This is a genomic window from Longimicrobium sp. (assembly GCF_035474595.1).
GTDB lineage: Bacteria > Gemmatimonadota > Gemmatimonadetes > Longimicrobiales > Longimicrobiaceae > Longimicrobium.
Genome location: NZ_DATIND010000084.1, coordinates 1 through 55129 on the forward strand (window position 1 = coordinate 1; position 55129 = coordinate 55129).

The 55129-nt window shown below is 70.7% G+C and carries 55 protein-coding genes (1 of these 55 cut by a window edge); 32 read left to right on the forward strand and 23 right to left on the reverse strand.

Translation table 11 applies throughout. The features are described from left to right. Nucleotides 1–422: 422 nt before the first annotated feature. Nucleotides 423–1196 (reverse strand): hypothetical protein, encoded by a 774-nt coding sequence (locus tag VLK66_RS15025; RefSeq protein ID WP_325310257.1) that lies wholly within the window; start codon nucleotides 1194–1196, stop codon nucleotides 423–425. A gap of 280 nt (nucleotides 1197–1476) precedes the next feature. Here VLK66_RS15025 and VLK66_RS15030 point away from each other — a divergent pair, with 280 nt between their 5' ends. Then, nucleotides 1477–2721: an FAD:protein FMN transferase gene (locus VLK66_RS15030; protein ID WP_325310258.1), complete on the forward strand. Its 1245-nt coding sequence runs from the start codon at nucleotides 1477–1479 to the stop codon at nucleotides 2719–2721. A 536-nt stretch (nucleotides 2722–3257) separates the two neighbouring features. After that, nucleotides 3258–4931 carry an O-antigen ligase family protein gene (locus tag VLK66_RS15035; protein WP_325310259.1) on the forward strand — a complete coding sequence of 558 codons (1674 nt, stop codon included), beginning with the start codon at nucleotides 3258–3260 and terminating at the stop codon, nucleotides 4929–4931. Between the two features lie 90 nt (nucleotides 4932–5021). Here VLK66_RS15035 and VLK66_RS15040 read toward each other — a convergent pair whose 3' ends face one another. Continuing rightward, nucleotides 5022–5603 carry a hypothetical protein gene (locus tag VLK66_RS15040; protein WP_325310260.1) on the reverse strand — a complete coding sequence of 194 codons (582 nt, stop codon included), beginning with the start codon at nucleotides 5601–5603 and terminating at the stop codon, nucleotides 5022–5024. A gap of 642 nt (nucleotides 5604–6245) precedes the next feature. On the opposite strand from VLK66_RS15040, the gene VLK66_RS15045 reads away from it, so the two are divergent. The 5 genes from VLK66_RS15045 to VLK66_RS15065 all read left to right on the forward strand — a co-directional run bounded on the left by VLK66_RS15045 (nucleotide 6246) and on the right by VLK66_RS15065 (nucleotide 10064). Then, nucleotides 6246–7043, forward strand: a complete 798-nt coding sequence (locus tag VLK66_RS15045; RefSeq protein WP_325310261.1) for a prolipoprotein diacylglyceryl transferase — start codon at nucleotides 6246–6248, stop codon at nucleotides 7041–7043. Then, nucleotides 7040–8494, forward strand: a complete 1455-nt coding sequence (locus VLK66_RS15050; RefSeq protein WP_325310262.1) for a radical SAM protein — start codon at nucleotides 7040–7042, stop codon at nucleotides 8492–8494. The genes VLK66_RS15045 and VLK66_RS15050 overlap by 4 nt, the downstream gene beginning before the upstream one ends. Beyond that, nucleotides 8491–8949: a hypothetical protein gene (locus tag VLK66_RS15055; protein ID WP_325310263.1), complete on the forward strand. Its 459-nt coding sequence runs from the start codon at nucleotides 8491–8493 to the stop codon at nucleotides 8947–8949. The genes VLK66_RS15050 and VLK66_RS15055 overlap by 4 nt, the downstream gene beginning before the upstream one ends. A gap of 25 nt (nucleotides 8950–8974) precedes the next feature. Beyond that, on the forward strand, nucleotides 8975–9334 hold the full coding sequence (locus VLK66_RS15060) for a hypothetical protein (protein ID WP_325310264.1): 360 nt from the start codon (nucleotides 8975–8977) through the stop codon (nucleotides 9332–9334). Nucleotides 9335–9650: 316 nt separating this feature from the next. Beyond that, complete coding sequence (locus VLK66_RS15065) at nucleotides 9651–10064, forward strand: hypothetical protein (RefSeq protein WP_325310265.1); 414 nt, start codon at nucleotides 9651–9653, stop codon at nucleotides 10062–10064. An 84-nt stretch (nucleotides 10065–10148) separates the two neighbouring features. Here the strand turns inward: VLK66_RS15065 and VLK66_RS15070 are convergent, their stop codons facing one another. The 4 genes from VLK66_RS15070 to VLK66_RS15085 form a co-directional block, all read right to left on the reverse strand. Then, nucleotides 10149–10703, reverse strand: a complete 555-nt coding sequence (locus VLK66_RS15070; protein WP_325310266.1) for a hypothetical protein — start codon at nucleotides 10701–10703, stop codon at nucleotides 10149–10151. A gap of 424 nt (nucleotides 10704–11127) precedes the next feature. Continuing rightward, the gene (locus VLK66_RS15075) at nucleotides 11128–11484 is read right to left on the reverse strand and encodes a hypothetical protein (protein WP_325310267.1); all 357 of its coding nucleotides are present in this window, start codon (nucleotides 11482–11484) and stop codon (nucleotides 11128–11130) included. A gap of 107 nt (nucleotides 11485–11591) precedes the next feature. Further along, nucleotides 11592–13874 carry a carboxypeptidase regulatory-like domain-containing protein gene (locus VLK66_RS15080; protein WP_325310268.1) on the reverse strand — a complete coding sequence of 761 codons (2283 nt, stop codon included), beginning with the start codon at nucleotides 13872–13874 and terminating at the stop codon, nucleotides 11592–11594. A 492-nt stretch (nucleotides 13875–14366) separates the two neighbouring features. Beyond that, entirely contained in the window at nucleotides 14367–15059 is a 693-nt protein-coding gene (locus VLK66_RS15085; protein WP_325310269.1) for an HAD family hydrolase, read from the reverse strand. Between the two features lie 177 nt (nucleotides 15060–15236). Here VLK66_RS15085 and VLK66_RS15090 point away from each other — a divergent pair, with 177 nt between their 5' ends. The 5 genes from VLK66_RS15090 to VLK66_RS15110 all read left to right on the forward strand — a co-directional run bounded on the left by VLK66_RS15090 (nucleotide 15237) and on the right by VLK66_RS15110 (nucleotide 17923). After that, nucleotides 15237–15758, forward strand: a complete 522-nt coding sequence (locus VLK66_RS15090) for a DUF4760 domain-containing protein (RefSeq protein ID WP_325310270.1) — start codon at nucleotides 15237–15239, stop codon at nucleotides 15756–15758. Next, complete coding sequence (locus tag VLK66_RS15095; RefSeq protein ID WP_325310271.1) at nucleotides 15755–16192, forward strand: hypothetical protein; 438 nt, start codon at nucleotides 15755–15757, stop codon at nucleotides 16190–16192. The genes VLK66_RS15090 and VLK66_RS15095 overlap by 4 nt, the downstream gene beginning before the upstream one ends. A gap of 109 nt (nucleotides 16193–16301) precedes the next feature. Beyond that, a complete protein-coding gene (locus VLK66_RS15100; RefSeq protein ID WP_325310272.1) occupies nucleotides 16302–16628 on the forward strand; it encodes a hypothetical protein in 327 nt (108 codons plus the stop codon). Then, nucleotides 16625–17326 (forward strand): ATP-binding cassette domain-containing protein, encoded by a 702-nt coding sequence (locus VLK66_RS15105; RefSeq protein ID WP_325310273.1) that lies wholly within the window; start codon nucleotides 16625–16627, stop codon nucleotides 17324–17326. Before VLK66_RS15100 ends, VLK66_RS15105 begins: the two co-directional genes overlap by 4 nt. 195 nt (nucleotides 17327–17521) lie before the next feature. Continuing rightward, on the forward strand, nucleotides 17522–17923 hold the full coding sequence (locus VLK66_RS15110) for a YciI family protein (protein WP_325310274.1): 402 nt from the start codon (nucleotides 17522–17524) through the stop codon (nucleotides 17921–17923). Between the two features lie 260 nt (nucleotides 17924–18183). Here VLK66_RS15110 and VLK66_RS15115 read toward each other — a convergent pair whose 3' ends face one another. Continuing rightward, nucleotides 18184–18687, reverse strand: a complete 504-nt coding sequence (locus tag VLK66_RS15115; RefSeq protein WP_325310275.1) for a hypothetical protein — start codon at nucleotides 18685–18687, stop codon at nucleotides 18184–18186. Here VLK66_RS15115 and VLK66_RS28760 point away from each other — a divergent pair. The 3 genes from VLK66_RS28760 to VLK66_RS15125 all read left to right on the forward strand — a co-directional run bounded on the left by VLK66_RS28760 (nucleotide 18625) and on the right by VLK66_RS15125 (nucleotide 20604). Then, nucleotides 18625–18813, forward strand: a complete 189-nt coding sequence (locus VLK66_RS28760; RefSeq protein ID WP_414676485.1) for an HNH endonuclease — start codon at nucleotides 18625–18627, stop codon at nucleotides 18811–18813. The genes VLK66_RS15115 and VLK66_RS28760 overlap by 63 nt on opposite strands. Before the next feature lie 133 nt (nucleotides 18814–18946). After that, a complete protein-coding gene (locus VLK66_RS15120; RefSeq protein WP_325310276.1) occupies nucleotides 18947–19348 on the forward strand; it encodes a YciI family protein in 402 nt (133 codons plus the stop codon). Next, entirely contained in the window at nucleotides 19345–20604 is a 1260-nt protein-coding gene (locus tag VLK66_RS15125) for an RNA polymerase sigma factor (RefSeq protein ID WP_325310277.1), read from the forward strand. The genes VLK66_RS15120 and VLK66_RS15125 overlap by 4 nt, the downstream gene beginning before the upstream one ends. Nucleotides 20605–20908: 304 nt before the next feature. Here VLK66_RS15125 and VLK66_RS15130 read toward each other — a convergent pair whose 3' ends face one another. The 3 genes from VLK66_RS15130 to VLK66_RS15140 form a co-directional block, all read right to left on the reverse strand. Next, the gene (locus tag VLK66_RS15130) at nucleotides 20909–21304 is read right to left on the reverse strand and encodes a hypothetical protein (protein ID WP_325310278.1); all 396 of its coding nucleotides are present in this window, start codon (nucleotides 21302–21304) and stop codon (nucleotides 20909–20911) included. A 239-nt stretch (nucleotides 21305–21543) separates the two neighbouring features. After that, nucleotides 21544–22008, reverse strand: coding sequence for a DUF2059 domain-containing protein (locus VLK66_RS15135; protein ID WP_325310279.1), 465 nt, complete (start codon nucleotides 22006–22008; stop codon nucleotides 21544–21546). A 248-nt stretch (nucleotides 22009–22256) separates the two neighbouring features. Next, on the reverse strand, nucleotides 22257–22622 hold the full coding sequence (locus VLK66_RS15140; protein WP_325310280.1) for an STAS/SEC14 domain-containing protein: 366 nt from the start codon (nucleotides 22620–22622) through the stop codon (nucleotides 22257–22259). A 380-nt stretch (nucleotides 22623–23002) separates the two neighbouring features. Between VLK66_RS15140 and nfi the strand changes: the two genes are divergently transcribed. From nfi to VLK66_RS15155, 3 genes are all read left to right on the forward strand, one after another. Then, complete coding sequence (nfi, locus tag VLK66_RS15145) at nucleotides 23003–23752, forward strand: deoxyribonuclease V (protein ID WP_325310281.1); 750 nt, start codon at nucleotides 23003–23005, stop codon at nucleotides 23750–23752. A gap of 300 nt (nucleotides 23753–24052) precedes the next feature. Beyond that, nucleotides 24053–24562, forward strand: coding sequence for an RNA polymerase sigma factor (locus tag VLK66_RS15150; protein WP_325310282.1), 510 nt, complete (start codon nucleotides 24053–24055; stop codon nucleotides 24560–24562). Beyond that, nucleotides 24559–25479: a hypothetical protein gene (locus tag VLK66_RS15155; protein WP_325310283.1), complete on the forward strand. Its 921-nt coding sequence runs from the start codon at nucleotides 24559–24561 to the stop codon at nucleotides 25477–25479. The genes VLK66_RS15150 and VLK66_RS15155 overlap by 4 nt, the downstream gene beginning before the upstream one ends. 534 nt (nucleotides 25480–26013) lie before the next feature. On the opposite strand, the gene VLK66_RS15160 is transcribed toward VLK66_RS15155, so the two are convergent. Next, on the reverse strand, nucleotides 26014–27159 hold the full coding sequence (locus VLK66_RS15160) for a PPC domain-containing protein (protein ID WP_325310284.1): 1146 nt from the start codon (nucleotides 27157–27159) through the stop codon (nucleotides 26014–26016). Between the two features lie 184 nt (nucleotides 27160–27343). Further along, nucleotides 27344–27967: a hypothetical protein gene (locus VLK66_RS15165; protein WP_325310285.1), complete on the reverse strand. Its 624-nt coding sequence runs from the start codon at nucleotides 27965–27967 to the stop codon at nucleotides 27344–27346. A gap of 308 nt (nucleotides 27968–28275) precedes the next feature. Between VLK66_RS15165 and VLK66_RS15170 the strand changes: the two genes are divergently transcribed. Beyond that, nucleotides 28276–28719, forward strand: a complete 444-nt coding sequence (locus tag VLK66_RS15170; RefSeq protein ID WP_325310286.1) for a hypothetical protein — start codon at nucleotides 28276–28278, stop codon at nucleotides 28717–28719. Between the two features lie 244 nt (nucleotides 28720–28963). Here VLK66_RS15170 and VLK66_RS15175 read toward each other — a convergent pair whose 3' ends face one another. From VLK66_RS15175 to VLK66_RS15185, 3 genes are all read right to left on the reverse strand, one after another. Next, on the reverse strand, nucleotides 28964–29128 hold the full coding sequence (locus VLK66_RS15175; RefSeq protein WP_325310287.1) for a hypothetical protein: 165 nt from the start codon (nucleotides 29126–29128) through the stop codon (nucleotides 28964–28966). Between the two features lie 66 nt (nucleotides 29129–29194). Then, a complete protein-coding gene (locus VLK66_RS15180) occupies nucleotides 29195–30076 on the reverse strand; it encodes an HNH endonuclease (RefSeq protein ID WP_325310288.1) in 882 nt (293 codons plus the stop codon). Between the two features lie 378 nt (nucleotides 30077–30454). Beyond that, nucleotides 30455–31375, reverse strand: coding sequence for a hypothetical protein (locus VLK66_RS15185; protein ID WP_325310289.1), 921 nt, complete (start codon nucleotides 31373–31375; stop codon nucleotides 30455–30457). Between the two features lie 259 nt (nucleotides 31376–31634). Between VLK66_RS15185 and rph the strand changes: the two genes are divergently transcribed. Together rph and VLK66_RS15195 are read left to right on the forward strand one after the other, a co-directional pair. Beyond that, entirely contained in the window at nucleotides 31635–34241 is a 2607-nt protein-coding gene (gene rph, locus VLK66_RS15190) for a rifamycin-inactivating phosphotransferase (protein WP_325310290.1), read from the forward strand. Nucleotides 34242–34470: 229 nt separating this feature from the next. Beyond that, nucleotides 34471–35319, forward strand: a complete 849-nt coding sequence (locus VLK66_RS15195) for a MerR family transcriptional regulator (protein WP_325310291.1) — start codon at nucleotides 34471–34473, stop codon at nucleotides 35317–35319. A gap of 709 nt (nucleotides 35320–36028) precedes the next feature. Here the strand turns inward: VLK66_RS15195 and VLK66_RS15200 are convergent. The 3 genes from VLK66_RS15200 to VLK66_RS15210 form a co-directional block, all read right to left on the reverse strand. Next, a complete protein-coding gene (locus VLK66_RS15200) occupies nucleotides 36029–37333 on the reverse strand; it encodes a DUF445 domain-containing protein (RefSeq protein WP_325310292.1) in 1305 nt (434 codons plus the stop codon). A gap of 453 nt (nucleotides 37334–37786) precedes the next feature. Continuing rightward, entirely contained in the window at nucleotides 37787–38752 is a 966-nt protein-coding gene (locus VLK66_RS15205; protein ID WP_325310293.1) for a DUF1835 domain-containing protein, read from the reverse strand. A gap of 13 nt (nucleotides 38753–38765) precedes the next feature. Further along, nucleotides 38766–39005, reverse strand: a complete 240-nt coding sequence (locus tag VLK66_RS15210; RefSeq protein ID WP_325310294.1) for a hypothetical protein — start codon at nucleotides 39003–39005, stop codon at nucleotides 38766–38768. Nucleotides 39006–39179: 174 nt separating this feature from the next. On the opposite strand from VLK66_RS15210, the gene VLK66_RS15215 reads away from it, so the two are divergent. Beyond that, on the forward strand, nucleotides 39180–39812 hold the full coding sequence (locus tag VLK66_RS15215) for a TlpA disulfide reductase family protein (RefSeq protein WP_325310295.1): 633 nt from the start codon (nucleotides 39180–39182) through the stop codon (nucleotides 39810–39812). A 178-nt stretch (nucleotides 39813–39990) separates the two neighbouring features. On the opposite strand, the gene VLK66_RS15220 is transcribed toward VLK66_RS15215, so the two are convergent. Both VLK66_RS15220 and VLK66_RS15225 read right to left on the reverse strand, forming a co-directional pair. Then, nucleotides 39991–41547: a hypothetical protein gene (locus VLK66_RS15220; protein ID WP_325310296.1), complete on the reverse strand. Its 1557-nt coding sequence runs from the start codon at nucleotides 41545–41547 to the stop codon at nucleotides 39991–39993. 201 nt (nucleotides 41548–41748) lie between these two features. Next, nucleotides 41749–42867 (reverse strand): hypothetical protein, encoded by a 1119-nt coding sequence (locus VLK66_RS15225; protein ID WP_325310297.1) that lies wholly within the window; start codon nucleotides 42865–42867, stop codon nucleotides 41749–41751. 488 nt (nucleotides 42868–43355) lie between these two features. Here VLK66_RS15225 and VLK66_RS15230 point away from each other — a divergent pair, with 488 nt between their 5' ends. The 3 genes from VLK66_RS15230 (at nucleotide 43356) to VLK66_RS15240 (ending at nucleotide 46096) form a co-directional block, all read left to right on the forward strand. Further along, nucleotides 43356–44048: an HD domain-containing protein gene (locus tag VLK66_RS15230; RefSeq protein WP_325310298.1), complete on the forward strand. Its 693-nt coding sequence runs from the start codon at nucleotides 43356–43358 to the stop codon at nucleotides 44046–44048. Next, nucleotides 44035–44934 (forward strand): MBL fold metallo-hydrolase, encoded by a 900-nt coding sequence (locus tag VLK66_RS15235; RefSeq protein ID WP_325310299.1) that lies wholly within the window; start codon nucleotides 44035–44037, stop codon nucleotides 44932–44934. The genes VLK66_RS15230 and VLK66_RS15235 overlap by 14 nt, the downstream gene beginning before the upstream one ends. A 331-nt stretch (nucleotides 44935–45265) precedes the next feature. Next, complete coding sequence (locus VLK66_RS15240) at nucleotides 45266–46096, forward strand: SDR family oxidoreductase (protein ID WP_325310331.1); 831 nt, start codon at nucleotides 45266–45268, stop codon at nucleotides 46094–46096. Nucleotides 46097–46105: 9 nt separating this feature from the next. On the opposite strand, the gene VLK66_RS15245 is transcribed toward VLK66_RS15240, so the two are convergent. Next, entirely contained in the window at nucleotides 46106–46297 is a 192-nt protein-coding gene (locus VLK66_RS15245; protein WP_325310300.1) for an AbrB/MazE/SpoVT family DNA-binding domain-containing protein, read from the reverse strand. 175 nt (nucleotides 46298–46472) lie between these two features. Between VLK66_RS15245 and VLK66_RS15250 the strand changes: the two genes are divergently transcribed. From VLK66_RS15250 to VLK66_RS15280, 7 genes are all read left to right on the forward strand, one after another. Further along, a complete protein-coding gene (locus VLK66_RS15250; protein ID WP_325310301.1) occupies nucleotides 46473–46790 on the forward strand; it encodes a hypothetical protein in 318 nt (105 codons plus the stop codon). Between the two features lie 37 nt (nucleotides 46791–46827). After that, nucleotides 46828–47058, forward strand: a complete 231-nt coding sequence (locus VLK66_RS15255; protein WP_325310302.1) for a hypothetical protein — start codon at nucleotides 46828–46830, stop codon at nucleotides 47056–47058. 154 nt (nucleotides 47059–47212) lie between these two features. Continuing rightward, the gene (locus VLK66_RS15260; RefSeq protein WP_325310303.1) at nucleotides 47213–47434 is read left to right on the forward strand and encodes a DUF2905 family protein; all 222 of its coding nucleotides are present in this window, start codon (nucleotides 47213–47215) and stop codon (nucleotides 47432–47434) included. Nucleotides 47435–47463: 29 nt separating this feature from the next. Then, entirely contained in the window at nucleotides 47464–51273 is a 3810-nt protein-coding gene (locus tag VLK66_RS15265; RefSeq protein WP_325310304.1) for a hydantoinase B/oxoprolinase family protein, read from the forward strand. A 61-nt stretch (nucleotides 51274–51334) separates the two neighbouring features. Continuing rightward, a complete protein-coding gene (locus VLK66_RS15270; protein WP_325310305.1) occupies nucleotides 51335–51568 on the forward strand; it encodes a hypothetical protein in 234 nt (77 codons plus the stop codon). A 96-nt stretch (nucleotides 51569–51664) separates the two neighbouring features. Beyond that, nucleotides 51665–52003 carry a PIN domain-containing protein gene (locus tag VLK66_RS15275; protein WP_325310332.1) on the forward strand — a complete coding sequence of 113 codons (339 nt, stop codon included), beginning with the start codon at nucleotides 51665–51667 and terminating at the stop codon, nucleotides 52001–52003. Between the two features lie 277 nt (nucleotides 52004–52280). Then, complete coding sequence (locus VLK66_RS15280) at nucleotides 52281–52463, forward strand: hypothetical protein (protein ID WP_325310306.1); 183 nt, start codon at nucleotides 52281–52283, stop codon at nucleotides 52461–52463. 153 nt (nucleotides 52464–52616) lie between these two features. Here VLK66_RS15280 and VLK66_RS15285 read toward each other — a convergent pair whose 3' ends face one another. After that, complete coding sequence (locus VLK66_RS15285) at nucleotides 52617–54398, reverse strand: amidohydrolase family protein (RefSeq protein WP_325310307.1); 1782 nt, start codon at nucleotides 54396–54398, stop codon at nucleotides 52617–52619. Nucleotides 54399–54727: 329 nt separating this feature from the next. After that, nucleotides 54728–55129: the end of a M23 family metallopeptidase gene (locus VLK66_RS15290; RefSeq protein WP_325310308.1), read on the reverse strand. The gene runs 519 nt beyond the window's last position; only the last 402 of its 921 coding nucleotides appear in the window; the start codon falls outside the window, past its right edge; the stop codon is at nucleotides 54728–54730.

The window sequence follows — 55129 nt, forward strand, 5'->3', positions numbered from 1 at the left end:
GAAAGGAGATCGGTCGTGAGCACCGGGGCCGCGGAGTGAGCGGAATCAGCCTCGCGCAGTTTGCGAGGCTTCCCGTAGTTGTTGCTGCGACTTCAGTCGCCGGTGACCGGCTGCGCCCGCGCACTTTCTATTCAGGCCGGCTCCACCGGAATCTACCTGTGCACAGGAACGTGCAGGCCGAAGGATCCATAGCCCGTCCAGCACGTCAGCCGAAAGATACGCCGCGGAGCCGTTCAGGGTCGATCCCAGCGCACGTGCGACCTCGCCTGTAGATCCTTCGGCCTGCCGTCTTCGGTGTGTGGATCGGCTCCTCCGTGGCCGGCCTCAGGATGACGTCCCTCGTTCGGGTCGAATGCAAACGAAGCAGGGCGCCGCACCATCGCGGCGCCCTGCTTCTTTCCATCTACCTCGATCCCGGCGCGTCAGCGGATGCGGTACGAGACGCCGAAGCGCAGGGTGAAGATGTTGGAGGTATTGTAGTCGTAGTCGATGACCACCGGCTCGCCCGTCAGCGCCTCGCCGATGGTCACGTCGCGGGCGGTCATCGAATCGGTGTTCCAGAAGGTCAGGAAGTCCTGCAGCCCGATGGTGAACGCCCAGCGCGACGTGCGCCCGATGCGCGCCGACGCGTCGGCGCCCAGGTTCAGCGCGAAGTTGGTGGTCGACTTGTTGGCGGCGTCGGGAAAGCCGCTCACGTCGTCGTAGTCCACCCACACCAGCGCCGGCGCCACCGTGATGAACGCCGACGGGTGGAAGTGGCGGTTGTCCGGCTCCGGGTCGGCCAGGCGGAACACCACGCCCGCCTTGGCCATCCAGTACCGCGGCCCGTCGGTGGTCACGTCCACCGAGCTGTCGGCCTGCAGGTCCTGGAAGCGCAGCACGTCCTCGCGCTTTCCCGAGTAGGCCACGCCGCCCACCACGTTGATGGGCCCGCGCACCCGCGCCATCACGTCCACCCCCAGCATGGGCCCGCCGCCGCGCTGCGTGGCGATGCGGAACTGGTCGCCGCCCTGGGTGAACAGCACCACGTCGCCGGTGGTGTACGGCACGCGCGCGCCGATGTACGGCATGACGGAGATGCGCGACTCGGGAAGCCGCTCGGGCGGCGGCTCGTTGGCCAGGAGCGGCCGGTCCTGGGCGGACGCGGCCAGCGGAAGCGCGAGCAGCCCCAGCAGGGCGAGCGCGCTGCGATTCATGGACTCCTCCTGATGTTCAGGGGGGGTGTGCGTTGGGTCCGGGGAGGTGCTGTCCGGGGGATTGGCTGCGAAGATAATCCCCCGCCGTCCGTTACGGAATATCTTCGCGCCGTGGACGCGCACTTTCCCGCTGCTGCAACTCCCGGCGGTAACAGTGCGGACGGGCGATTCGATCGACTCGGATTCGTCTCCATCGCCCCCACGCGGCCCCAAGGTTGCGCTGCGCCCGGCATCCGTCCCACGCCGCCGACCCTGCATCTTCGCACCGCCGGACGCTCACATGCTTTCCCAGCTTCCCAATCGTTCGGCGGATGGAGATGCCGACCGCCCCGCGCGCCGCGCCGCCTCCGCGCCTCGACCCGCGCGGATGCTCATCTTCTTCTCCTGCATGGCGATGCTGGCGGTCGCCGGATGCCGGCAGCCGCGGATGGCGCCGGTCCCCGCGGCGATCGAGTATCCGCGCTACGTCTCCAGCGACACCATTCCGCCGCCGATAGTGCGGGCCTGGCCCGCGATGGGGGCGATGCTGGAGATCAGCGTGTGGGACGCCGACAGCGCCCGCGCCCGCGCGGCGATGGAAGCCGCGCGCGCCGCCGTCCTCCGCGTGGACTCGCTGATGTCCCCCGAGAGCGCCCCGGGCGAGGTGGCCGCCGCCAACCGCCGCGCGGGGACGGACAGCGCCACCACGCTGTCGCCGTGGACGGCGGAGGTGCTGGACTCGGCGCTCGCGATCGCCGCGGCGTCGGGCGGCGCGGTGGACGTGACGGCGGCGCCGCTGGCCGGCGCGTGGCGTGCGGGCGCCGTCCCCCCGCAGCAAGTGCGCGACTCGCTGGCCGCGCGGGTGGGATGGCGGATGGTGCGCTTCGACCGCGTCGCGCGCCGCGTCTCCCTTCCGCAGCGCGGAATGCGGCTGGACTTCGGGGAGATGGCGCGCGGCTTCGCGGTGGACCGCGGCGTCGCGGCGCTGCGCGCGGCGGGGATCGGGAGCGCGGTGCTGGACGTGGGCGGCACCTTCCGCGTCCTCGGCCCGACGCCGGTGACGCCCGGATGGACGATGGGCCTCACCGACCCGCGCGGCCCCGGCGAGGTCTTCGCCGCGGTGCACATCGACAGCGGCGCGGTCGCGACGATGGGCGATTACGGGCAGATGTTCGAGGCCGGCGGCGAGCGCTGGTCGCGCGTGCTGGACCCGCGCCGGGGAGTGCCCGCGCGCGGCGTGGTCTCCGTCTCCGTCCTGGCACCCAGCGGGATGCTGGCGGACGCGCTGCTGGGCGCCTTCTTCGTGATGGGCCCCGAGGAGGGGTGCCGCTGGGCCGCGCGCTACCCCGGCGTGGACGTGGTCTGGGTGCGCGACGCCGGCCACGACGAGGAGAAGGAAGACGACGACGAGGCCATGGACCCCGACCTGGTCGTCATCACCGACGCGCTGAAGGACCGCCTGGAGATCCTCACCGAGGAGCCCACCGACGAGCGCCCCACCACCTGCAGCCAGCTCCTCGCTCACGCGAAGAGCTCCGTGCCGTGACGAATCCCCCGCGTCTCCGCGTCTCCGCGTGAGATCGACGATGCAGCGGTGCGCGAGATGGGATTCCGTCGACAACACGTGGCAATCATCCGTGCATCAAAAACGCACAGAGAAACGTCATCCTGAGGCCGGACACACCGTCGTTGCCCCCGGACGAGCGGTTGCAGGCCGAAGGATCCATAGGCGAGGTCGCACGTGCGCTTGATCGGTCCCCGAATTCGGATTATACCAGATCCGGCGGAAGAATCAGTGCATCTCGCCGAATCACGTGCTGCGGCGACGATAGATCCTTCGGCCTGCAACCTCTCGTGTAGACGCTGGTTACGGTGTGGCCGGCCTCAGGATGACGTCGGTGTAATACGTCGAGGATGCACGAACTAAATTCCCGGATTCGGTACCAGAGGGATGACACCGGTTGCGCGGACGCCCCGTATCATCTCCTTGGGCGCCGCGAGCGTCAGGACCGGGCTGGACAGACGCCCGGCGCCGCGCTACGCTCCCCTGATCCACCGCCAGATTCCCCGGCCCACGCGCGAATGTCCACCTCCGCATCAGCCCGCAAGCCGTTCGGCCGCATGGTTCCCTCCGACGAGCAGGGGCGCCCCGCCGACGCATCGCCCGCGCAACGGCTGGCGCTGCGGGTGATGCAGGCCGCCTGCGTCCTCGTCGTTCTGGCGGCGGCCACGTACAAGAGCTTCGAGCTGGACCGCTTCTTCATCCCCAAGGAGCTCACGCTGAACCTGGCGGCGCTGCTGGTGGCGGTGCTCTGCCTGGGCGCCGCGCGGCGCGCGCAGCCGGGCCGCGTGGACCTGCTGCTGATCGGCTTCCTGGTGCTGAGCGCCGCCTCGGCCGCGCTGGCGCAGAACCCGTGGAACGGCGTGCGCGCGCTGGCCGTGAGCGCCAGCGGGGTGGCCATGTTCTGGGCCGCGCGCTCGGTGGCCCGCGCCGGGCTGTCTCGCCCGCTGCTGGTGGCCATCGCCGCGGCCGTCGTCCTCGGGGCGGGGATGTCGCTGGCGCAGACGTACGGCGTGCGGACCGACTTCTTCTCCATCAACCGCGCGCCCGGCGGCACACTGGGGAACCGCAACTTCGTGGCGCACCTCTGCGCCTTCGGGCTCCCCGTCCTCTTCCTCTGCGCGCTGCGCGCCTACCGCCTGCTGGGCACCATCCTGGGCGCGCTGGGCGTGGCGATGGTGAGCGGCGCGCTGGTGCTCACCCGCTCGCGCGCGGCGTGGCTGGGCGTGGCCGCGGTGCTCGCCGTGTTCCTGGTCGGCTGGCTGCTGGTGCCGCACGCGCGCCGCAGCCTGCGCCACTGGTCGCGGCTGATGCTGCTCCTGCTCTGCGCGGCGGGCGGCGCGGTGGCCGTCGTCACCCTTCCCAATACGCTGCACTGGGCCAGCGACAACCCGTACGCCGAGACCGCGCACGGGCTGGTGAACGCCAGGGAGGGAAGCGGGCGCGGGCGGCTGCTGCAATGGAAGAACACGCTGCGGATGGCGGCGGCGCACCCGCTCCTGGGCGTCGGCCCCGGCAACTGGCCCGTGCACTACCCCGAGTACGCGCCCCGCAGCGACCCGTCGATGAACGACAACGAGCCGGGGATGACGAGCAACCCCTGGCCCAGCAGCGACTGGGTGGCCTTCATCGCCGAGCGCGGGCCCCTGGCCGCGGGGATGCTGGTGCTGGCGTTCGTCGCGCTGGCCATCGCCGCGCTGCACCGCATGCGCGCCGCGCGCGACGCCGACGAAGGCTTGGCCGCGCTTGCGCTGGCGGCGATGGTGGCCGGCGCCGTGGTGGTCGGCGCCTTCGACGCGGTGCTGCTCCTGGCGCTCCCCTCGCTGCTCGTGTGGACGGCGCTGGGCGCGCTCTCGGCCACCGAGCCGGGGCGGTGGGACGTGCGCGTGCCGGTGCCGGTCCGGGGGTTGGGGATGCTGCTCGCCGTCGCCGTCTTCGGCATCTTCACCGTGAAGAGCGCCGCGCAGCTGATGGCGATGGGCGTGTATGACGGCGCCAGCACGGTCGGCGGGCTGCGGCAGGCCGCGTCGCTCGATCCGGGGAGCTACCGCATCCAGCTGAAGCTGGCCCGCAGCGGCGCCGGCTGCGACGTCCGCCGCGCCGCCGCCGAGGCCGCGCACTCGCTCTTCCCCCAGGCCAGCGCCCCCAAGGGCCTCCGCTCCAGCTGCGGCGGGAGACGACGGAGAAGGCGGTGACGGGTTGAAGCTAACAGTGGAATGTGCGAGCGGGGAACGACATCAAGTCGCTCCCCGCTCTACGTCAGAAGCTCGCTTGCCTAGAGTCTGTTAGGCGAACCGGGCAGTTGCGCCGTACTCAAGTGCGAGCGACTCCAGCGGGTTGAGCATTTTGCGAACGGGCGAAACGCTTAGCATTTTGGCCGCTAGGTGCCCCCCTGCGACACTCGCAACGAGCACTGTTGTCGCGGGGATGAGCAGTATGAGCAGAAATGGCGAGGTAAGTACAACCTGTTCTGTCACGTAGGCGCCCATGCGAGCGACAATCGAGTCGATCGTCTTCCGTTGGTCTGGGGACAAATCAGCCATCGCCTCCCGTAGCTGCAAATTGAACGCTAAGCGCTCATGCTCCGCTTTGCGATAAGCGATCCCGGCGACGATAGCAGATCCAAGTGTTACACGCTCACCAAATCGGATGAAACCGTTCAAGGTTGAGCGAGTAATCCCATACGCTTCGGCATCGAACTCGATTCCCCCAATTGCCGCAAAATCGAAAAGCTCGTCTCGCAGGGCAAACATCCTCTGCCGGAACAAATCGATCCGGTAGTCGCGGTAGAGCACAAAAACGAGTACGGACACGAAAAATAGCGACAGCGCAGTAGTTGCTGCGGTCGCTGCGACCGTGCTACTCATAGCTTATCCTCCGGGTTTGTTTCACCCCGTTCCGTGAGCTTGCTGGACGATCTGCGTTTGTCCAGTTGCTCCTCCAACTTCCTCGCTCGAGGTGCCAGACGCGCCACCGTGTCTTTTCTCAGCTTGTTCTGACGCACACCGTATACCACGCCTCCGGCTCCAAAGATCCAAGCCGCCCACCGGCTTATAGTAACGTTCCCTAGCAGCGCAATCATTATGTGTGAGAACGTCGCGCGACCAGCCAAAGCTTCGATCGAAAGGTAAACATACCTGATGCAGAGAATGATCGTTCCGAAGCGGATAATCCGATTTATAGTTGCGAAAGTGTTCTGCAGTAGCTGGGCTCGGATGGCGAATCGTCGCTCGGCGTCCTTTTCTTCAGCGCTTTTTCGTTTCGCCATGTGGGGAGGAGGCTCGTTATTCTGACAGGTGCCACCAGATGGCCGAATACCTAATAGCGCTTTGCGCTTATGGCAAGGGCCGCTTAAGAACCCGACAGTTATGCGATAGTACGGTTGCACAGCTGAATTGCTTTTGCGACGGAACCAAGGAGGTACCCTTTAACGAGCGATTGCTTTGCGGGTGTCAGCACAGCAATTTAGACGTCCTTCGTGGTAGTGATTCACTACTCACACCGCCCGCATGCACTTTCCCGTCCTGATCCATCTCGGGCCGCTGACCGTTCCGCCGCACCAGGTGCTGGAGGCGCTGGGGTGCTTCCTCGCGTTCCGCCTGTATCTCACCCTTCGTCGCCGCGGCGGCGATCCGCTGCCGGCCGAGCGGCGGCTGGTGCTGCTGGCGGCGGCGACCGTGGGCGCGGCGCTGGGGTCCAAGCTGCTGGCGCTGGCGTGGAACCCCGCGCCCGTGCTCGCGCATCCCGACCTGCGCGTGCTGATGGCGGGGAAGACGATCGTCGGCGGGTTGCTGGGCGGGCTGCTCGCCGTGGAGCTGGCGAAGAAGTGGGTCGGTGAAACCACGCCGACCGGAGACCTGTACGTATTTCCGTTGATCGTGGGCGTCGGGGTCGGCCGCGTCGGCTGCTTCCTGACCGGGCTGGCGGACGACACCTACGGCGTGGCCACGCGCCTGCCGTGGGGGATCGATTTCGGCGACGGCATCGCCCGGCACCCCACGCAGCTGTACGAGATCGCCTTCCTGGCGGCGCTGGCGGGCGTGCTGGCGTGGCGCGCGCGGCGGCCGTACCCGCGCGGCGACCTGTTCAAGGCGTTCATGGCCGCGTACCTCGCCTGGCGCTTCGCGGTCGACTTCATCAAGCCGGCGCACGTCACCCTGCTGGGGATGACGCCGATCCAGCTGGCGTGCCTCGGGGGATTGATCTGGTACGCCCCGCATCTCCCGCGGCTGCTGGGGTTCGCGCGCCGGTCCGCATCTCCATCCCCCTCGTCTCCATCTCCCGAACCCTCCGCGGGACGCGCATGAGCGACAAGGTAAGGCCGTACCTGTACTACGACGTGGCGCTGGCCCTCTGCTCGCGGTGCCTGCGCAAGGTGGAGGGAAAGATCCTCTTCGCGGACGGCAGGGTGATCCTGGAGAAGCGCTGCCCCGAGCACGGCCGCGAGCGCGTGCTGGTGGCCGACGACGTGGAGTACTACAAGCGCAGCCGCGAGGTCTTCATCAAGCCGCCCGAGCAGCCCAACCACAACCAGACGCCGATCCGCTACGGCTGCCCGTACGACTGCGGGCTCTGCCCCGACCACGAGCAGCACTCGTGTCTCGCGCTGATCGAGGTCACCGACGCGTGCAACCTGAAGTGCCCGGTGTGCTACGCCGAGAGCGGCCCGCACCGCCCCGACTTCCGCCCGCTGGAGCTGATCGAGCGGATGATGGACGCGCTGGTGGCCAGCGAGACGCAGCCCGACGTGGTGCAGATCTCCGGCGGCGAGCCCACGCTGCACCCGCACTTCTTCGAGATCCTGGAGGCCGCGCGCGCCCGCCCCATCAAGCACCTGATGGTGAACACCAACGGGCTGAAGATCGCCGAGGACCGCGAGTTCGTGCGCCGGATGGCGGAGCACAAGCAGAACTTCGAGATCTACCTGCAGTTCGATTCGTTCCGCCGCGAGGCGCTGATGGAGCTGCGCGGCGCCGACCTGCGCCGCATCCGCCGCAAGGCGCTGGAGCACCTGAACGAGTTCGGCATCTCCACCACGCTGGTGGTGACGTTGAAGAAGGGACTGAACGACGACGAGGTGGGGGAGATCATCCGCTTCGCGCTGGAGCAGCCGTGCGTGCGCGGCGTGACCTTCCAGCCAGTGCAGGCGGCGGGACGCCTGGAGGATTTCGATCCGGCGACGGACCGGCTGACGCTGACCGAGGTGCGGCGCGCCATCTACGAGCAGTCCGGCGTGTTCCGCGCCGAGGACGTGGTCCCCGTTCCCTGCCACCCCGACTGCCTGGCCATGGCGTACGCCTTGAAGCTGGGCGGCCGGGTGCTGCCGCTGACGGGGATGATCGACCCGCAGATCCTGATCGAGGGCGGCAGCAACACCATCGTCTTCGAGCAGGACCCGGGGCTGCGGCAGGCGCTGTTCCGCGCGTTCAGCACCAACCACTCGCCCGAGAGTGGCGCGGCATCGCTCCGCGAGCTGCTCTGCTGCCTCCCCACCGTGCAGGTGCCGGACGGGTTCGGCTACGCCAACGTCTTCCGCGTGCTGGTGGTGCAGTTCATGGACGCGTACTCCATGGACATCCGCTCGGTGAAGAAGAGCTGCATCCACATCGTGCACCCGGACGGGCGGCTGATCCCCTTCGACACCTACAACCTGTTCTACCGCGACGGCCGCGAGCAGCACTGGAAGCCGCGCCTGGCCGACCCGTGGGCCGAGCGCGGCCGCCTGCCGCTGCTGCAGACGCACGGAGGCGTGGCGTGAGCGACGAGCGCCCCGCCGGCGAGACGCCCGCGCCCGGAGAGACGCCCGCGCCGGAAGCGGACGCGTTCGCCGTCGCGGCCGATCCAAGCGCGACCGATGCGGGCGTGGACGAGCGGCCGGCGGGGATGGAGCAGCCCGCGCGCCCCATCCCGAGCCCGGTGCGGCAGGGGATCATGGCGGCGCTGACGCTCTTCGGCATCTCGGTGGGGGTGGAGCTCGCCGCGCTGCTGCTGGTGCGGCTCTCGGGCGACCCCAACGGGAACGTGGCGGGCATCTTCCTGCTCGCCGGCCTGGGGATCTTCGTGGTGGGGCTCTTCGCGGCGCTCACCATCACCACGAAGCTTCCACCCGCGGCGCGGCTGCCGTTCTGGGCGATGGGGATCGTGTGCATCTTCGTGACGATGATCCTGTGGGGCGTCACCTGCGGCCTGGCCGGAACCCCGCGCTTCGTATGACGGACGGCATCCCGAGGGTCGGCGGATGAGGGAGCGCGACGACGTTCCGCCGCGCGAGCGGCCCGCGCCGGAGCACCGCGTCGCGCCGGAGACGGAGGCGGGGAGCCCGTTCCTGCAGGGCGTCCGCGCCGCGCTGGGGATCCTGGCGGGGATGCTGGCGCTCGAGGCCGTGGCCTTCCTGGGCAACGCGCTCACCGGCGAGCGGCAGGAGGGAATGTTCATCCTGCTGGGGATGCTGATCGCCGGGGGCGGGTTCGCGGTGCTGGTGCTGGGCGGCGCGCGCCTTCCCCGTGCCGCGCGCGTCCCGTTCTGGGCGGTCGGGCTGATCTGCCTGGCCATTGCGTTCATCCTGTTGGGCGTCACCTGCGGCGTGATCGCCAGCTGATTGCGCGGTCCGGGAGAACGGTGCATCCGGCCCACTCACGTGCCGCCGTGCCCACGGACAGGCCCGGGCGCAGCCGGTCACCGGCGACTGAAGTCGCAGCAACAACTACGGGAAGCCTCGCAAACCGCGCGAGGCTGATCGGCTCGGAAGCCAGTTCCGGCCGCGGAGGGCGCCTCCCTGTCATCCTCCCTGACGCCCAGCGCGGGGACGGCCCAGGACGACGCCGGTGGGTGCAGCGCGGATGCAGAAGCTGATCTCCCCCGGATTGGGTACGATTCCCTGATCTTCATCCCCCAACTCGCTGACGGAGAGACGGATGCGGGACGATACCGGGAACACGCCGCCGGAGTGGAGCGTTCCGCCGGAGCAGCCCGGCGGCGCGGGCGGCGGCGGGCGGGGATACTACTCGGGCCCTCCGCCCTACGGCGAGCAGCCCGTTCGCGACCCGGATGCCACCAGGCGCGGGGTCCGCGCGGCGCTGATCATCTTCGGGATCGTCATCGCCATGCACCTGGTGCTGTTCGCGGCGGTGAAGCTCTCCGGCGACAGCAACAACGCGTGGCTCTTCCTTCCCGAGGGCGTGCTGGTGGTCATCGCCGCGCTGGTGGCCGCGATCGTCGTTTCCATCAAGCTGCCGGTGGATTCGCGCGTGTCTTTCTGGGCGGTGGGCGTGGGGTGCATGTTCCTTTCCTTCATCATCTGGGGCGCCACCTGCGCGATCGCGCTGTAGCGGCGGACGGAGGATGACGAAAACGAGCCGGGGGCACGCATCCGCGCGCCCCCGGCTCTTTCCGTCGACGGCCGATCCGGCGGCCTACCGGGCCGGAATCGAGTCGATCTGCTGCACCAGCCGCTGCCACACGCGCATCTGCAGCTGGTCGCCCGCCATCACGAACTCGTCGCTGCCGATGCGGCCGCGCACGGTGTCGGCGCGGGCCAGCGTGCGCAGGTCGGCCACGGGAATGGTGTAGCCCATGGTCTCGTGCACCTGCACCATCCCGCCGCCGGACGCCACGTCGCCGTCGTGGCTGGCCTCGCCCAGGTTCACGCGCTCGCCGCGGTTGGTCAGCAGGATCAGCTCGTTGTCGCGCAGGTACTGCCAGCCGTTGAAGCTCGACGTCTCCATGAAGAAGTACACCTCGCCGGGCCGCGCCAGCGTCCTGCCGGGCTCGGTGAACATCGTGGTGGTCTGCACCATGTGGTTGCCCGGCATCACGAACAGCCCGGGCGCCACCACCGTCGTCTCGTCCTTGTACGGGTCGTACTTCGTCTGCACCGACTGCGCGACCGACTCGGGGGTCACGCGCAGCGCGGCGTTCACCGAGCACGCGGAAAAGAGCACGGCCAGCGCGGGAACTGCGAATTTCATCGATGTGCCTGTGGAGGGGAGGGAGAAACAGATGTTGATCGGGGATCAAAATATGGATTTCTCTCCGCCCCGCAATCGAAGACCAGATCCGGCGGAAAGCCGGCGCCTTCCGCCCGATCACGATCCGGACGCAGCCGGTCACCGGCGACTGAAGCCGCAGCAACAACGACGGGAAGCCTCGCAAACTGCGCGAGGGTGTTCAGCTCGGAAGCCAGTTGCCGGCCGCGGAGGCCGCCTCTCTTTCATCCTCCCTGGACGTGCGCAGCGCGGGAACGGCTCAGGAAGATGCCGGTTGGGATCCGGCGAGGATGCACCAACCGAATTCCCGATTCTGGTAGAAACCCGTTCACGCAGAGATGCAGAAAAGCGGAGAAGCAGAGAGATCCCCTTTCTGCTCCTCCGCTTCTCCGCGCGCAACCCCGCGTCAGGTGATCGTCACGGTGACGACGTCGCCCTCGGTGACGGGGATGTTGAAGGTGCTGCCCACGTTGTCGCTGCCGATGGGGTCGGCCAGGATGCGCAGGCTGGTGGTGCCGATCACAATCCCCTGCGGGATGAGGAAGTCCGCCGACGACGCGGGGTTCACCACGCCCAGGCGGCGCCGGTCGGTGCCGGTGACCACGTAGATGGTGTACGCCGCGAAGGCGGTGTTCTGCACGTGCACCGTGGTCCGCGTGCGCGGCCGGGCGGGGGTGGTCCCGTTCTGCCCGCCGGTGGCGCAGGCGGAGAGCAGGACGAGCGCGAGCAGCGTGGCGCGGCGGCGGAGCGAATGCGCGGTCATGGTCGAAGTCCGGGGCTGATGACGAACGGCGGAGCGCACCGCGCGCCCCGCCGTCCATGCTTTGCATGAAGAACGCCACTCCCGGGGCACGCCGGGGGGCCGCGCCGTCAGTGTGTCCGCGCGTACCGCCGCGTCCAGACGAGTACCACGCCGCAGCCGGAGCCCTGCCGCCGGTACTCGGCGGGAACCTCGGTGGCGGCGCGGTAGACCTCCACCGCCTCCACGTCACCCGGCTGCACCTCGTCGGCGATGCGGCCGCCCTCGACGGGGGTGAACACGCCGTCCACGTACAGCTGCACCGGGCACCCCGCGCCGTCCGCGGGCGCGGCGGCGGCGCTGGAGACGCGGGTGCGGTCGCCGCGCGGCTGGTTCAGCGCGGCCGCGGCGGTGTCGGCGCCGGCGGGGGCGGCGCGCATGTCGTCGCTCCAGCGGCCGCCGCGCGCGGCCGTCATCACCACCCGCTCGCCCGCGGGGTCGCGCACCACCTGCACGCCGGGAAGCCCGCGGAAGAGGTCCACCAGCCGCGACGCGTGCCGCCGCTCCACCTCCTCGCGGGCCAGGTACACGCCGCGCCCGGAGTGCCGCCGCCGCTCGAAGTCCGCCAGCCCGCGGGGCGCGGCGGGCGCGTCGGCCTCGCGCACGGTGACCCCCGCCGCCGCGGCCACGGCCTTCACCTCGCCCAGGTCCGCCTCGGCGGCGCGCGCGTCGGCGGAGATGTCCTGCCAGTGCGGGACGCCGGCCTGCAGCCGCACCTCGGTGCCGCCCAAATCCACGCCGCGGCGCCGCATCCCCAGCTGCAGCGGGCGCCCCTCGGGAACGCCGCAGAGGACGTAGAAGCCCTGCGGGTCCGGCCGCGTGGCCACGAACTGCGTGTTGCTGCGCGTTTCCCGCCCGCCCACGATGGTCCGCGTCCAGGTGGCCGAGACCAGCGCCGTGTCGCCCTCCGCCCCGCGCACCGTGCCCAGCAGGATGCCGCGGTTGGGGTGCAGGGTGCTGTCGGGGCAGAGCGCCGCCGCCACCGTGGCCCACCCGGGAACGGCCAGGTCGGCGGTCACGGTCTCGCCCGCCTTCAGCGTCACCGTCTTCGGCGCGGCCGAGGCGGCCACGGGGCCCAGCCCGGCGTGGGTGAAGGCGAGGGTGTACGTGCCCTCGGCCGGCGCCTCCAGCCGGAAGCGGCCGTCCGCGCCCGCCACCGTCTCGGCCTGCGTGCCCGAGAAGTAGACGCGCGCGCCGGCCAGCGGGGCGCCGTGGGTGCTGTCCCACACCACGCCCTGCACCGCGGCCACGGGGCCGGAAAGCAGGCGCCCGTCGCCGCCCGCGGTGCCGGTGACCTCGCCGCCGTTCTCGCGCACGGCCACCACGCGCAGCCGGGTGTCGGCGTTGCGCGAGATGGCGGCGGCGCGCATGGACATCTGCAGGTCGCTTTCCTGGAGCAGCGGCATGCGGATGGCCCAGCGGCTCACGATCCACGGCCCGTTGCGGAGCCGCGCGTACTCCACCGTGCCGCCCACGCGCGGCGACTCGCTCTCGGGCGGGCCGCCCACGTAGCGGTACTCCACGCGCCGCAGCTCGGCGGTGCGCCGGTCCAGCCACATCACCCCCGCCAGGTCGGGCACGGCACGGCCGCGCACGGGCTCGAAGGCGAGGCCCACCAGCGCGCTGTCGGGCCCCGAGGTCACGTGGAAGCAGTGGTCGTTCATGAACTCGTCGCTCAGCATCACCTCGGCGTCGGGGCCCCAGTAGAAGGTCGAGTCGCCCTGGGCGGCGCGGATGAAGCCGTGGCGGCTGAGCTCGGCCGGCGGAGCGCTGACGAACGGGTGGTCGGCCACGCGCCCCACCACCTGCCGCAAGTCGCGGGTGACGGCGCCGGTGCGCGCGTCCAGGTCGCGCGTCCAGCGCACCACGTCGTAGCGGTACAGCCGCTCGCGCTCGCCGTAGGCGGTGGCGTTCAGCGCCTTGCGCGCCTCCTCCCAGAGCGTGGCCGTCTCCGCCGCGCGCTCGGGGCGCCCCGTGCACCGCCGTCCGGAAGCGGAGACGCGGATGGCCTGCAGGGCCACGGCGCGCCCCGAGGCCACCAGGCGCTCGCTGCGCGTTTCCCCGTCGCGCAGGTCGAAGGCGGCGGAGACCACGGTGGTGTAGCCGATGCGCTCGGCGCGCAGCGAGTAGCGCCCGGCGCCGGGCGCCCGGATGGTGAAGGCGCCGGCGCGGTCGGTGAGGGTGGCGGCGCGCTGGTGGCCGGTGTTGTCGACGAGCGCCACCAGCACCTGCTCCACCGGCTGCCCGCCCGGCTCCAGCAGCGTGCCGGTGACCGTCTGCGCGGCGGCGGGAATGGCGGCGAGCGCGAGTGCGGCCAGGGCGGCGGCGAGCGGAAAGGCGCGTGAGGGGGACATGCGGTGCCTTATCGGGAGATTTGCCGGCGCCGTTCACGCGGGTGCGGCACGAGGGAACGTCTGGCAGCAGGGAAATATGACAGGGGCGACAAAGGGTGCGGAAGTGCGGAAGTGCGGAAGTGCGGAAGTGCGTGAGTGCTGAGTGCTGAGTGCTGAGTGCTGAGTGCTGAGTGCTGAGTGCTGAGTGCTGACCTTACGCGGAGGCGCGGAGGATTCGTGACGGCACGGAGTTCTCCGCGCCTCCGCGCCTTGATGCGTGATCTCCGCCGGGATAGTGCGGTCGCGAGTCCGCGAAGGCGGACTTCGGGCCGTTGTTGCCGCGAATTCATTCGCCGGGGGGGCCACAGCTGCCAGCCCGTCGCTCGGTTTCCCCCTTCAGCACTCAGCACTCAGCACTCAGCACTCAGCACTCAGCACTCAGCACTCAGCACTCAGCACTCAGCACGCACTCAGCACTCAGCACTCAGCACTCAGCACTCAGCACTCAGCACCCTACTCCACCCGCTCCGCGTCCGGCCCGATCAACCGCGCCAGATCGTACTCCGCCAACTCGCCGATGCGCTCCAGCGTGACGTCGGCGGGGGCGAAGCGCGAGCAGAGGTCGGGGTCGAGCGCGTAGTGGCCCTGGCGCGGGAAGACGGTGGTCAGGCGCCCGCCCCACACCTTCCGCATCTCGTCCAGGATGCGGAGCTTGTCGTCCACCATCACGTAATGCCGCGCGGGATAGCGCTCCTCCACGTCGTCCAGCATCTCCTCCTTGTGGATGTAGATGAGGACGTTTCCCTCCACCGCGTCCCACAGCCCGCTCCGCTCCACCTTGCGCGGCTGGAACACCACGTCGCCGTCGGAGAGGATGACCACGGGGCCCCACCGGCGGCAGTGCTCGATCACGTCCAGCGAGCCGGGATACAGCCGGTTGGCGAACGGGTAGTTGACCAGGTAGGTGCTGACGGCGAGCAGGTTGGGATCGCGCGGGTGCTCCACGCGGAAGCGCTGCAGCGCGCCCAGGTAGTCGGCGTACCCCAGCTCGCTCCGCAGCTCCTCGAAGGTGTCCCAGTACCACTGCGCCCGCTCGCCGCCGAAGGCGCCGGTCAGGTGGCGCCTCAGGTCGGCCGTCACGCGGTCGTTGTCGAGCAGCGTGTTGTCCACGTCGAACAGGAACACCACGTCGTGGCGCAGGCTCATCGTCCGTCATCTCCCGTGCGTTTGTCGGTGCGGCGCGAAGGCGGGACGATACGTCGCCCGTGCGCGCCGGGCCAGCCGCGCGGCGGAATCACCACTCTGGCGCAGGGGGATGGGGATGATGACCTTGCAGGCATCCTCACCTCCCCGTGGATCACCCCCATCTCTCCCGATCCCGCCGTGAATCTCCCGCTCCTCCTGAACCTCGTCTCCACGCTCGCGCTGGTGTGTGGGCTGCTGTTCGCGTCGCTGCAGTTCCGCGATGCCCGGCGCTCGCAGCTGCGCGCGGCGCGGCTGGAGCTGGTGCGCTCGTTCCAGAGCCCCGAATTCGTCCGCGCGCTGGGCCTGGTGATCTCGCTCCCCGACGGGCTGTCGCGCCGCGAGCTGTACGAGCGGCTGGACGGCCCCCAGCGCGACCTGCTGCACCTGGTGCTGGCAACGTGGGAAAGCATCGGCGTGCTGCTGTACCGCGGCGACCTGAGCCTGGAGCTGGTTTCGGACTTCTTCGGGGGGGTGATCCCTATCTGCTGGGCCAAGCTCTCCGGTCTGGTGGCCGACCTGCGCGAGGAGCACGGCGAGGAGCGGGTGGGCGAGTGGTTCGAGCTGGCGGCGATGCGCCTGAAGGAGCGAGAGCGCGTCCGCCCGCGCCTCCCCGCGCACCGGGCCGAGCCGGCACCGGCGCGCGCCGAGCTGCGTCCGTGAGCCGCGGCCCGCGCGGCGTCCCCGCTCCCGTGGCTCCGCGAACGGCGAGATCGCCGTCGCAGCTGCTGGCGAACGCGGCGCTCATCGCGGGGGCGGCGGCCCTCTCCGCCTTCTTCTTCGCCGCGTTCTTCGCGCCGGGATGGCCGCGCACGGTGTGGGGATGGGCGATCGCGGCGGCGCTCGGGCTTCCGCTGCTGGTGCTGGGGGAGGTGATCCTGGTGCTCTGCCTGGCCATCGGGCCGCCGCGATTCAACCTGGTGCGGCGCGTCTTTCCGGCGGGCGAGCGGGTCTTCCGCTACCGCGCCGGCTCGCGCACCGGGCAGGCGGTGATGCTGGCCGTGCGCGTGATCGCGGCCGCCGCGCTGATCGGCGGGGGACTCTGGGGGCTGCATCTCCTCCTTCACATCTCCATCATCCGCGCGCAGTTCCGCTGACCGGCGGGATGGGGAGAGGGCGATCGACGGCGCGGGAGATGCGGCGCGCTCATCATCTGTTCATCCCCCCGACCTGTCCGCCCGTCCGGTGGAAGCCTATCCGTTGGGGATGATCTTCCTCCCCCACTTCACCTCCTCCATCGTCGCGCGCTCGCTGGTGTCGTGGGCGTTCGTGCGCGCGCTGGTCACCGTCGGCTCGTCGGCGCTGGAGGGCGCGCTGCGGCTCGCTCCGCCGGATCACCCGCTCCGGATCGCGCCCGTGGCCGTGCTGGCGGTGCTCGCGATCGTGGCGGTGCTCGGGCGGGTGTCGGCGCGGCGGCGGAACGAGGACCTGTTCCTCCTTTCCCTCGGCTACGGACGCGCGCGGCTCTTCGCGACGATGCTCGTCCCCATCACGCTGGCGGAGCTGGCGATCGGCATTGCGGTGCGGCTGTGAGCGCGGTGCTGCGGGCGGACTCCGTCGGCAAGACGTTCGACGGGCGCGCGGTGCTGGCCAGCGCGTATTTCGAGGCGCGCGCGGGCGCGGTGACGGCGCTGGTCGGGCGCAACGGCACGGGAAAGTCGACGCTGATGAAGATCGCGGCCGGGTGGATTCGCCCCGACCACGGCTTCGTGGAGCTCGGCGGTCGGCGGCTGACCGGGCGCCCGGCGGAGCTCGCCCGCCGCGGCGTCTTCCATCTCCCCGTCGACCGCACCATCCTGTCGCGCGACTTCACCCTCGCGCAGCACCTGGACGCCGTCGAGGCGCGCTTCGGCGGCGGCGACCGCGCGGCGGTGCTGGAGCGGCTGGGCGTCGCGCATCTCGCCACGCAGCGCTGCGGCTCCCTCTCCGGCGGCGAGCACCGGCGCGCGGAGCTGTCCGTGGCGATGGTGCGGCGGCCGAAGTGCCTGCTGGCCGACGAGCCGTTCCGCGGCCTCCCGCCGCGCGACGCCGACACCGTCTCCGCCGCGCTGCGCGGGATGGCGGCCGCGGGATGCGCAGTGGTGGTCAGCGGGCACGAGATGGGGTGGGTGCTGAACGTGGCGGACGAGGTCGTGTGGCTCCGCGACGGCACCACGCACGCCCTCGGCGCCCGCGACGACGCCGTGCGGGACTGGCGCTTCCAGCGCGAGTACCTGGGCAAGCCGCGGTGACGGGATCGGCCCGGAAGATGGACCTCCGGGGTGCGCACGTTGCCCACTTCGCCCTTCCGCCTCACATTCCCGAAATCTTTTTTCAGGGCGATGTAGAGAACCGGCGCGCGGCTCCGACTACCTCGTGCAAGCGCCAACGATGGCCGCTGCGCGAGCCCGGCAAGGGGCGCCAGACCCAGAGACGGAGACCGAACCATGAAGTACATGCTGATGATGCACGCGCCGCGCGGGACGGGGGATTGGCAGGTCACCCAGTGGACCCCGGAAGACCTGCAGGCCCACATCGGGTTCATGCACGACCTCAACCGCCAGCTCACCGAGTCCGGCGAGCTGGTGGGCGCCGAGGGGCTGGACCAGCCCGGCGAGGCCCGCATCGTCCGCGCGCGCGGCGACGGCCTGCCGGCGGTGACCGACGGCCCGTTCGCCGAGGCCAAGGAGTTCCTCGCCGGCTTCTGGATCGTGGACGTGGACAGCGCCGAGCGCGCGTACGAGATCGCGGCGAAGGCGTCGGCGGCGCCCGGCCCCGGCGGCGCGCCGCTCGTCATCCCCATCGAGGTGCGCCAGGTCATGAGCGCCCCGCCCCCCGCCGACGCGTGACGCCGGTCCGCTGACCGCCATCTCCCGGGCACCTGCCGCGCCAGCTTGCGCCGCAGGTGCCCGGCGCTATCGTGGCATCGTCCGTCGCCGGGGCGCTTCTCCCATCTCCGGCGGCTGGTCGGCATCCTGAACTTGGCGGAGACCCTCTGATGGTTGAGAAATGGCAGCAGGTCTGGGGCGAGTTGCGGGGTGCCTTGCTCCGTCAGCCGACGTGTGCCGATCACCCGAAGTTCCCGTGCATCAGCACTCTGGCACAGGATTCAGTCAACGATATCCTCAGCGTCGCCGAGGACCGGATCCTCGTGCGTTCGCACCGCACTGGAAATGCGGATCCGATTCCAGCCGCCTCCTTCCGCGCATGGTGGAACCATCTCCAGCTCCACGGAACTGCGGCGCTCGATCCCAACCACCCAAATTGCCCTCGATCCGACAGAGCCAGGTTGGTAGGAGCCATCATCACCCGATGCCTTCCGACCCGCATTGAGCATCGGGATGGCCAGCTTTGGCTTCGACCGGAACGCGAGCTGCCAGATCTCCCCTTTCCCGAAGAGTTGCCGCCCGACTTCGTGATCGAAGGCGCGCGTCGCGTGGTGACGATCAATGCCTACGAGCGCGACTCGAAGGCTCGCCTCCGGTGCATCGACGCTCACGGCACCCGCTGTACGATCTGCGGATTCAGCTTCGGGGAGGTATACGGGCTCGTGGCCGAAGGCGTCATCCACGTCCACCATCTTCACCCGCTGTCGGAGGTTGGAGAGGCGCATCTACTCGATCCCGTTGAGGATCTGCGCCCGGTCTGCGCTAATTGCCACGTAGTCCTTCATCTCCGGAAGGAGGTATTCAAAATCGAGGATGTTCGGGAATTTCTGCAGCAACGAACGTCGAGTTAGCGGTTCGACGAAAGATTTGTCATTGCGATGTAGAGAACGGGCGCGCGGCTCCGACTACTCCATGCAAGCGCCGACGACGGACGCTGCGCGGGCGCCAGCAGGGCGCCGGGACCACGGGTGAGGAGAACGGACCATGAAGTACATGCTGATGATGCACGCGCCGCGCGGGACGGGCGAGTACCAGATCTTCGACTGGGCGCCGGACGATCTCCAGGCGCACATCGCCTTCATGCGCGCGCTGAACCGCGAGCTGGCCGACGCCGGCGAGTTCGTGGGCGTCCAGGCGCTGTCCGCGCCCGGCGGAGCCAGGATCGTCCGCGCGGGGAAGGACGGGCTGCCGGCCGTGACGGACGGGCCGTTCGCCGAGGCCAAGGAGTTCCTGGCCGGCTACTGGATCGTCCAGGTGGACAGCCCGGAACGCGCCTACGAGATCGCGGCGAAGGCGTCGGCCGCGCCGGGACCCGGCGGCGTGCCGCTGAACATGCCGATCGAGGTGCGCCGGGTGGGAAGTGCGCCCGCCCCGAAGGACGCGTGACCGCGGAGTCTCCGTCCGCGGCGATCGAGCCCCTGCTGCGCGAGCTTGCGCCGCAGGTGCTCGGCGCGGTCGCGCGGCGCCACGGCGACTTCGCCGAGGCGGAGGACGCGGTGCAGGAGGCGCTGATCGCGGCCGCCGTGCAGTGGCCGGAGCAGGGCGTCCCGCGGAACCCGCGCGGGTGGCTCTACCACGTGGCCGTGCGCCGCATCACCGACCAGGTGCGCAGCGAGATGGCCCGGCGCCGGCGCGAGGACGCCGTCGCCGGCGACGTGTGGGCCGAGTGGGCGTTCGTCCCCCCGCCCGACGCCGAGATCGGGATCGACCGCGACGACACGCTCGTCCTCCTGTTCATGTGCTGCCATTCCGCGCTCACGCAGCCCTCCGCCATCGCCCTCACGCTGCGCGCCGTGGGCGGCCTGACCACCGCGGAGATCGCGCGCGCCTTCCTGGTTCCCGAGGCCACCATGGCGCAGCGGATCAGCCGCGCCAAGCAGAGCATCAGGTCCTCCGGCGTGCCGTTCGAGATGCCGTCCGGCGGCGAGCGCGCGGGGCGGCTGGCCGCCGTGCTGCACGTGCTGTATCTCGTCTTCAACGAAGGATATGCCAGCAGCAGCGGCCCCGACCTCGCGCGCACCGATCTCTCCAACGAGGCGATCCGGCTGGCGCGCGTCGTCCACGCGCTGCTTCCGGACGACGCGGAAGTCGCCGGGCTGCTCGCGCTGATGCTGCTGACCGACGCGCGCCGCGCCGCGCGCACCGGCCCGAATGGCGAGCTGGTCCCGCTGGACGAGCAGGACCGCGCGCTGTGGGATGGCGATCTCGTCGCGGAGGGCGTGGCGCTCGTCTCCGCCGCGCTCGCCCGCGGCGCGGCCGGGCCGTACCAGCTGCAGGCCGCCATCGCCGCCGTCCACGACGAGGCCGCGCGCGCGGAGGACACCGACTGGGCGCAGATCCTGGCGCTGTACAGCCTGCTGGAGCGAATGTCGGACAACCCGGTGGTGTCGCTGAACCGCGCGATCGCCGCGGCGATGGTGCACGGACCGGCGGTGGGGCTGGAGATGCTGGCCGCGCTGGATGCGGACGCGCGGCTCGCCGGCCACTACCGCCTGGACGCCGTCCGCGCGCACCTGTACGAGCGCGCCGGCGACCCGGAGCGCGCCCTCGCCCACTACCGTGCCGCCGCCGAGCGCACCGCCAGCATCCCCGAGCGCGACTACCTCACCACCAGGGCGGCCCGTCTCGCGCGGGGGAGGTGAACGGCGCGGTTCCGTCATCTCCAACTGCGTCATCAGGGGAGATGGAGATCGCCTCACCCGCGTCGCCATCGGCCAATCATCCCTCTGTAAAAAATCCGCGATACTCATCGCATGCCGAGCCCTCCACGGCGGACCCGCAACCTCCCCGCGCGGGACGCGGCGACGCACCTGCGATGTCGAGCAGACTCAAGCACTCCCGCACTTCCGTACTCCCGCACTTCCGCACTTCCGCACTTCCGCACTTCCGCACTTCCGCACTTCCGCACTTCCGCACTCCCGCACTCCCGCACTCCCGCACTTCTCCTCATCCTCCCTCCGTCCTCCCGCCGGCCTCTCGCCGCAGCTCGATCACCCAGGCGGGCGCGGGGACGTGGAACTTCTCGTAGAGCGCCTTGAAGTTGTCGAGCATCTCCAACTCGGCGGCCGGGCGCACGGCCCTGGGCACGTTCTCCAGCATCTGGTCGATCACGTAGCGCGCGGCCGTGGCGGTGAACCCGCCGCCGCCGCGCAGCGTGCGCTCCACGTACCAGGCGCGCAGCTTGGCCAGCGTCTTCCCGTATGGCACCACGTCGCCCGCCACCAGGTTGTAGATGCCGCCGTGGCTCATCTTCACCTCGGCGGCCACCTGCCGCACCGAGGTCTCTTCCACGCGCCTGCGCAGCGCCTCCCGCAGGCTCTCGATCTCGGCGTTCCGTTCCACGTGGGTTCGCCCCGAAAGGGAGGTGCCATGTCCATTTGCGTATAGTTGCCAAATTGGACGTCGATTGCACCCACCTTACGAGAACCTGCTATGGATCACAAGGGCATTTTGCACATGAAAGTACGCGCAGCGCGCGGTTGTGCCCTCTGAAATTGGACAACAGGGGAAGTGCATACCGGAAACGAGAGGGGCGCCCCCGGTGAGCGCCCCTTCGGACCGTTCACAAGCCGCCGCAGACGCTACGGTTGCGCGCGGGTGAGCAGGTGCCGGCGGATCATCTCCTGCAGCTCGGGCATGTGCTGGCGGACCGCGCGCTCGCCCAGTTCCGCGCCCTGCCGCAGCAGCAGCGGCGACGAGCGCGCCAGCTTCTGCCCCACCGGCGTGCGGTAGAAATCCGCCATCTGGTGCAGCTCATCCTCGGTGAAGGCGCTCGCGTACAGGTCGGCGTACTGGTCCTTCAGCGTTTCCCAGCTCACGTAGCGCGCGAAGAAGTCGCGCAGCACCGGCTCCATTCCCCGCATCTGCGGGTTCCCCTGCAGCTGCACCTGCAGCGCGGTGGACAGCGACGCCTGCAGCGCCTCGGGTACGTGCATGGCCAGCAGCAGGTCCATCGCCGCCGCGCGGTGGCTGGCCGAACGCTGCGCCTCCGCCCGCGCGGTGGTGAGGAAGACGAGCGCGAGCAGGCCAACGAGGATCTTCTTCATCTGTGGAACTCCGTGATGCATCGGGAGATGGGAACGATGACGAAAAGAAGGCCTCCCGCCGCGCCGGGCGCAAGCGTCGTCGGAAAGCACCCCGGCACGCAGAACCGTCAGCTTGGCCAGAGGTTGCAGGCCGCGCGGACGCGGACGCATCCCCCTCGCCCGGTACGGGAGAGGGCGAGCGCTCTCAGGCGCGGGGAGAGGGCGGCGCGAATGGCGCGGAGACGCGCCGGGCTCGTCTGACGGGGGATTCAGTCCTGCTGCGCCAGCCAGTCCAGCGCCTGCTCCTGCGTGTCGAACGTCTGGATCTTGCGGCGGCTGAAGAGGATCACGGCCTGGTAGGCGATACGGTGCAGGCCGCTCATCCCCACGATGGCGCTGGCCTTCACGTACGGGGCGTTGTGCGCCGCCAGCTCCTTCAGCGCCTGCAGCACCGCGGCGTTGTAGCGTGCGTCGCGCACGTTGGTCAGCACCCGCAGTGACCCCGGCGGATGCTTCGCCACCTCGCGCATGGAGTGGTGGATGGCGTCCACGGCCTCCTGCGGGTGGCGGATGTTGGAGTAGTCCAGCAGGAGAATGCGGTGCCCGCCGTGATCGATGAACCGGGTGCGCTCCATGTGCCGTCTCCGAAAGGGAATGGGCGGGGTCGGCCGTGCGGGGATGCTGCGAGGGTGCCGCAATGATGCCGCGCCCCGCCGCGCCGCGCCAGCCCGCGCGATCAAGCGGCCATCGGAGGAGCAGGGAAAAGGGGACAGGGTGAGGGATGAGAAGTTGCGTCGCGGTGAACCGGCGGTAGTCCGATCCGACACGATGGATGCCATTTACGGCGTCCCCCATTGACGTCGTCCTGAGGCCGGCCACACTGTAATTACTTTCGCGCGAGCGCTCGCAGGCCGAAGGATCCATGACCTGGCCGCACGTCAGCCTGGGAGAGGCGGCGAGCTGTCCGCGCATCCGTATCTTCCCAACTGATCGCCCCCCGATCGAGACGGAGCCGATGGAAGGATTCCAGAACCTGCACCCGTGGGAGCTGAAGGTCGCGGAAGCGCGCGAGGTGCAGCTCGCGCTGCGCGATCGCCTCGTGATGCGGCCGCCGCCCGGGTTCGCGCCGCGGCTGGTGGCGGGCGCGGACGTGTCGGCGGACCGGTTCAGCCGCGTGGGCTTCGCCGGTGTGGTGAACATCGACCTGGAGACGATGGCCACGGTGGAGGAGGCCAGCGCGAAGGTGGATCTCCGCTTCCCCTACGTCCCCGGCTACCTCTCCTTCCGCGAGATCCCGGCGCTCGCCGCCGCGTGGGAGCGGCTGGAGCATCGGCCCGACGTGGTGGTGTTCGACGCGCACGGCTACGCGCATCCGCGGCGCTTCGGCGTGGCCTGCCACGGCGGCGTGCTGCTGGACCTGCCGTCGGTAGGCTGCGCCAAGACGATGTTCGTGGGCGAGCACGGCCCGCTGGGCGAGGAGCGCGGCTCCACGGCGGAGATCATCGACAAGGGCGAGGTGATCGGCGTCGCGCTGCGCACGCGGGACCGCTGCAACCCCGTCTACGTCTCCGTGGGCCACCGGATGGACCTGGAGACCGCCATCGCCCTGATCCTCCGCCTCACCCGCTTCCGCCAGCCGGAAACCACGCGCCGCGCGCACCAGCTGGTGAACGACGCCCGCCGCGCGCACAAGGCCGCCGTGGCGGAGGCCGAGGCGCCGGCCACACCCGGGAAGCCGGCCACACCCCGGGAGCCGGGCGAATAAATTCGCGGCAACAACAGCACAAAGTCCCTTCGGGGACTGCTCCCCGGCCTGGGTGCGCATCACCAGCGCAGGGGCGAGGGCAGGTCACTCTCGCACCTTCGCACTTCCCCTGTCCCCTCTCCCCCATTTCCTGTTATCCTTGAACCAAGGCCTCCGCGCCCAATCTCCCCCGGTCTCCATCCACCGCCCCGCCAGGGACGCCGCACCGGTCAGAAACGCGCCACCCGGCTCGTTCCATCGCGGCCCCCGGAAGCGAACGGCAGCACACGGACGCTTCAGTTGTCATCCGGAACGCCTCCCGTGGAAGAGCGCTTGAACGTTACCCAGCTCTTCCTGCAGCACTACGACGGGCTGTACAGGTACCTCGTGCGCCTCACCGGCGACGCGGACCTGGCAGCGGACGCCGCCCAGGAGGCGTTCGTCCGGCTCGTCGAGCGTCCGCCGCAGGACAGGCACGTGCGCGCATGGCTGTTCGCCGTGGCCACCAACGTGGTCCGCGACACCGCGCGCGCCCGCGTCCGGTGGATGACGCTGCTGACGGGAAGCCCCGACCGCGCCCCCATGGGCGACGTGGGACCGGGGCCCGACGACGCCGCCGAGAGCGCGGAGCGCCGCAAGGTGGTACGCGCGGCGCTCGACCGGCTGAGTTGGAAGGAAAGGACCGTGCTCCTGATGAGGGAAGAGGGTTTCGCCCACCACGAGATCGCCGACGCGGTCGGAACCACGACGGGGTCGGTGGGCACCATGATCGCACGCGCGCTGAACAAGCTCGCGGGCGAGCTCGCTCCAACCTCGGAGAGCCTGAGATGAGTCTGTTGACAGGGTCCCGCCACCCCGGTGACGAGGACCTGATCCGATACATGGACCACCAGCTGGACCGCGAGGCGCACCGCATCATGGGCGCGCACCTGCGGACCTGTGCCGCGTGCACGGCCCGGCTGGAGGGGTACGAGCGCAAGTCCGCCACGGTCAGCGAGTGGCTGCACCTGCTCCCCGCCGCCATGCCCGACGACGGCAAGCGCGCGGTGGCGCTCGCCGCCGTCGACCGCGCGCGCTTCCGCCGCCGCGGCGTGGCCTCGTTCTCCAGCACGCCCATGCGCGCGGCGGCCGCGGTGGTGCTGTTCCTGGCGGTAACCCTGGCCACCGAGCCGGGGCGCGCCTTCGTGGCGCACGGCGTGGTGAAGCTCGCGGGCCCCGGCCCGGTGTCCACGCGCCTGGCCGAGTGGCTGGGGCAGGACGAGGTGCTGCACGAGCAGCGCACGCTGGCCGCGGCCGACGCGCCTGTGGCGGCGCCCCTCCCGTCGGTAGCGGCCGCGCCGCGGGTGGAAACGCCGTCGGCGCGCCCGGCCGCACCGGAGCCGCCGCGCCCGCGCATCAAGCCGGGGATGTCGGCGCCGGTCACCTTCACCCCGGCCGGGCCCGACGTCACGCTGGTGTTCAACTCGGTGCAGGGCGTGGGCGCGGCCACGCTGTGGATCAAGGACGTGCCGCGCGCCAACGGGCAGGTGGTCACCCACTACGCGGGCGAGGGGCTGGTTCCCACGCGCGACGGGCTGGAGGTGCGCAACACGGCGCGGTCCAACGGCGACTACATCATCACCATCCCCTCGCGCTTCCGCTTCATCCGGGTGCGCGTGGCCGACAGCCCGGAGATCCTGATCCGCATCTCCAAGAGCAAGCAGGAATGGATCTGGACCATCAACCTGCAGACGTCCGCACTGCAGTAGCACGGAACGACCATCAGAGGGTACGGGCCAGCCGCCCGGCGCGACCGCTCCGCGCCGGGCGGCGTTTTTCATGCGAAAGTGCGGAAGTGCGTGAGTGCGGAAGTGCGTTGGATCCGCGCGAATCTGACGCACTCCCGCACTCCCGCACTCCCGCACTTCCGCACTCACGCACTTCTTTTCCTGGGCGTGTTTGGCGCCGAGGCGCCAAACCGGGCTGCGCGCGCGGTAGGCAACGATACGACTGTTGCCAACCGCGCCGGGCCACCGCCGCGCCGGCATCGTGTCGACCCCGCCGGCACCCTCGCGGCGCGGCGCCGTCCCGGCCCTCCGGGCGCGCATCCCTCACGCAGAGCATGATTTACGCGACGAAGCTCTCCCCCACGCTGAGTTCTCCCCCTCCCCCGCGGAGCGGGCGGAGGGGGCCGGGGGGAGAGGGCCGCGCCGGGCGAGCACAGGCATTTCCCAACGCACCGAAGCCCTCCCCCGCAACTCGGGGAAGGGCTTCGATCTGATCCCAGGACGTGCCGCCGCTGGTTACCGCTGCGGCTCGACCTTCAGCTTGTACTCGCCCGAGTTCTCGCCGCTCAGCGCCTTCGCGCGGATGGTGAAGGTGCCGCTGGAGGGGAGCGTGACCTCGAGCTCCGAGTTGGTGCCCTCGCTGCCGTCGTCGTTGGAGCTGATCTCGTTGAACGCGCCGTTCTGCACCGTACCGACCGAGACGTAGGTGTCGAACTCCTCGCTCGACATGGTGATCTTCAGCCGCTCGCCCGAGCGCCCCTGGTAGGTCCAGTAGTCGTAGAACGAGCCGTCCTCCGTCACCGGGTCGTTGTCGTCCAGGGTGCCGGTGACCTCGGTGTTGGGCTCGATGGCGCGCGCGGTGGCGGTGGTCGGCGCCGGCTGGCGCTCGGTCACGGCCAGCGTGTACGCGCCGGACTCGCCCGCCTTCACCGAGTTGGCGCGGATCACGTACTCGCCGTCCTCGGGAATGGTCACGCGCACGCGCGAGTTGGTGCCGCCCGCGCCGTCGTCGTCGGTGGTGCTGGACTGGAACTCGCCGTTCTCCATCTTCCCGAAGTGCAGGAAGGTGTCGAACGAGTCGGCCGACATCTCGATCTGCAGCCGCTGCCCCTTGGTGGCGGTCAGCGTCCAGGTGTCGTACCACGAGTCGTCGTCCAGCAGCGCGTCGGTGTCGGTCAGGCGCCCGCTCACGCTCTGCCCCACGCGGATGGGGCGCGGCGCCGCGGTGGTGGGCTCGGGCGCGGCCTCGAGCGCCAGGGTGTAGGCGCCGGTGCCGTCCTCGGAGAGCGACTGCGCCACGAGCAGGTACGTGCCGTCGTCGGGCACCTCGAAGCGCACGCGGGCGTCGGTCTCGCCGCCGCGGTCGTCGTCGGTCTCCAGCGCGTCGGTGATCCCGCTCACCATCCGCGCCACCGTCAGGTACGCGTCGAAGTCCTTGGAGCGCATCGTCGCGACCACGCGCTGCCCCTTTCGCGCGGTGAAGCTGTACACCTGGAAGCGGCCGCGCTCGCTCATCCTGGGGTCGGCCTGGGCGAGGGTGGCGTTCACCGTCTGCCCTACGCGGATCGTGCGCTGCTGGGCGGTGCCCGCGCGCTGGGCGTGCGCCGGCATGGCGGCCAGCACCGCGCACGCGGCGGCGGCCACGTACTGCATGCGTCTCATGGAGCTCACCGTGTGGGAAAAGGGGTGTGCAAGGAGGGAGAGGAAGGGAGCCGCCGCATGGGCCGGCTTCGTGTCGTGCCCCTGGTTCCGTACACGGCGCCGCGAACAGTTTCACGCGCCCGGGCCCCGCGGAGCGGAATCTATCGTTCGCCCTTGAAAAGAAAAGACTTTTGGCGCGGCCCGCTCACGCCTCGTCTTCGTAGAGGGCGCGCTCCTCGGCCTGCAGCACCTCGCGCAGCGCCTCCTCCCAGCTCACGCCCTCGTCGAAGGCCCGCGCCTGCGCGTCGATCCAGATGCCGCGCAGCACCACGTCGAGCATCCCCACCGCCAGCCCCTCGCGCGTGCGGCGCAGCTCGGCGGCGCGCGTGGCCACGGGCAGGAGCTCGGGGGGGATGTCGGCCTGCGGGGGGAGATACTTCGCGCCAGCGGTTTCCGGCGTGCGCCCGTCGCCCTTCAGCGGCTCGGCCGGCCTGGCTCCCGGCGCCCACCGCCGCGGGTCGCGCGCGATGCGCAGCGCCAGCGACCCCTCGGCGAACGGCTGCCACCACTCGATCAGCCCGCCCTCCAGCTCCTTCAGCAGCTTCTCGACCTCCAGCCGCACGGGCCCCTTGTGCCCGTGCGCCGCGCGCCGGCCGCGCTCTACCACGAGCAGCAGGTCGGCGCCGGGCTGCTCGTGCGCGAAGGTCTGGATCCAGCGCAGCGCCCGGTCGCGCGCGAACTGCGGCCCCTCGCCGTGCAGGTCCAGCCGGCGGGTGGGCGGGTAGTGCCGCGCCTCGTACTCGCGCGAAAGCTCGTTCAGCCGTGTCATCGCATCTCCCCCATTCCCTTGAACCTACACGCAGGGACGGGACCGCGCCCGGCACCAGGCAACAGACAAACTGCGGATCTCACGCGGAGACGCGGAGACGCAGAGAACTCACCGAGGGCCCGAAGCTCGAAGTCCGCGCAGGCGGGCTGCGTGCAGTTGTAGCCGCCACTTCAGTGGCATCTTTCTCACGCAGGTCCGCTTCATCCCGGCATATCCCGCGGCCTGTCTTGTTGGATCGGGTCGCGGCGGAACGGGGATTGCTCCTCCGGGGCGTCCTCTCGGAACCGGCGAAACGAAGGAGGATAGCGATGCGAGGCTACGACCGGGGATACGACTACGGGCTGCGCGGGTGGCCACAGGCGCGCGGGATGCGCGAGCCGGTGCGGACGCGCTTCGCGGGCGGGCAGGGCGGCTACGGGCGCGACTACGGCGCCCGCGACGTGGGCGGCCGCGGGGTGGACGACTACGACCGCGGGTACCGCGCCATGCCGTTCCCCAACCGCGTGACCGCGCGCTACAACATGGACTACGTGCGCGAGCAGCATCCGGGCGAGCGCCCCATCAACTACGTGCCGTACGGCGGCGACCGCATCGGCCGCGTGGGCGACATGCGCCAGTACCACGCCCCGTACCAGACCGTCGGCGGCACGCGCACCATGCGCGGCGGCTGGCCCATGGACTGGGAGCGCCACCACGACCGCTACGACTGGGGCTTCCCCAACTACCGCGCCGACTACGGGCGCTGGTTCTGAGTCGAGCACCGCGCTTCGCGCGACCACGATGGGATGAAAGGGAGGCCGGAGCCGGTGCCCGGCGCCGGGCCAACAGCCTCGCGCAGTTTGCGAGGCTTCCCGTAGTTGTTGCTGCGGCTTCAGCCGCCGGTGAGGGGGGACAAGGCCGCGAACTTTCCCCTCTCCCGCCGCGCTGAATGGAGAAACGGCGAGCCGGGCGACGGAATCTTCCGCCGCCCGGCTCGTCTCCATCCCCCCATCTCCCCTACTTCCGCCGGGTGAAGTGCAGCCCGCTGATGTCCGACTTCTCGCGCCCGCTCATCTTGCGGTAGAAGGCCCATCCCGCCACCACGAGCAGCACCGCGAGAACGGCCAGAACGGCGATCTCCGCGGATGACGTTCCGGCTCCGTCGATCTTGGCGAAATCCATCCTGCCTCCCGTTCTGGGGAACCCGCGGCGCGCCGGCTGGCTGCCGGCGCGCATCTCCTCACCACCTCACGCCGCCCGCCCGCGCCGCCCGGTTACGCCCCGGCCGCCGCGCTGGTCCACGCGCGTGCGCCGGCGGCGGCGGCGCTGCCGCTTCCACCCGTCCAGCGACAGCACGCCGTCCATCTCCACCACGTCCTCGCCGGACTCGTCATCTGCGTCGTCCGCGGCGCGCGCCCACTCGCGGCGCTCGGCGCTGCGGGCACGGGCGGCGTGGGCGGCCCGCTCGCGCTCGCGGTCCAACTCCTCCAGCACCCGCTCGGCGGGAACGTCCCAGGCCAGCGACAGGGTGCCCAGCAGCGTGGCCATCGCCCGCGCCATGTGGGCGTCCAGCCGCGGCGGGGCGGGCGAGCGGACCACGCCGGGAAGAAGGCAGCTGGGCCCGTCGGCCGTGGCGCTGCGGTCGCGGCCGCGCTCCAGCCGCATCCCCACGGCGGTGACGATGCGGCGCGCGGCGTAGCGGCGGCGATGGAGCCGGCGCCCCGCGCAGAGGTGGCGCAGGCGCTCGCGCCACGCGGGGCCGGCCGCGCTCGCGCTGTCGGCCAGCAGCCACAGCGCCGCGTACAGCTCGGCGAACACGCGCAGGTCGATCTGGCTGACGGTTTCGGGCGGGAGGGTGCCCAGGTATTCCAGAAAGGCGGAGATCCGGCGGGGCCGGTCGAGCAGGAAGAGAACGATTTCGCGGGAGCCGCGCCGGTGGTTGCACCGGGCACAGGCCGGAACGATGATGCGGAGGTCTTTTCTTCGGCCCCCCCGTGCCCGCGGGATCACGTGCTCGCGGGTGAGGGGGCGGTCCGGGGCGGCGGGCGCCCGGCAGTAGACGCAGCTGCCGTTTCGGATGCGCTCCTCCAGGTCGCGCTGGAGTGCGCCGCTGTGGTGCTTTCGCCTCACGTACACTCCCGGTGAGGGTCCGGCGGGGCCCTGCGGCTCCCGCCTCCGCGCCCCCGCCGCGGCGCGCGGGCGGGGGACTGCCACAAAAAGCCAGATCGGTGCCAAGCGAACAGCAGGCCCGTCACTCTACTCGTGACGGCCCGGAATCGGTCCTCGCTCGTGATGGGTCAGGGAAAGCAGCGCAGGTCTCGGGACAGGTGCCGCCGATGCGCCGGGTGGGGGATCCCGGCAGGGCGAAGGGCGAAGATGATGTGGAGAGCCGCCCCTCGCATCGCAATATGTAGGGCACCCGTTGCGCGCGCCAGAGTCTTGAACGGAAGTGCGAAAGTACGGAGAGTACGGGAGTACGAGGCACCGGTGCGGGGCGGCCGGGACTCGCTACGAAAGTCCGGCAGGGCTGGTGCCGGCTGGCGGAACGGAGCCTTGGGACCGCCTCAGCAGGCCGATCGCCACGAAGTAGCCGATGATGGGCGACGCGCCCTGGCCCAGCACCGGAACGGGAAAGTGGGCGAATGCCGGGGCCAGGATCGTCACGGCCACGTACGTGCCGATCGCGAGGGCCATACGACCGTCGCCCCGGCCCCGGGCCGCGAAGAAGGGGACCGGGAGCAACAGCAGCGATGCCACCGCCGCGGCGCCCCAGCCGGTCCCCTGCTCCATCGCCAGCCCCACGATCCCCTCCACGTGGGGAACCGGCGCGAGCGGGTCCTTCCGCAGCCACGACAGGCCCGCCAGCACGAGCAGCGGAACGATGCGGAGCCACGCGTGCTTTTCCGCGCGGTTCCGCGGCAGGAGCAGGACGACGGCCCCGGCGGCGAAGGCCGTCGCCTGTGCGGCGTCCGGCTGAAGCGCGAGCAGGAGCGCCGTGGCGATGGCGAGCAGCGTGGCAACGTGCCTGCGCCCGGCGCGCTCCAGCCCCGCGAGCGTGCACAGCACCACCGGCAGCACGAGCGCGCCCGCGTGGACGCGGACGGGACCGAGCCTCAACCACCGGTGAATATCCTGCATCCCCGGATCGAGCCAGGTGGCGGCCAGGAAACCCAGTGCCAGCATCCCGGCGGCAACGAGCCCGGCTTCGCCGCGGCGAGATGAGCGGGGTCGGGCCAGGGCGAAGCACAGCAGGATGCCGATCGCGCACGCGGCGAGGTTCTGGCCCCACGCCATCGCGGGTACGCCCGATGCGCGCATGACCAGGATGCCCACCGCCAGCGCCGGGAGCGCAAAGAGCATGTCCAGGAGCAGCGGGCGGCGTGCGGCCGGCCGGTCGAGGGGAGGAGCGTGTGGATCGTGATCGTTCACCACGGGGTCGGGCCGTGCGGAGGTGGGTAGCGATGGAGGATTTTCACGCCGCATGAAACGCGGACGACCGCGGCACGATTTCCCGTGCGGCGGTCGTTTTCCGTCCACCGTGGACGAAGGAGATGAGGCTACCACCCTCGCCACAATCAGCATATAGCACGGGGGGAGACTTGCGGCAAGGCCCCGGTCGCCCTGTAGAGTTGCCGGCCGAAAAAATCTCCGGCGGAGGCCGGAAACCTGTGGAAACGGGAGTCGCTGAATGGACCGCTACGTGCTGGATTTTCAGGAGATCGATCACACGCAGGCCGCGATGGTGGGCGGCAAGGGCGCGAACTTGGGGGAGCTTTCGCGGATCGAAGGCATCCGCGTGCCGGCCGGCTTTTGCGTGACGACAGACGCCTTCCGGCGGATGATGGCGGAAGCACCGTCGATCGGCGAGCGGCTCGACCGGCTGTCGCGGCTGGAGACGGACGACCGGGAGGCGATCCGCGCGCTCAGCGCGGAGATCCGCGGGACCATCGAAGCCATCGCCATCCCCGGCGACTTGGCGGCGGCGATCACCGGCGCGGTCGCCCGGCTGGGCGAGGGGGCGGCCTGCGCCGTCCGCTCCAGCGCGACGGCGGAGGACCTGCCGGCGGCCTCCTTCGCGGGCCAGCAGGACACCTATCTGAACGTCGTGGGGCCGGCGGCCATTCTCGCGCACGTAAGCCGGTGCTGGGCCTCGCTCTTCACCGAGCGGGCCGTGATCTACCGCCTGCGCAACGGCATCGATCACCGGCAGGTCTACATGGCCGTGGTCGTCCAGCGGATGGTCTTCCCGCAGGCGGCCGGCATCCTCTTCACCGCCGACCCCATCACGGGCAACCGCAAGGTCGCCTCCGTCGAGGCCAGCTTCGGCCTGGGCGAGGCGCTGGTCTCCGGCCGGGTGAACGCGGACGTCTACAAGGTGCGGGAGAGCGAGATCATCACCCGGACGATCGGCACCAAGCGGCTCGCCATCCTCGCCGCGCCGGCGGGCGGGACGGAGGAACGGGCGATCGAGCCGGATCGGCAGGTGCAGCCGGCGCTGATGGACGCGCAGGTCGTGCGGCTCGTGGAACTGGGCCGGCGGATCGAGGCGCATTTCGGCCGCCCGCAGGACGTCGAATGGTGCCTGGTGGGCGACGGCTTCCACATCGTCCAGAGCCGGCCGATCACCACGCTCTTCCCCATCCCCGAAGCCGGCGACGGGGAGAACCACGTCTACATCTCCGTCGGCCATCAGCAGATGATGACCGACGCCATGAAGCCGCTGGGGCTCTCCTTCTGGCAGATGACGACCCCCAAGCCCATGGCCGAGGCGGGCGGACGGCTGTTCGTCGACGTCACCCAGATCCTGGCGTCGCCGGCGAGCCGCGCGGGCCTCATGGGGATGGTGGGGAAGAACGATCCGCTCATCGGCGACGCGCTGCAGACGGTGCTCGACCGCGGCGACTTCATCCCGCCGCCCCTCGATGCGAGTCCCGCGTGGACGCCACCGGCGAGCGACCCGTCTGCCCCGATCGAGACCGATCCGGCCATCGTCGACGAGCTGATCGCGCGCACGCAGGCCTCCATCGCCGCCGTGAAGCGCGACATCCGTGGGAAATCGGGACCGGCGCTGCTCGACTTCATCATGGCGGACATCCAGGAGCTGAGGCGGGTCCTGCACGATCCGCAAAGCCGCCGTGTGATCATGACGGGGATGGAGGCCACGTGGTGGCTCAACGAGCAGCTGCAGGCGTGGCTGGGCGAGACGAACGCGGCCGACACGCTCACGCAGTCTGTCCCCCACAACGTCACGTCGGAGATGGGGCTGGCGCTCATGGACGTCGCGGACGCCATTCGCCCGCATCCGGAGGTCGTGGCCTATCTGCAGCACGTGGACGACGACGGCTTCCTCGACGAGCTGCCCCGGCTCGCGGGCGGGCGGGAAGCGCGAGACGCCATCCGGGCGTGGCTCGACCGGTACGGCATGCGCGGCGCCGGCGAGATCGACATTACGCGGCCGCGCTGGAGCGAGCGTCCCACCACGCTCGTGCCGCTGATCCTCGGCAACGTCAGGAACTTCGAGCCGGGCGAGGCCGCGCGCCGCTTCGAGCAGGGACGGCAGGAGGCGTGGGCGAAGGAGCAGGAGCTGCTGGAGCGCCTGCGGGCCCTGCCGGACGGGGAGGCAAAAGCCGAAGAGACGAAGCGGATGATCGACCGGGTCCAGACCTTCGCCGGGTACCGGGAATATCCCAAGTACGGCATGATCAGCCGCTACTTCATCTACAAGCAGGCCTTGAAGGAAGAAGCCGGGCGTCTGGTGCAGGCCGGCGTGCTTCGTGAGAAGGAAGACATCTTCTATCTCCGGTTCGAGGAGCTCCAGGACGTTGTGCGCACGAACCGGGTGGATGACGCGCTCATCCGCCAGCGGAGGGAGGCGTTCCGGTCGTACCAGGCGCTCACGCCGCCCCGGGTGCTCACATCGGATGGCGAGGCCGTCGCCGGCGCGTACCGGCGCGACGACCTTCCGGCCGGCGCGCTGGTCGGCCTGCCAGTTTCCGCCGGCACCGTCGAGGGGCGCGCCCGCGTCATCCTGGACATGGCGCAGGCCGATCTCGAACCGGGCGACATCCTCGTCACCGCCTACACGGACCCCAGCTGGACGCCCCTGTTCGTCGCGATCAAGGGCCTGGTGACGGAGGTGGGCGGCCTGATGACCCACGGCGCCGTGATCGCACGGGAGTACGGCCTCCCGGCCGTCGTCGGCGTGGAGCGCGCCACCCTGCTGATCCGCGACGGGCAGCGGATTCGCGTGCACGGAACGGACGGCTACGTAGAGATCCTGCCTAGCGGACGGTAAGTCAGACCCAGGCGAGTTGTCAGACACACTTCACGAACAGCCGGCGCCGCGGGTGGCTTCCCTCGGCGCCGGTGGCGTTCATACGGCCACGGGTTGGCGCCCTCCCCACCGGAGGCACTGGTCGGGCCGCGTTTCCCTTCTCGCAAGCAAAGCCCTTGACCCTCACGTAACGTGATCCCCTAGAGTGTACATCGGCGTCCGGTGCACCGCGTCTTTCAGGGAGCTTGCGATGGCCTACACGGTCAAGGAAGTAGCGGGGATGTCGGGGATCAGCGTGCGCACGCTTCACTTCTACGACGAAACGGGCCTGCTGAAGCCCGCCTCGTACGGGGCCAACGGCTACCGCTACTACGAGGAGCCGCAGCTGCTGACGCTGCAGCAGATCCTGTTCTATCGCGAGCTTGGGTTCGGGCTGAAGCAGATCAGGGAAATCCTGAGCCGCGCCGGGTTCGATACGGCCGGCGCCCTGGAGTCGCACCGGAAGGTCCTGCAGAAGAACGTCGCGCGGACGCGCAGGCTGATCGACACGATCGACAGGACTCTCGAGCACCTGAAAGGGAGGACGACCATGCAAAGCGAGGAGATGTTCGCCGGCTTCAACGTCGCCGCCGGTGAGGACCGTTTCGGTGAGCACGTGATGCTCGGTGGCGAGCCGAACGACTGCAAGGTGTCGTCACGCGACACCGGTGGCGCCATGTGCATCTTCGAGTTCACCGGCAGCGGCGGGGGCCCGCGCCACCTGCACCACGACCAGGACGAGTGGATCTACGTGATGGCCGGCGAGATCGAGCTTCACCTTGGCGATCAGCAGCTTCGCCTTGGCCCGGCGGAAAGCGCCTTCGTCCCGCGCACGGTGCCCCACGTCTGGGCGTGCGTGGGCGGCGCGCCATGCAGGATCGTGAACGTGTACCAGCCGGCCGGGGCGATCGAGGAGTTTTTCCGCGTGCTGGGCACCTACGTGGACACGCCCGTGCACGAGGCGCTTTCGATCGACGGGCTTCGCGAGCTGTTCCATTCGCACGGAATGAAGCTCGTGGGACCACCGCTGCACTGGGAGGAATACCTGGCAGGAAGATAGCCAGCTGGTGTGCGTGACGGTCAACACGACGTCGAGGAGATACCCGGCTCGCGGCGTGAACGAGAACGGCGCCGCGGGAGAGAAGAAGTTCCGCGGCGCCGGTGTGTACCCGCCCATAGGTTCAGGATACTGGCCTCACCAGTAACACATGGCCCCATCTCCAACGGTCCAACTGCAGTCCTGGCATGTCTGCGTGTCGGATGGGCACCACACGCAGGACGCGGCGCCGCTGTTCTCGCAGCCCCACTCGCCGGGGTGCACCGTCGCACACTGCTGCCCGTCAGTATACTCACGTCCGTGGACTGTGCCCTTTGCGGCGTCGGCAGCATCCGTCACGAACGTTTCGACCTGCAGTTTCTCAAGTTCCAGCTTGATTTTCCGCATGGTTCGCCTCCAAGTAGTCGGTACGAATAACGCAGTCTGCGCTCCACAACAATAACGATACACGCACCCGGGAAACAGCGCGCGGTGGTTAAATCGAAATTCACCGTCTTCGCCGCACCCGGGAGCTGCCGTTGCCGTTCACCTCTCCTGCTGTCGGGAGAGGTCGGAAAATCGCGAAGGGCGAGACGGCAGTTTTGTCTCGCCCTTCACGATTTTTCGGGTGAGGGCTGCAGCGGCACGGCAGCGGCCGATGTTCGTCTCCCCGGCAGTTCCGTTCTCCCGCACACCTCGTACTTCCGTACTCCTCGTACTTTCGTCCTTCGCGTCAGGTAAAGAACTGCGAGATCGTGTAGATCACCAGCCCCGCCAATCCCCCCACCAGCGTGCCGTTGATGCGGATGAACTGCAGGTCCTTGCCGATCTGCAGCTCGATCTTGCGCGTGGTGTCCTCGGGGTCCCACGCCTGCACGGTGCTGGAGATGAGGTCGGCCACCTCGCCCCGGTACTGCTCCACGAAGTACAGCACCGCGCTCTCGATCCACCCGTCCACCTTGGCCATCAGCTCCGGGTCGGTGCGCATGCTCTCGGCGAAGCGCGTGACCGTGTGCGCGATGCGGCGGCGGAACTCGCTTCCCGGGTCGGCCGCGTGGCGCAGCACCGACGCCTTCAGGTCGCCCCAGAGCGAGGCCGAGTAGCCGCGCACCGCGGGGTGCTGCAGCAGCTCCTCCTTCAGGTGCTCGCCGCGCTCGATCATCTCGGGGCTGGTGCGGAGCTTCTCGATGAACTCCAGCATCGCCTCGTTGTAGCGGTGGCGCAGCGGGTGGTCCTTGTTCTTCGCCACCTCGTCCAGCGTGTGCTCCACGCCGGTGATGATCTTCTGGTAGATCTTCTCGTCGATCGGGGCGGGCACCCACCAGGGCAGCTCCTGCCGGATCCGCTCGCGCAGCCCCTCGCGGTTCTCCTCCACCAGCCGGTCGATGAGGCGCAGCGCCGCGTCCAGCAGCTCCTGGTGGCGGTCGCCGTGCGTCATCAGGCTCAGCACGCGGCCGGTGAGCGGCGCCACCTGCACGGCCCGCGCGCGCTTCACCACGCTGGTCTCGATCAGCTCCTGCACCTCCTCGTCCTTCAGCACCTGCACGATCCCCGTCACCGCCGCCGCGGCGTGGCGGCCCACCAGCTCGCCGTGCTCGGGGGTGCTGAGCCAGTCGGCGATCTTGTGCGCCACCGCCGCGTTCCCCAGGCGCGCGGTGATCACGGTGGGAGAGAGGAAGTTGTTCTGCACGAAGTTGCCCAGGCTGCGGCCGATGCGGTCCTTGCGGTTGGGGATGATGGCCGTGTGCGGGATCTTCAGCCCCATGGGGTAGCGGAAGAGCGCCGTCACCGCGAACCAGTCGGCCAGCCCGCCCACCATGCTCGCCTCGGCCGTGGCGCGGATGTACCCGATCCAGTGCCAGCGCGTCTCCAGGATGCGGGTGAGGATGAAGACGACGGTCGCGCCCACCAGCAGGCCGGTGGCGCGGAACTTCATCTTCTCCAGCTGCTCGCGCTTCTGCTCCTCGTCCTTGATCGGCTGCAGCGCGATGGCGCCCGTGGGCTCCGCCGCGGCAGGCGCCGCGGCGGGGCGGGTCATGCCCGGATCAGGCGGAAGATCCACCCTTGCGTTCACTCGTAAGCTCCCTGCACGGTTCAGTCGCGGAAGGGCACGGAAAATCGCCCTCCCGCCAGTGCGCGGTGGAGGATGCATGCCACCGCCGCGAGGGACAATACCACGCCGCGAGTTTTAAAGATTCGGGGAGGGAGATTCGGGGAGCGGGGACTGGGGATTTGGAGATGGGGATTGAAGATGGGGGATCTGGAGATGGGGATTGTGGATCGGGGTGATGAAGAACGGTGACGATTGATTGATACAGCGGCGCGGCGATGTCATTCCAGCCGGGCGATGAGGCTGGGGAAGGCGAATGAATTCGCGGCAACAACAGCACAAAGTCCCTTCGGGACTGCCGCCTCGTCCTCGCGCGCCGGGATTGGCCGCGGTGCGAGAAAACGTTAGCGGTCAATCCCCGACACCTCTCCCCACGTGTTCTCACCTCGACGTGACCAGCCGTCCCTCGTCCGCGTCCCAGCGCCAGGCGCAGTCGCGGCCGTGGAGGTGCACGCCGCCGAGCCAGCGGTCGATGCCGTTCAGGCGGATGCGGTCCTCGCGGCCGTCCAGCACCGCGCGCCCCGCATCCGTCAGCGCAACGCGGCGGGCGAGGGTGGCGGAGGGGTCGTCCGGCGCGGCGGCGGCGCCGATGGTGACGAGCGGGGACGGGCCGGCGGCGAGGTCCTCGACGTAGGCCACGAAGGTGGCGTCGCCGAGCCAGATGGGGTCCTCGCGCCGCTGGTGCGAGGCGATGTAGGCGTCGCGCAGCGTGGCCGCGCCGGCGGCGATGGCTTCCAGCGCCTGCTGCTCGCTGCGCGACAGGCCGTTGCGGGTGCCGGGGAACTGCTCCAGGTGGCGGGTGAGCGCGGCACCCAGGAAGGGCAGCACCGACGAATCCTCTTCCACCAGCGCGGCGATGCCCGACGGGTCCGGCGCGCGGAAGGCGGCCCACGCCTCGCGCGCGAGCGCCAGCTCCGCGTCGGCCACCTCGCTGCGCTCGCCGAAGCGCTCCGCCAGCCGCTCGGGCGCGGAATTGCCGAGGTACTCCGCGCCGCAGACCAGCGCCAGCCGCGTCGATCCCGCGTCCTGACCGGCCAGCCAGTCCAGCACCTGCGCCAGCTGCAGCTGGTCGTACAGGTCGTGCTCGAACCAGAGCACCACCTCGTCGTGCTCGCGGAAGCGCTCGAGCGCCGCGTCGCGCTCCGCGAACTCGCGCGCGGCGTCGTCCGCCGCGCCCCACCCGCGCCCGGCGATGAAGCGCGCGCGCAGGGCGCTCAGCTCGCGCAGCGGCAGCCCGGCGGGAACGGGGCCCTCGTGCAGCACGTCGCGCCAGGGAACGATCTCGCCCGCGAGGCCCGCGGCGCGGATCCGCTCGGCCGCGCAGTCGCCGTTGGTCACGTGCAGCATCGCCCATCCTCCGTCAGGTGCGCAGCGGCGCGTCGCCGGGCTCGGACCAGCCGCGGCCGCGCAGCTCCGCCGCCAGCGGCGCGTCGCGCCGCGCGGTCATCACCACCGTCTGCTCGGCCTGGGTCACGTGCAGGTACTTGTGGAACCCGGCCGCCTCGCGCGAGACGCCGCGCGCCTCCAGCGCCCGCAGCGCGTCGTCCACCTCGCCGCGCGCGTCGCCGCGCTTCGTCATCACGTGGAAGGTCTCCGCCATCGCCGCCCTCGTCCGCGGGTGATCGCCCAAGGTAGGGCGCGCCGCGGAGACGCGCATCTCCGCCGCTCCCGATCTCCATCATCCCCCCGCTTCCGCCGATTCAGCTCCCGACGTAAATTTCTCTCCATCTCCCGGAACGTCCGTCCATCGACACTCTCCCACGGAAGGCGGCACATGGACCGCATCACGCGCATCCTGCCGTACGCGGCGCTGGTCGCGGCGGCGGCGCTGGTGGTGGTGCTGGGGCAGCAGAAGCGCACGCTGATCGGCCGCTACGACGACCTGCAGCAGCGGTACTACCGGGCGCTCCGCGAGCCGCTCCCCAACTCGTTCCTCCCCAGCTTCCAGACGGCCACGCTCGAGGGGGAGCCGGTTACCATCGGCCAGCTTCCGCAGGCGGGGCGGCAGGTGCTGTTCGTCTACACGACGACGTGTCCGTACTGCAAGGCGTCGCTCCCGGCGTGGAAGCGCATCGCGGGCGTGGTGGACACGATGACGGCGCCGAGCGCGCAGGTCTACGGCGTGTCGCTGGACTCGGCCGACATCACCCGCCGCTACGCCGCCGCGCACCAGCTTCCGTACCACACCGTGCGCTTCCCGGACCAGCGGCTGGTGTCGATGTACCGCGCCGGCGCGGTGCCGCTCACGCTGGTGCTGGACGAGCAGGGCCGCACCGTCTACGCCCGCGTCGGCGAGCTTTCCGCCCCCGCGGCGGTCGACTCCGTCATCGCCGCGGTGAAGCGGAAGCCCGCGCCCGCGCCCCGCCCGGCCGCCCCCCCGGCGCCGAACACCACGCCGGCGGCATGAGAAAGTAGTCCCAAGTCCTGAGTCCCAAGTCCTGAGTGTCGGACCGACAGACTACTCGCAGTTCAGCACTTAGGACTTAGGACTTAGGACTTATTACTTAGGACTTACTTACGATCCTTCCGCGAACGACGAAGGCCCGGGCTGCGCGCCCGGGCCTTCGTTTCGAATGGTGCCGCGGCTACCTCGTCGCTTGTTCGGCCAAGCGCTTCCCCGGGGCCTCTGGCGACTTGGCCTTCTCGTCCGGGGCACGGCCAGCCGAGCGGATGTTGATGATCTTGTTGAGCGTGTCGAACCAGAACGGTGCCCCCAGCGACAGCGCGAACGCCGTCAGCAGGATTCCCAGAAGCTTGGCCAGGATTGGCCAGAGCCGCCATCCGCCGACATCCGCCGTGTACACCGGCAGCGGCGTGGTGCGCAATAGCTCGCGGCGCATGCGCAGGCTGTCGGCGCGTGTCGCGGTGGAACCCAGCGCGCTCACAGACCTGGCGTACTGCGCCTGCGCGGTCGCAAGCTGGCGCCGTGCGGCTTCGCGCGGGGTCAGGTGCCGCGCCAAGCCCAGGCTCACCGCGTCGTCCCATCCCCACCCGAAGTTGAGCTGCGTCCGGCGGAGCAGGGCGCTGGCGGAGTCGAACGCCGCTTTCGCCCGCACCAGCGTGTCGGCGGGAAGCGGTACGGAGTCCTGCTCCGCCGCGCCGGAAGCGCCGGACGTCTGCGGGCCGGCCGCGCTGCCGGCGGGCGGTGGGGTGGTCCCCGCGACGGAGTCCGTCGTGTCCGCCGGCTGCACCCGTAAGGCGTCCGCTCCAGCCGTCGTATCGGTGGGGGTCGTCGCCTTCGTCGTGTCTCCCCCTGCTATGGGCTTGGTGGTGTCCTGGCGCGCGGAACCGGTGGTGTCGGTGATTGGGCCGTGCGACCGGACGTAATCGTACCTGGCGAGCTCCGGCAGTGCAGCGGACGCCTGCGCGGCGAGGCCGTCGCGCAGCTTGTCATCGGTGGAGAGACGGCGCCACATGTCGAGGGTGTCCGCGTTCATCGCCAGCGCGGTGAACAGGCCGATGAAGAACAGAACCATCTGCGTCCGCCGCTTGTACGATCCCGACACGCGGTCCATGGAGTTGTTGAACCATACTTCCACGCTGTCGTGAAGCCTCTGCAACTCCGTTCGCGTCTCCGCCACCGCGCCGTGCATGGCGCGCCGTGCGCCCTGCGGCAGCAGGGGCGCCTTGTCCACCGTGGCGTCGGTGTCAGTGGCGATCTGCTGCACCACATCATCCAGCGCGTCGTCCTTCATCAGCCCAAGCAGTTGGCGGACGCTCTGCGTCGAGTTGTGGGTGGGGTGCTCCAGCCCGGTCTTCGCGGCGCTCCCCGCCGAGGTCGATGTGGTCTTCCGGATGGCGTCATCGGAGCTTGCGTCCGCTACCGCAGCCGGTCTGGTGCTGTTCATGACATCCAGCAGCGCCATCGCGAAAGTGCGCGCGGGAAGGTACGAGGGCGCCCGGATCCCGCCGAACGGACCTTGGCTGTACATCGACCGGACCAGCCGGTGGTTGAAAAACTCCGTCTTCAGGTTGGGGTCGCTCGCGTCGTCCAGGAGCTTTTCGATCCCGGCGACCAGCGCCGTGCCGCGTCGGTTCGTAAGCCCCGCTATGTACTCGTTCACCGCTGAGCAGATCAGGCTCAGCAGCAGGTACACGAAGACGAGGCCCAGGATCACGTCGAGGATTTCGAGGCCGAACATGGTTGGGATGGGGGGAACGCGGGTGGGCGGGATGCGGACGTGCGGACTGCCGCACAGGTGGACGAAGGATTGGAAGGACGGAGGAGAGGAAATTTCGGAAACACGGTTCAGGCGGGTGCGCTCTCGCCCAGCAATCCATCCGCCGCGAACGACGAAGGCCCGGGCTGCGCGCCCGGGCCTTCGTCTTTCCATCGGCCGGGGCTACTTCGTCGGCTGCTCGGCCAGGCGCTTCCCCGGCGCTTCGGGCGACTTGGCGCGCTCGTCGGGGGCCCGGCCGGCGGCGCGCACGTTGATGATCTTGTTCAGCGTGTCGAACCAGAACGGCGCGCCCAGCGACAGCGCGACCACCGTCAGCAGCAGCCCGACGATCTTGGCCACCCAGTTCCCCGCGGGCTCCCATCCCGTCGGCGCCGTCATGCCGGCCGGGGGATCGGCGATGCCAAGCGCCGCGGCGTCGGCCCGCGACCAGCCGAACTGCAGCCCGGTGCCGCGCAGCTTCTCCACGCTGCCGTCGAACCGGGTCTGCGCCGCCGTGAGGTCACCGGCGGGCGCGCCGACGGCCGGCGCAGGCTGCTTCGCGTACTCCTGCGCCTGGGCGATCAGGCCCGCGCGGACGCCGTCGCTGCTGGCGATCTCCCGCCACATGGAGAGGGTGTCCGCGTTGGTCAGCAGGGAGAGGGTGATGCCGATCGCCAGCAGCCACAGCTGCGTGTAGCGCTTGTACACGCCGCTCACGCGGTCCATCCCGTTGTTGAACCACACCTCCACGCTGTCGTGCAGCTTCTGGTAGTCGGTGCGCGCCTTCAGCTGTGCCGCGGCCGCCGCGTCGCGCATGTCGGCGGGAAGGTTGGCCTGCTTCAGCGCGTCGGGATCGGTCACGAGCTCCACCACGTCGCCCAGCGCGTCCTGCTGCAGGAGGTGGATGACGTCGTGCACCGGGTTCCGCTCCGCGAGCGCGGCCTTCGTCCCCGTGCCGCGCGGCGCGTCCGGCGCCGCGGCGAGGGTCGTGTTCGCCACCGTGCCGCCCGCGCCCGGCTTGTAGCCCAGCGTGTCCAGCAGCGCCATCGCGAACGAGCGGGCGGGGATGTACGACGGGTGCCTGCCGTTGCGCGTGTACATCCCCTGGATCAGCGGGTGGCTCATCACCGCCTGGGCGATCACGGGGTCCTTCACCAGGCTCTTGATCCCCTCGAACAGCGCGTCGCCGCGCCGGTTGGTGAGCCCGGCGATGTACTCGTTCACCGCGCTGCAGATGAGGCTGAGCAGCAGGTACACGAACATGAGGCCGATGACGATGTCGAGCGTGTCGATGCCGAACATGGTTGGACGGGGAGCGCGGGGTGGGGAAGGGATCGCGTGGGCGGGCGATCGGGCTCGCCCCGGCAGGACAAGGATTTAGAGGGACGAACGCCGGGCACTTTTCCGAAAAATAGGATGTGGATCCGCATGGCATGTTTCGCGTAAATCCGGGCAACATCGAGACCGGAGGACCGCGAAGGGTGTTCGGAGACACCAATCAATTGCGCGAAAACAAGTTGGCTGCCGCCCGTGACCGGCGGTGTCTCCGTGCCCGGTGTGCAGATCGAGGCCGCCGCGGGACAGCGGAGCGGGACGCGGATGCCGCGCAGGGGTCGGGAGATGCCGGGATGGTCGCGATCCGCGCGCCATCTTCACCCCATCTCCCGGCGCGGTTGGCGGCGGTTCGCCAGCGGCAGACCACCCGGTGGCTCGTAATCGCGACCCACGCGGTTTAGCTTGTCCGCTCGCGCTTTGGGTGATGACCGGATCCGGAGAACCGCGTGGGGGAGATGACGGAAGCTGCGCGCGCCGATGTGCTGGCGCGCACCGAGGCGCACGTGCGGCGCGAGATGAGCGGCGAGGGGACGGGGCACGACTGGTGGCACGTGCACCGCGTACGCCGGACGGCGCTGCGGCTGGCGGCCGAGGAAGGCGCGGACCCGTACGTCGTCGAGCTCGCCGCGCTCCTCCACGACATCGCCGACCACAAGTTCCACGGCGGCGACCACACCGCCGGCCCCCGCGCCGCGCGTGCTTGGCTCGAAGGGCTCGGCGCGGATGGGTCCACGATCGAGCACGTGTGCGAGATCATCGCCGGGCTGTCGTTCAAGGGCGCGGGAGTGCCCACGCCCATGCGCACGTCCGAGGGGTGCGTGGTGCAGGACGCCGACCGGCTGGACGCCCTCGGCGCGGTCGGGATCGCGCGGGCGTTCGCGTACGGCGGCAGCCGCGGGCGCCCGCTGCACGCCCCGGGCGACGCGCCCGAGATGCACGACAGCTTCGAGGCGTACAAGCAGAGCGGCGGCGCCACCACCAACCACTTCCACGAGAAGCTGTTCCTGCTGCGCGACCGGATGAACACCGCCGCCGCCCGCCGCATCGCCGACGGGCGGCACCGGTTCATGGAGGCGTTCCTGGCGCGCTTCCATGCCGAGTGGGACGGGCGCGACGGCCCGGAGACGGAGGCGGATGGAGACGGTTGACCTGGGCGGCGGCGCGCACGTGCTGCGCGGCGCCGTCAACAGCGGGCTGGTGGAGACGGAGAACGGGCTGCTGGCCATCGACACCGGCCTGGACCGCGGCGCCGCCAACCGCATCGCGCGGGCGGCGGAGGAGCTGCGGCGCCCCATCGTCGCCATCCTGAACACCCACGCGCACGCCGACCACCACGGCGGCAACGCGCAGCTCGTCCGCCGCTTCGGCGTCCCCGTCCACGCGGCGGCGGTGGAGGAAGCGGTGATCCGCGAGCCGCGCTACGAGCCCGTGTACCTGTACGGTGGCGCCGCGCCCATCTCCGCGCTCACCAGCAAGTTCCTGCAGGCCGAGCCCAGCCCCGTGGACCACGTCGTCCGCCCCGGCGAGACGGTGACGATCGACGGGCGCGAGCTGGCGATCGTGGACCTCGTGGGGCACAGCCTGGCGCAGATCGGCGTCCGCGCGGGCGGCGTGCTGTTCGCGGCCGACGGCTTCTTCGGGCGCGAGCCGCTGGAGAAGCACGGCGTTCCGTACCTGGTCGATTCGGGGCGGTGGATGGAGACGCTGCGCGCGCTCGGCGAGGTGGACGCCGCGTGGATGGTCCCCGGCCACGGCGAGCCGGTGGACGACCCGCGCGACACGCTCGCGCTGAACCTGCGGGTGCTGCAGGACGCCTCGGACTGGCTGCGCGGCCGCTTCCACCGCGGCCCCGCGCGCACCGAGGACCTGCTGGTCGAGTTCGCCGAGGCGATGGGGATGCGGCTGGTCGATCCGCCGTCGTACGTGCTGAACCGCGCCGCGATGCTCGGCTTCCTCTCCACGCTCGAGCGAGAGGGCGCCGTGCGCGTGGAGATCAGCGGCGGGCGATGGACGTGGATGGCGGCGGAAACCTGAGCCATCATCCGGCAGCAGCGAGGGCGGCTCGAGCGAACGACATCCGTGTGCGTCCGCGGCATCGCGCCCTCTCCGGCCGGCTCAGGCCGTCCACCTCTCCCGTACCGGGAGAGGTAGCTGGACCGGCATCGACGCGATCCCACAAGCACTTGTGTGCGAAGTAGTTGTGGAATCGCGAGGATGCTGGATGGCCACCCTCTCCCGGGACGGGAGAGGGTCGCGCCCTCCGGCGCGGGGTGAGGGCGGCGCGAGGCTGCGGACGCGCCGCGGTTTTCCGTTGCGCTTGCTGAAAGGGAGTGCCGTTGCTGAAAGGGAGGATCGCGTGGGGGAGATGACCGGGCGCGTCTGCGTGGTGACCGGGGCCAGCGGTGGCATCGGCAAGGCCGCGGCGACGGAGCTGGCGCGGCGCGGGGCGACGGTCGCGCTCGTGGTCCGCAGCCCCGAGCGCGGCGAGGCGGCGCGCGCCGAGATCGAGCGCGCCACCGGCAACGGCGCCGCGCGCGTCGTGCTCGCCGACCTGTCGCGGCAGGCGGAGGTGCGGCGCGCGGCGGACGAGCTGCTGTCGGCGTATCCGCGCATCGACGTGCTGGTGAACAACGCCGCCGTGTACACGCGCCGCCGCCGGCTGACGGACGACGGGATCGAGATGCAGTGGGCGGTGAACCACCTCGCGCCCTTCCTGCTGACCAGCCTGCTCCTGCCGCGGCTCACCGCGAGCGCCCCGGCGCGCGTGGTGACGGTCAGCTCCAACGCGCACGAGATGGCGGAGCTGCGCTGGGACGACCTGGAGATGCGGCGGCGGCGCTACCGCGGCTTCAGGCAGTACGGCAACACCAAGCGCGCCAACGTCCTGTTCACCCGCGAGCTGGCGCGCCGCACGGCCGGCTCCGGGGTGGCCGCGAACGCGCTGCACCCCGGCACCGTGGCCACCGAGCTGCTGATGAACGGCTTTCCGCCCATCCGCCTGTTCCGCCGCTGGCTGCGCACGCCGGAGCAGGGCGCCGCCACCGCCGTCTACCTGGCCGCCTCGCCGGAGGTGGCCGGCATCTCGGGCGAGTACTTCGTCGACGAGCGCCCCGTCCCGGTCCCCGCCCCCGCCCACGACGACGAGGCCGCGCGCCGCCTGTGGGAGATCAGCGAGCGGATGGTGGGGCTGGCCTGAAAAGCCGTCTCAGACCCGGTCTCCGTCGCGCTCGATCACCGTGTCGATTCCCTCGGCGAAGCCGCGCAGCTCGCGCGGGTGACGTACGGGGACGAGCTCCATCCGTCCATCGTATGCCAGTACGTCGATCCGTTGGCCGGGCCGTATCCCGAGCGCCTCCCGGACGGCGCGAGGAATCGTGATCTCGAAGGCGGGTGACACGGTTTACGGTTTCCATGGCAGCTTTCCGTTGCGGTGGGTCCTGACGTTAATCGCCCGACCCCGAGGACCGGAAGACAGCTCCGGACCAGGCGCGGCGAGGACGGGGAGAGGCCGGGCACAGGCGTTGCGAGTGCGGCGGCGCCGGAGGGACGGCCACGGCAGAAGGAGCGGGACGATGCGGAAGACGATGGCGGCGGCGCTCGCCGCGCTGGTGCTGGCGGGGTGCAAGGTCGAGGTGAACGACCACGGCAAGCTCCCCGAGGTGGACGTGAAGGACAAGCCCGGCGGCGGCACCCAGGTGGACGTGCAGCCCGGCCGCATGCCCGACGTGAACGTGCAGGCCGACTCGGCCAGCATGCCCGACGTGAAGGCGCCGGACATCAAGGCACCGGATATCAAGGCTCCGGAGATCAAGGCTCCGGACATCAAGGCGCCGGACGTGCACCTGCCGTCCACGGGGCGCGACACCACGCGTCGCGCGGCGCCGAAGTGAGCCGCCACACATTACGAAGAAAGACGGGGACGAGCTGATGCGGATGGGATTGCGGGTGGCCGCGGCGGCGGTGTGCGCGGCGGCGGTGCTGGGTGCGTGCGACCGCGGCGGCGGCGGCGGCGGCGATGGCGCGCGGAAGGCGCCGGCCGATGCGCAGGAGGACTCGTCGCGCGTGACCGCGAAGGCGCTGCAGGACTCGGGGGTCAGCGTGGACACGCAGAGCATCGACACCGGCACCGCGCGCACCACCCCCGCCGAAGACAACTGACGGCGGGCCTCGCTCCACGACCGGCCCCGGCGCGCCACCGCGAGCGCGCCGGGGCCGTTTCGTTCGTCTGCAACGCAAACTGCAACGGGGCTTCTGGCGGAGCGGTGCATCGGGGCGTTACCATTGTCGCACACCCGACAAACCGACGCACCACATGGACAACCGCACGCTGGGAGTTCTCATCGTCGCGCTGGGCGCCGCCGCCGTCCTCGCCGGCCTGCTGGTGATGGCCGGCGGCCTGGGCTGGTTCGGCCGGCTCCCCGGCGACGTGCGCTGGGGCTCCGGCGGCGTGCGCGTGTACGTTCCCGTTACCTCCATGCTGCTGGTGTCGGTGGTGCTCAGCCTGGTGCTCTGGCTGGTCCGGCGCTTCTTCTAGCCCCACTTCCCACCGCGAGGCCCTGACGCGTGGATTCCAACGCCCCGGCACCCTGGCAGATCTGGATCGATACCGGCGGGACCTTCACCGACTGCGTGGCGCGCGACCCGCGCGGCACCATCCGCCGGGCGAAGGTGCTCAGCAGCAGCGCCCTTCGCGCCACCGTGGAGAAGGCTCTCGCGCCCGATGCCTTCCGCATGGCGGAAGAGTGGAACGCGCCGCAGGGCACGGTCGACGGCTTTTCCGTGCGGCTGCTGGGGGTGCGGCATCCCCCCGCGCGCGTGGCGATGTACGACGTGAAGTCGGGGACCGTGTACCTCGACCGCCCGCTCCCCGACCTCCCGCCGGCGGGAACCACGGTGGAGTTCGTCTCGCCCGACGAGGCGCCCGTCCTGGCCGCCAAGCTGGTGACGGGAACGCCGTTCGGCGGGCGCCTGCCGCCGCTGGCCATGCGGCTGGCGACCACGCGCGGGACCAACGCGCTGCTGGAGCGGCGGGGCGCGCGGGTGGCGCTCTTCATCACCCGCGGCTTCGGCGACCTGCTGCGGATCGGCACGCAGCAGCGGCCCGACCTTTTCGCGCTGAAGGTGGAGACGCGCGCGCCGCTGTACGAGGAGGTGGTGGAGGTCGACGAGCGGCTGAACGCCGACGGCTCCGTCCTGCGCGCCTTCGACGCCGAGGCGCTCGCCGCCGCCGCGGCCGGGCTGGCGTCGCGGGGGATCGAGGCGGCGGCGGTCGCGCTGATGCACGCGTACCGCAACCCCGCGCACGAGCGTGCTCTCGCCGGCGTGCTGCGCGCGGCCGGATTCCGCCACGTGTCGCTCTCTTCCGAGCTCGCGCCGCTCATCAAGCTCCTCCCCCGGGCGGAGACGGCGGTGGTCGATGCCTACCTCTCCCCCGTCATCCGCGACTACCTGGAGCGCGTGGGCTCGGCGCTGCACGGCGGGCGGCTGCACGTGACCACCAGCGCCGGCGGGCTGGTGCGGCCGGAGGACTTCCGCGCCAAGGACTCGCTCCTCTCCGGCCCGGCGGGCGGCGTGGCGGGGGCGGCGTGGGCCGGGCGGCGCTCGGGGTTCCGGCGGGTGATCGCCTTCGACATGGGCGGAACGAGCACCGACGTGGCCCGGTGCGACGGCGACTTCGAGTACGTGTGGGAGCACGAGGTGGGCGGCGGGCGCATCTTCTCCCCCGCGCTGGCGATCGAGACGGTGGCGGCCGGCGGTGGCTCCATCTGCGCGTTCGACGCCGAGGGGCTGCGCGTGGGCCCGGAGAGCGCGGGAGCGGCGCCGGGGCCGGCGTGCTACGGAGCGGGCGGCCCGCTCACCATCACCGACTGCAACCTCCTCCTGGGCCGCATCGCCGCGGGCACCTTCCCCATCCCGGTCGATCCGGCTCCGGCGACGGAAGCCGCGGACGCGCTCCTCCGCGACGTGCGCGAGCGCACCGGCGAGGAAACGGCGCGCGAGGCACTGCTGGCGGGGCTCCTCGACATCGCCGACGAGCGGATGGCCGACGCGATCCGCACCATCTCGCTGCGCCGCGGCTACGACCCGGCCGAGTACGCGCTGGTGGCGTTCGGCGGTGCGGGCGGGCAGCACGCGTGCGGCGTCGCGGAACGGCTGGGCATCTCCACCGTCCTGGTTCCCGCGGACGCCGGGCTGCTGAGCGCCGTGGGGATCGGGCGCGCGCCGCTGGAGCGCTTCGCCGAGCGCCAGGTGCTGCGGCCGCTGGCCGAGATCGAGGGCGACGTGGCGCACTTCTTCACCGAGCTCTCCAACCAGGCGCTCGAGGCCGTCGCGCGCGAGGGGGTGGAGAGGTCGACGATCGTCATCCGCCGCCGCATCGCCAACCTCCGCTACGTGGGGCAGGAGTCGTCGCTGGCGCTGGAGTGGAAGCCGGGGATGGACCTTCTCCCCGCCTTCGAGGAGCGCCACGCCGCCGTCTACGGCCACCGCCCCGAGGCGCGCGCGGTGGAGGTGGAGTCGATCCGCGCGGTCGCGTCGACGCTGGTGGACGAGCCGTCCGTCGACGCTACGCCGGAGCGCTTTCCCGCGCCCACCAACGGCTCGCGGCGGATCTGGATGCGCGGGGGGTGGCGCAAGGTACCGTGCTACGATCGCGCGAACCTCAACCCCGGCGCCACCTTCGCCGGCCCGGCGGTGGTGACGGAGAAGCACGCCGCGACGGTGGTGGCGGAGGGGTGGGACGTGGAGCTGGACGGCGCCGGCGCGCTGGTGCTCACGGCCTCGGCCGCCCGCCCCTCTGCGGTCACGGGGGAGGAGGAAGATGCGGCGACCCCCGAGGCGGTGCGGCTGGAGCTGTTCGTGAACCGCTTCCGCGCGCTGGTGGGGGAGATGGGCGAGATGCTGCGCCGCACCGCGCTCTCCACCAACGTGAAGGAGCGGCTGGACTACTCCTGCGCGCTGCTGGACGCCGACGGCGAGCTGGTGGTGAACGCGCCGCACATCCCCGTGCACCTGGGCGCGCTCGGCCTCTGCGTCCGCTCCGTCGCCGCCGCGATCGCGATGGAGCCGGGGGACGTGGTGGTGACGAACCATCCCGCCTTCGGGGGATCGCATCTCCCCGACGTCACCATCATCACCCCCGTGCACGACGGCGGGGGCGCGCGGGTGGGCTACGTCGCCAGTCGCGCGCACCACGCGGAGATCGGCGGCACGCGGCCGGGGTCGATGCCGCCCGACGCGCGGACGCTGGCCGAGGAGGGCGTCGTCATCCCCCCCATGCACCTGGTGCGCGCCGGCCAGCCGCGCTGGGAGGAGATGCGCCGCCTGCTCTCCGAAGCCCCGCATCCCACCCGCGCGGTGGAGGAGAACCTGGCCGATCTCGCGGCGGCCGTCGCGGCGAATCACCGCGGCGCCGAGCTGCTGGCGGCGATGGCGAGGGAGCACGGCACCGCCGCCGTCTCGGGGTACATGGACGCGCTGAAGCGGCGCGCCGAGCGGGGCGTGCGCGAGGCGCTGGACGCGCTTCCGGACGGCGTCTACGAGGCGGAGGAGCGGCTGGACGACGGCGCCCGGCTCTGCGCCCGCATCCAGATCCGCGGCGACCAGGCGGTGATCGACTTCGCGGGGACGGCGGACGTGCACCCGGGGAACCTGAACGCCACGCCGGCCATCGTCCGCAGCGTCGTCCTCTACGTCCTGCGCCTGCTCGTCCGCGACGCGCTGCCGCTGAACGAGGGGCTGCTGCGCGCGGTGGAGATCCGCATTCCGCGGGGGATGCTGAGCCCCGAGTGGCCGGAGGACCCGTCGCGCGCGCCGGCCGTGGTCGGCGGCAACACCGAGGTGAGCCAGCGGCTGACCGACACGCTGCTGAAGGCGCTGAAGCTGGTCGCCTGCAGCCAGGGGACGATGAACAACGTGCTGTGGGGCACGGAGCGCTTCGGGTACTACGAGACTGTGTGCGGCGGGGCGGGTGCGGGGACGGGGTGGGACGGCGCGGGGCCGGTGCACACGCACATGACCAACACCCGCATCACCGACGCCGAGGTGGTGGAGCACCGCTACCCCGTGCGCATCGAGCGCTTCGGGGTGCGCGCGGGCTCCGGCGGCGCGGGCCGCCACCGCGGCGGCGACGGCGCCGTGCGCGAGACGGTGTTCCTGCAGCCCGCCTCGCTCTCCATCCTGGCCCAGCACCGCGCGGAGGGGCCCTACGGCGTGGACGGCGGCCAACCCGGCGCCCCCGGCCGCCAGCACGTGCTCCGCGCGAACGGCGAGCGGGTCGAGCTCGCCTCGGTAGACGGATGCGAGGTGGCCGCAGGCGACACGTTGGTCCTGGAAACGCCCGGCGGTGGCGGCTGGGGAGCGGCGGAGGATTGATGCAACCGGCGGAGGGTTGTGTGCGGACGAGAATGTCTCCATAGTCCGATGGACCTTGGCCGTGAGGATCGCGATGGCTGGAGAACCTGCGTTCAAGCTCGATGACGCCGACGGATTTACCGTGCACGTTCCGAAGGGTCTGGACCGCGACAGCGTTTCGCGGTTCCTCGACTACCTCGTGCTGGAGCGCGCGCGTCTCGAGAGCGAGCTGACCGAAGAAGACGCCGCGGAGATCGCAAACGAAATCGACCGCGCGGTGTGGGAGCAGATTCGGTCGAGCTATGAGGGGGCTTGAGGGTGTCCGCGGCCGCACGGGTGGTCGTGGACACCAACATCTTTTTCTCTGCGCTGATCAGGCCGGACTCGCGCTTCGCACGAACCCTGGTTTCGCCTGCATACGAGTTTTCACGCGGCTGACCTCGTCGTCGTGGAGCTCTTCAAGCACAAGGAGCGAATACTCGCGGCCTCTCGGCTTTCACAGCGCCGCCTGACCGAGGTCTTCCAGACCTACCTGCACCTCACGCACCTCCATAACGTCGTGCTGCTTCCGCCGGAGCACCGGCGGGAGGCACTCAGGCTCTGCACCGGCATCGATGAAAGTGACGCCGGGCACGTTGCGCTCGCGTTGTCGCTGGATGCGCCGTTGTGGACGGGTGATCTGGCGCTGCGCCGTGGACTGGAAGAGCGCGGGTTTACCCGGTTCTTCTCTCCACCCCCTCCGGCTGAATGATGCACCCTCGACCAATTTCAATCCTGACCCCGCTGGATTCCCATCACTGACAAATACGGGTGTGTGCCGAGACCTGTTGGCACGCCCGTTTTGCATGAGCCCCACTGAGCCTCGCGGCATCTGACGGCGCATGCCGCTCCGCCGAACAAACAGGTTGTCCCACGGGACATTCCGTGGTTGATCCGGGCCAGGCGTTCGGGCATCGTTGACCCGGCCACACGCGCCGAAGCGCTCGTGCGGCAGTGTCCCCGATCTCCCATTCTCAAGGAGAAGCGCCATGCCCGGGAAGAAGATCAAGCTGCAGCTGGACGACCTCAACGTGAAGACGTTCGATCCGGTCGTCGACCTCAAGGCGGCGCTGGGGACCGTGCACGGCAACGAGGAGATGCCGCCCTCGTACGACCTCTGCACGTGGGCGTCGTACTGCCCCTCCCGCTGCGGGTTCACCAGCTGCTGCTAGCGTCGCGGCCGCGCTCGAGCCGCGCCGACGCGAAAACCAGCAGGGGGACAGCCAATCGGCCGTCCCCCTGCTGCGTGAGGGGCTGGGAAGAAGCCGGTGAGCCACGAGCGCGCCCCGCTTCCGTCATCCTCCTGCGTTGCTGCCTCTCGCCCGCTACCGCGCCGGATATTCCAGCTCCTCGCGCGTCCAGATCTCGCCGCCGCGGGCGACCAGGCGGACGCGGCGGAGGTTGGCCACGGCGGCCAGCGGGTCGGCGTCGAGCACGACCAGGTCGGCCAGCTTCCCCGGCTCCAGCGTGCCGATGTCGGTGCGCCCCATCGCCCGCGCGGCGGTGCGCGTGGAGGCGACCAGCACCTCCATCGGCGTCATCCCCGCCTCGGCCATCGCGTCCATCTCGCGGAACACCGACGCGCCGTGCAGCGTCAGCGGGTTCCCCGCGTCCGTGCCCATGGCGATGGGGATGCCGGCGTCGCGCACGCGGCGCAGGTTGGCGTACATCACCTGGCGCTGCGCGGCGATGCGCTGGCGGATGGCGGCCACGCGCGCCTCGGGCATCCCCGCCGCGGCCGAGTCGGTGAGCGCCGCCTTGTGGCGCGTGTCGGGGTCCACGCACTCCATCGGCACCCCCACCGCGTCGAAGTGCCGCGCGTACAGCATCACGTATCCGTCCGTCACGGTGAGCGTGGGCGTGTACGTCGCCCCCGCCTGCCGGGCCAGGGCGATGAACTCGTCGTCCACCGGCCGGTCGTCCACCGAGTGCACCAGCAGCCGGGCGCCGGCGCGCAGCGCGTCCTTCGCCTGCCACAGGTCGGTGGCGTGCACGATCAGCGGGATCCCCCCGCGTCGCGCCTCGGCCGCGGCGATGCGCAGGCGCGCCTTGAACTGCGTGGTGTCGGGCGACGGGGGGCCGGCGAGATACCAGATCTTGATGGCGTCGCTGCGGTTGTGCACCATCATCCGCGCGCCCGCCAGCGTGGCCGAGTCGCTCCCCATGAACACGAACTGGCGCGCCGCCGGCACGTTCACCCAGTGGTCGATGGTGGAGAGCAGCGGCCCCGCGGCGGCCACGTGCGGAGCCGCGCTGCTTGCCTCGGCCCGCGCGCGCAGCGCCCACGTCCACGGGTAGCCGCCCACGTCGAAGGTCGCGGTCACGCCGGAGCACAGGTAGCTCCGGAAGAAGCGCTCGGGGTGCTGCTCCAGCACCGCCACCGTGCTGTCGTACGGGAACCGCGCGCGCACGTCCATCGCGTCGGGGCGCCCGTCCGCCCACCCCGTCTGCGAGTAGTGCACGTGCGCGTCGACGAGACCGGGGACGATCCACTTCCCCCGCGCGTCGATCGTCTCGACGTCCGGCGCGACCGTGCACGCGCCCACGCACTCGATCTTCCCGCCGCGCATCACCACCGTCGCGTCGGTCCGCGGCGGCGCGCCGGTGCCGTCCACCACCGTGGCGTGGGTCAGCGCGAACGCGGGCACCGGCTGGTTCCCCGGCGAGGCGAACGCGGTGCTCACCGCCACCTTCCAGCTCCCGTCCGGCTGGCGCACGATCACCCGCTCGCTCACCCCGCGCGAGGTGGAGCCCTGCGTCACGCGGTAGCGGTAGGTGCCGTAGACCACGCCGGGGGCGACGGGAACGACCTCGAAGTGCGTGGCCACCAGCGTGTCCGGCCAGGTGGTGTCGCGCTCGGCGGCCAGCGGCTCGTAGCCGTAGGTCGCGCCGCCGGGGCCCACGCGGACCAGACGCGGGCTCTGCAGGTAGTGGCGCAGGTACGCCGCCCGGTCGCGCTGGTGGATCGCCGCGATGTTGCCGCGGAAGGCGGCCAGCGCCTGCGCCGAGTCCGCCGCGCGCTCGGCCGCGGTCCAGGTGCGCGCTTGGGCGCCGAGGTCCGCCGCCGCCAGCGTGAGCAGCGCGGCCGTCAGGGCGATGCGTCTCATCGGGAGATGCCGTTCAGGGGAGTGGGAGATGGGAAGATCGGGAGAAGACTACGCCCGCCGCCGGCCCCCTGCAATCCGCGCTCGATTCCGGGGTTCGGCCTTGCATCCCCCCCAACCTCGCCACGATCCTTCCGCCCACGCGTCGGTGCCGCCGAATGCGCCGGAATGATGTCCGCGAAGGCGCCGCGAAGGCGGACTGCGTGCCGTTGTAGCCGCGAGTTTTTCAGTCGCCCTTGGGATCCAAGGGGGCGATACGCAAAAGCAGAGGCGAGACGGAATCCCCCGTCTCGCCTCTTGTTTTCCCTGTCCCCTGTAACCTGTCCCCCGGGTCAGTCCGGAATCGCGTCCGCCACGATGAAGTTCAGCGGATCGACCTGCTTGCCGTCGATCTCCACCTCGTAGTGCAGGTGCGGGCCCGAGACCAGGCCGGTGGCGCCGACCAGCGCGATCAGGTCGCCGCGCTTCACCTCCTGGCCGGTGTGCACCAGCAGGCGGCTGGCGTGCGCGAAGCGCGTCACGTAGCCGTAGCCGTGGTCGATCTCCACCATGTTGCCGTAGCCGTTCCCCCTGTTCCCCGCGAAGCGCACCACGCCGTGCGCCGGGGCCATGATCGGCTCGCCCACCCGCGCGGCGATGTCGATCCCCTTGTGCGGGCGGGTGATGTGCAGGACGGGATGGTAGCGGCCGGGGCTGAACAGCGAGGAAAGCGGCCCGCGCGCGGGGGCGATGGT

Excerpts from the sequence above, each read along its gene's own strand:
- VLK66_RS15025 (WP_325310257.1), bottom strand. The coding sequence starts at position 1,196 with ATGAATCGCAGCGCGCTCGCCCTGCTGGGGCTGCTCGCGCTTCCGCTG.
- VLK66_RS15030 (WP_325310258.1), top strand. The coding sequence starts at position 1,477 with ATGCTTTCCCAGCTTCCCAATCGTTCGGCGGATGGAGATGCCGACCGC.
- VLK66_RS15035 (WP_325310259.1), top strand. The coding sequence starts at position 3,258 with ATGTCCACCTCCGCATCAGCCCGCAAGCCGTTCGGCCGCATGGTTCCC.
- VLK66_RS15040 (WP_325310260.1), bottom strand. The coding sequence starts at position 5,603 with ATGAGTAGCACGGTCGCAGCGACCGCAGCAACTACTGCGCTGTCGCTA.
- VLK66_RS15045 (WP_325310261.1), top strand. The coding sequence starts at position 6,246 with ATGCACTTTCCCGTCCTGATCCATCTCGGGCCGCTGACCGTTCCGCCG.
- VLK66_RS15050 (WP_325310262.1), top strand. The coding sequence starts at position 7,040 with ATGAGCGACAAGGTAAGGCCGTACCTGTACTACGACGTGGCGCTGGCC.
- VLK66_RS15060 (WP_325310264.1), top strand. The coding sequence starts at position 8,975 with ATGAGGGAGCGCGACGACGTTCCGCCGCGCGAGCGGCCCGCGCCGGAG.
- VLK66_RS15065 (WP_325310265.1), top strand. The coding sequence starts at position 9,651 with ATGCGGGACGATACCGGGAACACGCCGCCGGAGTGGAGCGTTCCGCCG.
- VLK66_RS15070 (WP_325310266.1), bottom strand. The coding sequence starts at position 10,703 with ATGAAATTCGCAGTTCCCGCGCTGGCCGTGCTCTTTTCCGCGTGCTCG.
- VLK66_RS15075 (WP_325310267.1), bottom strand. The coding sequence starts at position 11,484 with ATGACCGCGCATTCGCTCCGCCGCCGCGCCACGCTGCTCGCGCTCGTC.
- VLK66_RS15080 (WP_325310268.1), bottom strand. The coding sequence starts at position 13,874 with ATGTCCCCCTCACGCGCCTTTCCGCTCGCCGCCGCCCTGGCCGCACTC.
- VLK66_RS15085 (WP_325310269.1), bottom strand. The coding sequence starts at position 15,059 with ATGAGCCTGCGCCACGACGTGGTGTTCCTGTTCGACGTGGACAACACG.
- VLK66_RS15100 (WP_325310272.1), top strand. The coding sequence starts at position 16,302 with ATGATCTTCCTCCCCCACTTCACCTCCTCCATCGTCGCGCGCTCGCTG.
- VLK66_RS15110 (WP_325310274.1), top strand. The coding sequence starts at position 17,522 with ATGAAGTACATGCTGATGATGCACGCGCCGCGCGGGACGGGGGATTGG.
- VLK66_RS15115 (WP_325310275.1), bottom strand. The coding sequence starts at position 18,687 with ATGCGCCTCTCCAACCTCCGACAGCGGGTGAAGATGGTGGACGTGGAT.
- VLK66_RS15120 (WP_325310276.1), top strand. The coding sequence starts at position 18,947 with ATGAAGTACATGCTGATGATGCACGCGCCGCGCGGGACGGGCGAGTAC.
- VLK66_RS15135 (WP_325310279.1), bottom strand. The coding sequence starts at position 22,008 with ATGAAGAAGATCCTCGTTGGCCTGCTCGCGCTCGTCTTCCTCACCACC.
- VLK66_RS15140 (WP_325310280.1), bottom strand. The coding sequence starts at position 22,622 with ATGGAGCGCACCCGGTTCATCGATCACGGCGGGCACCGCATTCTCCTG.
- nfi (WP_325310281.1), top strand. The coding sequence starts at position 23,003 with ATGGAAGGATTCCAGAACCTGCACCCGTGGGAGCTGAAGGTCGCGGAA.
- VLK66_RS15155 (WP_325310283.1), top strand. The coding sequence starts at position 24,559 with ATGAGTCTGTTGACAGGGTCCCGCCACCCCGGTGACGAGGACCTGATC.
- VLK66_RS15160 (WP_325310284.1), bottom strand. The coding sequence starts at position 27,159 with ATGAGACGCATGCAGTACGTGGCCGCCGCCGCGTGCGCGGTGCTGGCC.
- VLK66_RS15165 (WP_325310285.1), bottom strand. The coding sequence starts at position 27,967 with ATGACACGGCTGAACGAGCTTTCGCGCGAGTACGAGGCGCGGCACTAC.
- VLK66_RS15170 (WP_325310286.1), top strand. The coding sequence starts at position 28,276 with ATGCGAGGCTACGACCGGGGATACGACTACGGGCTGCGCGGGTGGCCA.
- VLK66_RS15175 (WP_325310287.1), bottom strand. The coding sequence starts at position 29,128 with ATGGATTTCGCCAAGATCGACGGAGCCGGAACGTCATCCGCGGAGATC.
- rph (WP_325310290.1), top strand. The coding sequence starts at position 31,635 with ATGGACCGCTACGTGCTGGATTTTCAGGAGATCGATCACACGCAGGCC.
- VLK66_RS15195 (WP_325310291.1), top strand. The coding sequence starts at position 34,471 with ATGGCCTACACGGTCAAGGAAGTAGCGGGGATGTCGGGGATCAGCGTG.
- VLK66_RS15200 (WP_325310292.1), bottom strand. The coding sequence starts at position 37,333 with ATGACCCGCCCCGCCGCGGCGCCTGCCGCGGCGGAGCCCACGGGCGCC.
- VLK66_RS15205 (WP_325310293.1), bottom strand. The coding sequence starts at position 38,752 with ATGCTGCACGTGACCAACGGCGACTGCGCGGCCGAGCGGATCCGCGCC.
- VLK66_RS15210 (WP_325310294.1), bottom strand. The coding sequence starts at position 39,005 with ATGGCGGAGACCTTCCACGTGATGACGAAGCGCGGCGACGCGCGCGGC.
- VLK66_RS15215 (WP_325310295.1), top strand. The coding sequence starts at position 39,180 with ATGGACCGCATCACGCGCATCCTGCCGTACGCGGCGCTGGTCGCGGCG.
- VLK66_RS15220 (WP_325310296.1), bottom strand. The coding sequence starts at position 41,547 with ATGTTCGGCCTCGAAATCCTCGACGTGATCCTGGGCCTCGTCTTCGTG.
- VLK66_RS15225 (WP_325310297.1), bottom strand. The coding sequence starts at position 42,867 with ATGTTCGGCATCGACACGCTCGACATCGTCATCGGCCTCATGTTCGTG.
- VLK66_RS15230 (WP_325310298.1), top strand. The coding sequence starts at position 43,356 with ATGACGGAAGCTGCGCGCGCCGATGTGCTGGCGCGCACCGAGGCGCAC.
- VLK66_RS15235 (WP_325310299.1), top strand. The coding sequence starts at position 44,035 with ATGGAGACGGTTGACCTGGGCGGCGGCGCGCACGTGCTGCGCGGCGCC.
- VLK66_RS15240 (WP_325310331.1), top strand. The coding sequence starts at position 45,266 with ATGACCGGGCGCGTCTGCGTGGTGACCGGGGCCAGCGGTGGCATCGGC.
- VLK66_RS15250 (WP_325310301.1), top strand. The coding sequence starts at position 46,473 with ATGCGGAAGACGATGGCGGCGGCGCTCGCCGCGCTGGTGCTGGCGGGG.
- VLK66_RS15255 (WP_325310302.1), top strand. The coding sequence starts at position 46,828 with ATGCGGATGGGATTGCGGGTGGCCGCGGCGGCGGTGTGCGCGGCGGCG.
- VLK66_RS15260 (WP_325310303.1), top strand. The coding sequence starts at position 47,213 with ATGGACAACCGCACGCTGGGAGTTCTCATCGTCGCGCTGGGCGCCGCC.
- VLK66_RS15280 (WP_325310306.1), top strand. The coding sequence starts at position 52,281 with ATGCCCGGGAAGAAGATCAAGCTGCAGCTGGACGACCTCAACGTGAAG.
- VLK66_RS15285 (WP_325310307.1), bottom strand. The coding sequence starts at position 54,398 with ATGAGACGCATCGCCCTGACGGCCGCGCTGCTCACGCTGGCGGCGGCG.